At 70.0% G+C, this 57,671-nt stretch carries 44 protein-coding genes and 1 tRNA gene (2 of these 45 running past the window's edge); 21 read left to right on the top strand and 24 right to left on the bottom strand.

Annotated elements, in window-relative coordinates; genetic code table 11:
• The 3 genes from ACLQ29_RS00525 to ACLQ29_RS00515 form a co-directional block, all read left to right on the top strand.
• Window positions 1–1,421, top strand: partial view of a LamG-like jellyroll fold domain-containing protein gene (locus tag ACLQ29_RS00525; protein WP_425769692.1) — the end only. 2,131 nt of this gene lie to the left of the window's left edge; the window shows 1,421 of its 3,552 coding nt (coding positions 2,132–3,552); its start codon lies beyond the left edge, outside the window; its stop codon occupies window positions 1,419–1,421.
• Between the two features lie 80 nt (window positions 1,422–1,501).
• Window positions 1,502–8,275, top strand: a complete 6,774-nt coding sequence (locus tag ACLQ29_RS00520; protein WP_425769691.1) for a polymorphic toxin-type HINT domain-containing protein — start codon at window positions 1,502–1,504, stop codon at window positions 8,273–8,275.
• Window positions 8,276–8,430: 155 nt separating this feature from the next.
• Entirely contained in the window at window positions 8,431–9,195 is a 765-nt protein-coding gene (locus tag ACLQ29_RS00515; RefSeq protein ID WP_425769690.1) for a hypothetical protein, read from the top strand.
• Window positions 9,196–9,429: 234 nt separating this feature from the next.
• Here ACLQ29_RS00515 and ACLQ29_RS00510 read toward each other — a convergent pair whose 3' ends face one another.
• Entirely contained in the window at window positions 9,430–10,551 is a 1,122-nt protein-coding gene (locus ACLQ29_RS00510; protein WP_425769689.1) for a GH12 family glycosyl hydrolase domain-containing protein, read from the bottom strand.
• Window positions 10,552–10,851: 300 nt separating this feature from the next.
• Between ACLQ29_RS00510 and ACLQ29_RS00505 the strand changes: the two genes are divergently transcribed.
• A complete protein-coding gene (locus ACLQ29_RS00505) occupies window positions 10,852–11,958 on the top strand; it encodes an FAD-dependent monooxygenase (RefSeq protein ID WP_425769688.1) in 1,107 nt (368 codons plus the stop codon).
• Window positions 11,959–12,088: 130 nt separating this feature from the next.
• On the top strand, window positions 12,089–13,846 hold the full coding sequence (ctaD, locus tag ACLQ29_RS00500; RefSeq protein ID WP_425769687.1) for a cytochrome c oxidase subunit I: 1,758 nt from the start codon (window positions 12,089–12,091) through the stop codon (window positions 13,844–13,846).
• 457 nt (window positions 13,847–14,303) lie between these two features.
• On the opposite strand, the gene ACLQ29_RS00495 is transcribed toward ctaD, so the two are convergent.
• Genes ACLQ29_RS00495 through ACLQ29_RS00480 form a run of 4 tightly spaced genes read right to left on the bottom strand, consistent with a single transcriptional unit; the run spans window position 14,304 to window position 20,204 of the window.
• Window positions 14,304–15,551, bottom strand: a complete 1,248-nt coding sequence (locus ACLQ29_RS00495) for an MFS transporter (RefSeq protein WP_425769686.1) — start codon at window positions 15,549–15,551, stop codon at window positions 14,304–14,306.
• Between the two features lie 40 nt (window positions 15,552–15,591).
• Window positions 15,592–16,173 carry an isochorismatase family protein gene (locus ACLQ29_RS00490; protein ID WP_393366941.1) on the bottom strand — a complete coding sequence of 194 codons (582 nt, stop codon included), beginning with the start codon at window positions 16,171–16,173 and terminating at the stop codon, window positions 15,592–15,594.
• A gap of 49 nt (window positions 16,174–16,222) precedes the next feature.
• Entirely contained in the window at window positions 16,223–17,509 is a 1,287-nt protein-coding gene (locus tag ACLQ29_RS00485; protein WP_425769685.1) for a nicotinate phosphoribosyltransferase, read from the bottom strand.
• A gap of 16 nt (window positions 17,510–17,525) precedes the next feature.
• A complete protein-coding gene (locus tag ACLQ29_RS00480; protein ID WP_425769684.1) occupies window positions 17,526–20,204 on the bottom strand; it encodes a LuxR C-terminal-related transcriptional regulator in 2,679 nt (892 codons plus the stop codon).
• A gap of 198 nt (window positions 20,205–20,402) precedes the next feature.
• Between ACLQ29_RS00480 and ACLQ29_RS00475 the strand changes: the two genes are divergently transcribed.
• The 9 genes from ACLQ29_RS00475 (at window position 20,403) to rdgB (ending at window position 27,342) form a co-directional block, all read left to right on the top strand.
• Window positions 20,403–21,959, top strand: coding sequence for a hypothetical protein (locus ACLQ29_RS00475; RefSeq protein WP_425769683.1), 1,557 nt, complete (start codon window positions 20,403–20,405; stop codon window positions 21,957–21,959).
• A 148-nt stretch (window positions 21,960–22,107) separates the two neighbouring features.
• Window positions 22,108–22,398: an ATP-dependent Clp protease adapter ClpS gene (gene clpS, locus ACLQ29_RS00470; RefSeq protein WP_357376538.1), complete on the top strand. Its 291-nt coding sequence runs from the start codon at window positions 22,108–22,110 to the stop codon at window positions 22,396–22,398.
• Between the two features lie 2 nt (window positions 22,399–22,400).
• Window positions 22,401–22,895 (top strand): DUF2017 domain-containing protein, encoded by a 495-nt coding sequence (locus tag ACLQ29_RS00465; RefSeq protein ID WP_357802747.1) that lies wholly within the window; start codon window positions 22,401–22,403, stop codon window positions 22,893–22,895.
• A 52-nt stretch (window positions 22,896–22,947) separates the two neighbouring features.
• Window positions 22,948–23,436 carry a Mov34/MPN/PAD-1 family protein gene (locus tag ACLQ29_RS00460; RefSeq protein ID WP_425769682.1) on the top strand — a complete coding sequence of 163 codons (489 nt, stop codon included), beginning with the start codon at window positions 22,948–22,950 and terminating at the stop codon, window positions 23,434–23,436.
• A 66-nt stretch (window positions 23,437–23,502) separates the two neighbouring features.
• A complete protein-coding gene (locus tag ACLQ29_RS00455) occupies window positions 23,503–23,916 on the top strand; it encodes a MoaD/ThiS family protein (RefSeq protein WP_425769681.1) in 414 nt (137 codons plus the stop codon).
• A gap of 11 nt (window positions 23,917–23,927) precedes the next feature.
• Window positions 23,928–24,893, top strand: a complete 966-nt coding sequence (locus ACLQ29_RS00450; protein ID WP_425769680.1) for a PLP-dependent cysteine synthase family protein — start codon at window positions 23,928–23,930, stop codon at window positions 24,891–24,893.
• Window positions 24,894–25,116: 223 nt separating this feature from the next.
• Window positions 25,117–25,860 (top strand): MBL fold metallo-hydrolase, encoded by a 744-nt coding sequence (locus ACLQ29_RS00445; protein WP_425769679.1) that lies wholly within the window; start codon window positions 25,117–25,119, stop codon window positions 25,858–25,860.
• Window positions 25,861–25,946: 86 nt separating this feature from the next.
• Window positions 25,947–26,672, top strand: a complete 726-nt coding sequence (gene rph, locus ACLQ29_RS00440; RefSeq protein WP_425769677.1) for a ribonuclease PH — start codon at window positions 25,947–25,949, stop codon at window positions 26,670–26,672.
• Window positions 26,673–26,724: 52 nt separating this feature from the next.
• Window positions 26,725–27,342 (top strand): RdgB/HAM1 family non-canonical purine NTP pyrophosphatase, encoded by a 618-nt coding sequence (gene rdgB / locus ACLQ29_RS00435; RefSeq protein ID WP_425769676.1) that lies wholly within the window; start codon window positions 26,725–26,727, stop codon window positions 27,340–27,342.
• Between the two features lie 14 nt (window positions 27,343–27,356).
• Here the strand turns inward: rdgB and ACLQ29_RS00430 are convergent, their stop codons facing one another.
• The 7 genes from ACLQ29_RS00430 to ACLQ29_RS00400 form a co-directional block, all read right to left on the bottom strand.
• Window positions 27,357–28,580, bottom strand: coding sequence for a DUF6891 domain-containing protein (locus ACLQ29_RS00430; RefSeq protein WP_425769675.1), 1,224 nt, complete (start codon window positions 28,578–28,580; stop codon window positions 27,357–27,359).
• 104 nt (window positions 28,581–28,684) lie between these two features.
• A complete protein-coding gene (gene hutH, locus ACLQ29_RS00425) occupies window positions 28,685–30,223 on the bottom strand; it encodes a histidine ammonia-lyase (RefSeq protein WP_425769674.1) in 1,539 nt (512 codons plus the stop codon).
• On the bottom strand, window positions 30,220–31,419 hold the full coding sequence (gene hutI / locus ACLQ29_RS00420) for an imidazolonepropionase (RefSeq protein ID WP_425769673.1): 1,200 nt from the start codon (window positions 31,417–31,419) through the stop codon (window positions 30,220–30,222). Before hutI ends, hutH begins: the two co-directional genes overlap by 4 nt.
• On the bottom strand, window positions 31,416–32,783 hold the full coding sequence (locus ACLQ29_RS00415; RefSeq protein ID WP_425769672.1) for a formimidoylglutamate deiminase: 1,368 nt from the start codon (window positions 32,781–32,783) through the stop codon (window positions 31,416–31,418). Before ACLQ29_RS00415 ends, hutI begins: the two co-directional genes overlap by 4 nt.
• Entirely contained in the window at window positions 32,774–33,976 is a 1,203-nt protein-coding gene (locus ACLQ29_RS00410) for an allantoate amidohydrolase (protein WP_425769671.1), read from the bottom strand. Before ACLQ29_RS00410 ends, ACLQ29_RS00415 begins: the two co-directional genes overlap by 10 nt.
• A 112-nt stretch (window positions 33,977–34,088) precedes the next feature.
• On the bottom strand, window positions 34,089–35,774 hold the full coding sequence (gene hutU, locus ACLQ29_RS00405) for a urocanate hydratase (RefSeq protein ID WP_425769670.1): 1,686 nt from the start codon (window positions 35,772–35,774) through the stop codon (window positions 34,089–34,091).
• A 16-nt stretch (window positions 35,775–35,790) separates the two neighbouring features.
• Window positions 35,791–36,642 carry a MurR/RpiR family transcriptional regulator gene (locus tag ACLQ29_RS00400; protein WP_425769669.1) on the bottom strand — a complete coding sequence of 284 codons (852 nt, stop codon included), beginning with the start codon at window positions 36,640–36,642 and terminating at the stop codon, window positions 35,791–35,793.
• A 161-nt stretch (window positions 36,643–36,803) separates the two neighbouring features.
• Between ACLQ29_RS00400 and ACLQ29_RS00395 the strand changes: the two genes are divergently transcribed.
• The 4 genes from ACLQ29_RS00395 to ACLQ29_RS00380 all read left to right on the top strand — a co-directional run bounded on the left by ACLQ29_RS00395 (window position 36,804) and on the right by ACLQ29_RS00380 (window position 42,052).
• Entirely contained in the window at window positions 36,804–37,994 is a 1,191-nt protein-coding gene (locus ACLQ29_RS00395) for a hypothetical protein (protein WP_425769668.1), read from the top strand.
• A gap of 86 nt (window positions 37,995–38,080) precedes the next feature.
• Window positions 38,081–39,616 carry an O-antigen ligase family protein gene (locus tag ACLQ29_RS00390; protein ID WP_425769667.1) on the top strand — a complete coding sequence of 512 codons (1,536 nt, stop codon included), beginning with the start codon at window positions 38,081–38,083 and terminating at the stop codon, window positions 39,614–39,616.
• Between the two features lie 142 nt (window positions 39,617–39,758).
• Window positions 39,759–41,324: a DUF2142 domain-containing protein gene (locus tag ACLQ29_RS00385; RefSeq protein ID WP_425769666.1), complete on the top strand. Its 1,566-nt coding sequence runs from the start codon at window positions 39,759–39,761 to the stop codon at window positions 41,322–41,324.
• 269 nt (window positions 41,325–41,593) lie between these two features.
• A complete protein-coding gene (locus ACLQ29_RS00380; RefSeq protein WP_425769665.1) occupies window positions 41,594–42,052 on the top strand; it encodes a GtrA family protein in 459 nt (152 codons plus the stop codon).
• A 21-nt stretch (window positions 42,053–42,073) separates the two neighbouring features.
• Here ACLQ29_RS00380 and ACLQ29_RS00375 read toward each other — a convergent pair whose 3' ends face one another.
• The 7 genes from ACLQ29_RS00375 to ACLQ29_RS00345 form a co-directional block, all read right to left on the bottom strand.
• A complete protein-coding gene (locus ACLQ29_RS00375; protein WP_425769664.1) occupies window positions 42,074–43,684 on the bottom strand; it encodes a hypothetical protein in 1,611 nt (536 codons plus the stop codon).
• 55 nt (window positions 43,685–43,739) lie between these two features.
• Complete coding sequence (locus ACLQ29_RS00370) at window positions 43,740–45,014, bottom strand: acyltransferase family protein (RefSeq protein ID WP_425769663.1); 1,275 nt, start codon at window positions 45,012–45,014, stop codon at window positions 43,740–43,742.
• Between the two features lie 137 nt (window positions 45,015–45,151).
• Window positions 45,152–46,012 carry a glycosyltransferase family 2 protein gene (locus ACLQ29_RS00365; protein WP_425769662.1) on the bottom strand — a complete coding sequence of 287 codons (861 nt, stop codon included), beginning with the start codon at window positions 46,010–46,012 and terminating at the stop codon, window positions 45,152–45,154.
• Window positions 46,012–46,926, bottom strand: coding sequence for a glycosyltransferase family 2 protein (locus ACLQ29_RS00360; protein ID WP_425769661.1), 915 nt, complete (start codon window positions 46,924–46,926; stop codon window positions 46,012–46,014). Before ACLQ29_RS00360 ends, ACLQ29_RS00365 begins: the two co-directional genes overlap by 1 nt.
• A gap of 64 nt (window positions 46,927–46,990) precedes the next feature.
• Window positions 46,991–48,070 carry a glycosyltransferase family 4 protein gene (locus ACLQ29_RS00355; RefSeq protein WP_425769660.1) on the bottom strand — a complete coding sequence of 360 codons (1,080 nt, stop codon included), beginning with the start codon at window positions 48,068–48,070 and terminating at the stop codon, window positions 46,991–46,993.
• The gene (locus ACLQ29_RS00350; RefSeq protein WP_393366986.1) at window positions 48,067–48,918 is read right to left on the bottom strand and encodes a glycosyltransferase; all 852 of its coding nucleotides are present in this window, start codon (window positions 48,916–48,918) and stop codon (window positions 48,067–48,069) included. Before ACLQ29_RS00350 ends, ACLQ29_RS00355 begins: the two co-directional genes overlap by 4 nt.
• Window position 48,919: 1 nt before the next feature.
• Window positions 48,920–50,188: a lipopolysaccharide biosynthesis protein gene (locus tag ACLQ29_RS00345; RefSeq protein ID WP_425769659.1), complete on the bottom strand. Its 1,269-nt coding sequence runs from the start codon at window positions 50,186–50,188 to the stop codon at window positions 48,920–48,922.
• 161 nt (window positions 50,189–50,349) lie between these two features.
• On the opposite strand from ACLQ29_RS00345, the gene rfbB reads away from it, so the two are divergent.
• Window positions 50,350–51,351: a dTDP-glucose 4,6-dehydratase gene (gene rfbB / locus ACLQ29_RS00340; RefSeq protein ID WP_425769658.1), complete on the top strand. Its 1,002-nt coding sequence runs from the start codon at window positions 50,350–50,352 to the stop codon at window positions 51,349–51,351.
• A gap of 77 nt (window positions 51,352–51,428) precedes the next feature.
• On the opposite strand, the gene ACLQ29_RS00335 is transcribed toward rfbB, so the two are convergent.
• Complete coding sequence (locus ACLQ29_RS00335; protein WP_425770144.1) at window positions 51,429–52,733, bottom strand: sugar transferase; 1,305 nt, start codon at window positions 52,731–52,733, stop codon at window positions 51,429–51,431.
• Between the two features lie 344 nt (window positions 52,734–53,077).
• Window positions 53,078–54,145 carry an LCP family protein gene (locus ACLQ29_RS00330; RefSeq protein WP_425769657.1) on the bottom strand — a complete coding sequence of 356 codons (1,068 nt, stop codon included), beginning with the start codon at window positions 54,143–54,145 and terminating at the stop codon, window positions 53,078–53,080.
• Between the two features lie 251 nt (window positions 54,146–54,396).
• On the opposite strand from ACLQ29_RS00330, the gene ACLQ29_RS00325 reads away from it, so the two are divergent.
• Window positions 54,397–55,215 (top strand): MOSC domain-containing protein, encoded by an 819-nt coding sequence (locus ACLQ29_RS00325; protein ID WP_425769656.1) that lies wholly within the window; start codon window positions 54,397–54,399, stop codon window positions 55,213–55,215.
• Between the two features lie 115 nt (window positions 55,216–55,330).
• Window positions 55,331–56,332, top strand: coding sequence for an expansin EXLX1 family cellulose-binding protein (locus ACLQ29_RS00320; RefSeq protein WP_425769655.1), 1,002 nt, complete (start codon window positions 55,331–55,333; stop codon window positions 56,330–56,332).
• Here ACLQ29_RS00320 and ACLQ29_RS00315 read toward each other — a convergent pair.
• The 3 genes from ACLQ29_RS00315 to ACLQ29_RS00305 form a co-directional block, all read right to left on the bottom strand.
• Complete coding sequence (locus ACLQ29_RS00315) at window positions 56,322–56,849, bottom strand: GNAT family N-acetyltransferase (protein ID WP_425769654.1); 528 nt, start codon at window positions 56,847–56,849, stop codon at window positions 56,322–56,324. The genes ACLQ29_RS00320 and ACLQ29_RS00315 overlap by 11 nt on opposite strands.
• A 91-nt stretch (window positions 56,850–56,940) precedes the next feature.
• Window positions 56,941–57,023 (bottom strand) — tRNA-Leu (locus ACLQ29_RS00310).
• On the bottom strand, window positions 57,009–57,671 hold the 3' portion of the coding sequence (locus tag ACLQ29_RS00305; RefSeq protein ID WP_425769653.1) for a hypothetical protein. 261 nt of this gene lie beyond the right edge of the window; 663 of the gene's 924 nt are visible here — the last part of the coding sequence; its start codon lies off the right edge, out of view — the gene reads right to left on this strand; it ends in the stop codon at window positions 57,009–57,011. Before ACLQ29_RS00305 ends, ACLQ29_RS00310 begins: the two co-directional genes overlap by 15 nt.

The following is a 57,671-nucleotide window of genomic DNA, read 5'->3' as shown; positions in this document are numbered from 1 at the left end:
TGACGATCAAGTGGACGCCCGACAAGGAAGGGCCGCGGCAGCTCTTCGTGAAGGCGATCGACGTGGCGAAACGATCCAGCACGATCGCCACCTGCACCTTCCGGGTGGGTAAGCGTCCACCGGTCTCGCAGTGGCCACTGTCGGACATCGCCACCGCGAAGGTGGCGAGCGACCAACTCGGCGCACACGATGCCAAGATCGGTAGTGGCGTCACGTTCGGCGTGGCGGGGTCGCTCGGTCCGTGGGACACCGCCGCCACCTTCGACGGCACGTCCAACGCGTACCTCGTCACCGAGAACTCGGTGGTGAGCACCACCCGCAGCTTCTCGCTCACCGGGTGGTTCCGGGTGGACGACCCCAACCGGCGCCAGGTGGCGGTCAGTCAGGACGCCACCGGCGAGCCGGGCTTCAGCCTGGGTGTCGACCAGGGCAGTTGGTTCTTCCGGATGCCGACGAACGATGTCATCAACCTGGGTGAGTGGAGGGTGAACGCGGGTCCGGCGACCACCGCCTGGACCTTCGTCACGGCTGTCTTCGACCGCACGAACAACAAGATCTCCCTCCAGGTCGGTACGGGTGCCCCCGTGGTCAAGGACCGACGTTCGCTTGTCGAGGCTCGCGGTGCCCTCCAGTTCGGCCGCCACACGTACAAGGGCGGGGGCTACTCCGACTTCTGGAAGGGCGCGATGGCGGACGTCTCCGTCTTCGACCGTCCGGTCGTCAGCGAGGACACGGTCGGCCTGGAGAAGCACAAACTCGACCGTAAGGGCTACTGGCAGCTGAGCACCGAGACCTCGGGATTGAGCCCGAACTACGACGCCGGCGGTGAGGCGCTTCGACTCGGCAAGCCGAGCACTCTCATTCGGACCACCAATCCGTTCAACTCCATGCTGGGTGCGGGATACCTGCAGTTCACCGGCAAGGCCGGCGAGTACGCCGAGACGACCACCCCGGTCGTCGACCCGGCGGGAAGTTTCACCATCTCCGCTCGGGTGCGGTTCACCAGCAGCTCGCAGGGCCATCAGATGACGGCGCTCTCCATCAAGGACGCCACTGACAACAGCATCGTGACCATTCGCGGCAACGATGCGGGGCGTTGGGAGATGGCCGCCGCCGGTGTCGAGCAGCCCGCCCAGTTCGACAATGCCCCGTCCATTTCCCCCAAGGGCGACCACGTCGCGCTCGTCTACAACGGGTACAGCCGAGAGCTGCTGTTCTATCTCAATGGCCGACCCCTGGGCCTTCAGTTGGACAAGCCGTTGCCCACTCTCAGCAACGTGCAGTTCGGCCGGTCCGTCGTGAACAACGCCGAGAAGGACATCCTGTCCGGGGCGATCGACGACATCCGGATCTACAACGGCATCGCCGACAAGGTCAAGATCGATCGGCTCACCATTCCCGCCGAGCAGCCCAACCTCTGACACCACAAGCGTTGGGGCCGTCCTTGCGAGGGCGGCCCCGATGCCTCATGCCTTCTGACCGACAACCCTGGGGAGGGTGGATGTTCTCCCGACTACTGGGCACGTCCGGCGCGGTGCGGCGCCGGGCAGTGCGACAGGTGTCCTGGGCGATGACCATCGTGATGTGCGCGAGCGCCATCCAGGTCGTCAATGCCCCCGCATCGGCTGCCGCCGAGCGCAAACGTCCGACGGCAACCGACGTCGGCAAGACCGTTCCGAACCGTGCGCCGCTCGGCGTGAAGCCGCGTACGCCCAATCCGGGTGCGGCCCCCGCCACGACCACGCCCGTCAAGGTCACCTGGCCGGCGGCGGGAGCCACCGAGATCACGGTGCCCGCCCCGCCCGCCGGCGCAACCGAGCAGGCCGGCGCGCGTACCGTCGCTGGGTCGACGGCACGCGGACCGGCCGCGACCGGCAAGGCCGGCGGCCTCGCGGTCTCGGTGTCGGCCGCTGCCAACCCGGCGAAGAAGGCCGGCACGTCGCCGGCTTCCGCACCGGCGAAGGTACGCGTCGAGGTGCTCGACCGCGCGGCCTCGGAGCGGGCCCGGGTCGACGGCCCGCTGGTGCGGGTGAATCGCGCCGACGGCCAGCAAGGCGCCGGCGACATCCAGCTCGGTGTCGGCTACGACGGCCTGGCCGGCGCTTTCGGCGGTGACTTCGGGTCGCGCCTGAAGCTGGTGAAGCTGCCGGACTGCGCGTTGACCACCCCGGAGAAGACCGGCTGCGCGCCGGAACCGGTGCCGACCGTCAACGACGGTGAGTCGCGCACGGTCTTCGCCACGGTGAGCGCGGCCGCGTCGGGCTCGACCTTCGCGTTGGCCGCGACCGAGTCGTCCTCGCAGGGCGACTACGGGGCGACGAAGCTCGCCCCGTCGTCGAAGTGGTCGGTGGCGCCGTCCACCGGCGGGTTCTCCTGGAGCTACCCGCTGCGGACGCCCCCGGTTCCCGGTGGTGGCGCTCCGGGCATCACCCTCGCGTACTCGTCGCAGTCGGTCGACGGCCGCACCGCCACGACGAACAACCAGGGCTCCTGGCTGGGTGAGGGCTTCAACTACGAGCCTGGGCACATCGAGCGTCGGTACAAGTCCTGCGCCGAGGACGGCCAGGACCAGTACGCCGACCAGTGCTGGGCGTACGACAACGCCACCATCCTGCTCAACGGCAAGTCCACCGAGCTGGTCAAGAGCGGCGACACCTGGAAGTTCGCGACCGATGACGGCTCGAAGGTGGAGCGGTCCACCGGTGCCGACAATGGCGACGACGACGGTGAGTACTGGAAGGTCACCACGACCGACGGCACGCAGTACTTCTTCGGCCTGAACAAGCTGCCGGGCTGGACCACCAACAAGGAGGTCACCGGGTCGACCTGGACGTTGCCGGTCTACGGTGACGACGCCAAGGAACCGTGCAACAGCCCGACGGGCGGCTTCACGGCCTCGTACTGCAACCAGGCGTGGCGGTGGAGCCTCGACTACGTCAAGGACCGCTACGGCAACGTCAGCTCGTACTACTACACGCCCGAGACGAACTACTACGCCCGGGGCAAGCGCACCGATGTCAACGGTGTGCCCTACCACCGCGGCGGCTACCTCAAGCGGATCGACTACGGCCAGCGGGACAACGCGGTCTACACCACGAACGCTCCGGCCCGGGTGCGGTTCGACGTCAAGGAGCGGTGCCTGGCGACCGGCTCCATCGACTGCGACCCGCAGGACCTGAACACGACCACCGCGCCGTACTGGCCGGACGTGCCCTTCGACCGCAACTGCAACAAAGACACCAAGTGCAAGCTGGACCAGATCACCCCGACCTTCTGGACCCGGGCCCGGCTGACCGACATCACCACCGAGATCCGTGAGGGGAGCGGCTGGGCCCCGGTCGACACCTGGAAGCTCGACCACCAGCTCCTCGACAACGGGGACGCCTCCCGCACCCTCTGGCTGCACAAGATCACCCACACCGGCCTGTACGGCACCGACATCGCCATGCCGTCGGTCGAACTGGGCAATCTCCAGCTGCCGAACCGGGTCGACCGGGACAACGACAACATCGGTCCGCTGGTCCGGCCCCGTCTCGCGACGGTCTGGACGGACACCGGTGGCCAGATCGACGTCAACTACGCGGACCCGGACTGCACCAAGAGCACGCTGCCGACCGAGGGCAACAGCACGCGGCGCTGCTACCCGGTCAAGTGGAACCCGTACGGCAGCGGCGACCCGATCACCGACTGGTTCTTCAAGTACGTGGTCTCCGCGGTCGTCGAGACCGACCGCACCGGTGGCGCACCGGACATGGTCACCAGGTACGACTACCGGGACGGCGCCGCCTGGCGGAAGGCCGAACCCGACGGGATCTCCGACCCGAAGGACCTGACCTGGAGCGAGTGGCGGGGCTACGGCAAGGTCATCGTCACCGTCGGCAACGGCCAGACCCAGACCACGAAGACCGAGTACCGCTATCTGCGCGGCATGCACGGCGACAGGATCCCGGACAGCACCGATACCCGGGACGTCCGGGTGGAGGACTCCGCCGGCGTCACGCACATCGACTACGACGAGCTCTCCGGCCACCAGTTGGAGAGCACCGTCTACGACGGCGGCTCAGTGGTCAGCCGCAGCATCGCCACGCCGTGGCGGCACAACACCGCCACCGAGTCGCACAGCTGGGGTGCCAAGAAGGCCTGGTTCACCAACACCTCGGTGACCCAGAACTTCGTCGCGCTCGCCGCCGGCGGCTGGCGGCAGACCAAGAACATCTCGTCCTTCGAGACGACTTTCGGTCGGGTCACCACGACCGAGAACCTTGGTGACGTCGATGTCACGGGCGACGAGGCGTGCAACACCACCACCTACGCCGACAACTCCAGCCTCCACCTGTACAGCCTGGTGGCGCGTACCGAGTCGTTGTCGGTGGCCTGCGGCACGTCGTCGGTGGACCGGAAGACCCAGGTCATCTCCGACACCCGGACCCTCTATGACGGCAAGGCCTTCGGGGTGGTGCCGACGCTGGGCAACCCCACGTCCTCGGAACGGCTGGCGAGCCACAACGGCACCACGCCGACCTACCTCACGGCCGCGTCGGGGACCTTCGACGCGTACGGTCGACCGCTCACCGCGACCGACGCGTTGGGCAACACCACAATCACCAAGTACACCGAGACGAACGGTCTCACCACGAAGGTGGACGAGACCAGCCCGCTCGGTCACATCACCACCACCGAGTACGCCCCGGCCTGGGGCAGCCCGATCAAGCAGACCGACCCGAACAAGCTGGTCAGCCTGTTGGAGTACGACGCGCTCGGTCGAATGGTCAAGGTGTGGATGCCGGACCGTACCGGCGCGACGGGGCTGAGCCCGAGCCTCAAGTACAGCTACCTGATCCGCACCGACAAGCCGGTCGCGGTCAAGACCGAGAAGCGGCAGAACGACGGTTCGTACAGCGTCGAGTACAAGCTGCACGACGGTCTGCTGCGGCCGCGCCAGGTGCAGACCGAGGGGCCGAACGGCACCCGGATGATCGCGGACACCTTCTACACCGCGACCGGAAATCTGGACAAGACGTACGCGACCTACAACGCGGCCGGTGCTCCGACCGACGCCATCTTCCCTGCCCGTAACGGCGAGGTCGACGGTCAGACGCTCTATGTCTACGACGGGGCCGACCGGGTCAAGGCGGAGATCTTCGCGGTAGCGGGCAACGAGAAGTGGCGCACCAGCACCACGTACGGCGGCGACCGGGTGTCGATCGACCCGCCCGAGGGTGGCACCCCCACCACGACGATCTCCAACGCCATCGGCCAGAAGACCCAGCTGCTCCAGTACAAGGGCGCCGGGCCGTCGGGGGCCTTCGACAAGACGGACTACACCTACAACCGCTCCGGCCAGCTCGCGTCGGTCACCGATCCCGCCGGCAACGTCTGGAAGCACGAGTACGACCAGCTCGGCCGCAAGGTCAAGTCGATCGACCCGGATGCGGGCACGTCGACGATGACCTACGACAAGCTGGACCGCCTGACCAGCACCACGAATGGTGTGCAGCAGACGATCAGCACCACGTACGACGCGATCGGCCGGACGACCGCCACCTACAAGGGGACCGCCGAGACCGGCACGCTCCTCAGTAGCTGGATGTACGACATCCAGCTGCTCGGGACGCTGTCCATGACGAGCCGGTGGATCGACGGGGTCGAGTACGCCACGTACTACACCGGCTACGACGAGTTCTACCGGCCGCACAACACCGACTACCAGGTGCCCGAGCACGCCGGCACCGAACTCGCCGGGATGTACGGCTTCGCCACCGAGTACAACCTGGACGGCACCGTGCGGGCGACGGGCATGTCCGGCGGTGGAGGCCTGCCGATCGAGAGCATCGCCTACACGTACGACGGCATGGAGCGGTTGATCGCGACCGAGGGTGCCGTGCCGTACCTGCTCGACGTCGACTACTCGGCCACAAGTGAGGTCATCCAGACCGAGGCGAAGCTCGGCGCCAACAAGGTCTGGTCGACCTACGGGTACGAGCAGGGCTCCAAGCGCCTGACCAACCATCGGTTGGACCGCAGCGGCGCGCCTGTCATCGACATCGACGCCCGCTACAGCTACGACGCTTCGGGCAACATCACCCAGATCGCCGACACTCCCTCGGGCACCCGGGACGTGCAGTGCTTCACCTACGACTACCTGCGCCGGATGGACCGGGCGTGGACGTCGGCGAGCACCGCCACCGACCCGTGCGCCGGAGGCCCGTCGACGACGGGTGTGGGCGGGGTGGCTGCGTACCACCACGCCTACACGTACGACGTGGTCGGCAACCGCAAGACCGAGTCGCAGTTCGCCGCCAACGGCACCTCGATCAAGGAGCGCGCCTACACCTACCCGGCCGCGGGCAAGCCGCAGCCGCACACCCTGAGCTCGATGACCGAGACGACGTCGGCGGGGTCGAAGCTCCACGAGTACGGCTACGACGCCGCCGGCAACACCACGCGTCGAACGAAGGTCGGCGAGGACCAGACCCTGAAGTGGGACGCCGAGGGCAACCTGGAATCGGTCACCGACGTCGGGGGCAAGAAGACCAGCTTCCTGTACGACGTCGACGGCTCCCGGATGCTCCGCAAGGAGCCGACGGCGACGACTCTCTACCTGCCGGGAATGGAGATCCGGCTCGACCACACCACGAAGGTGACCGACGGCACCCGCTACTACGCCCTGCCGGGCGGCGGCACGATCGTTCGCAAGATCAACGGCCTGCACTACGTCGCCTCCGACCACCACGGCACGGGCCAGGCGACGGTCGACGAGAACGGTGCCATCGTGCACCGACGGACCACGCCGTTCGGTGAGGCCCGTGGCGGGTCCCCGGCACCGGGGCAGTGGCCGACGGAGAAGGGTTTCGTCAACGGCAACCAGGACGCGACCACGGGCCTGGTGAACATCGGCGCCCGCGAGTACGACACGGTCACGGGTCGGTTCATCTCGGTCGATCCGATCATCGACATCGGCGACCCGCAGCAGATGCACGGGTACGCGTACGCCAACAACAACCCGATCTCGTTCTCCGACCCCGACGGCCTCAAGTCGTGCTCCGACGACGCCTGCGGTCCCGGTGCCGACTACGAGGACATGTACGGCAACTACCACGACGTCAAGGGTCACAACGACGGTTGTGGTGGGTGCTCGGGCGCGTACGACCCGGACGAGCCGACCAAGAACGCCTGGAACAACCCTCGGGCCAGCGACGAGGACCGCCGGGCGGCAGCGGCAGCCGCAGCCGAGAAGGAGCGCCAGGCACGGATCGCGCGTGCGAAGCAGAAGCTCCTGAACGCAGCCAAGGCTCTCGCCAAGATCATGATGGACGAGCTGGGCATCACTGACGCCCTGGACTGCTTCATGAAGGGAGACCTGGGTGGCTGCCTGAATACCGCCATCAATGTTGCCAGCTCCGCCCTCGGTGGCGCGCTCGGCAAGCTCGCCGCGAGATATGGGGCTCCTTGGAAGTGGAAGAAGGCCGCCAATCTTGCTAGCAGGGCCAAGGGGCTTCTCGGTGATCTGATAGATGGTGCCAAAGACTTCTTGAAGCTTGGTAAGTGCAACAGCTTCGCCCCAGGAACTCTTGTTCTTATGGCTAACGGTACGCGCAAGCCGATTGAGGACATCGAGGCTGGCGACGTCATCCTGGCCACCGATGCGCTGCCTGGTAACACTGTTGCCAAACAGGTGGTGGCAACCATCATCGGCTCGGGAGCTAAGAACCTAGTCCGAATCACGGTCCGTGTCGATGAGCAAGGAGACAGCAGTACTGGCAGCGTGGTGGCAACTGACGAGCATCCTTTCTGGGTCCCAGACCTACGTGAATGGGTGGATGCTACGAACCTGTCGGTTGGTCAGTGGCTACGCACCTCGGCTGGCACTCTTGTACAAATCTCCGCGGTTGATCGTTGGACCACCCAGCAAACGGTGTACAACCTCACGGTTGACGACATCCACACGTACTATGTGGGCACCGGCAGCACCTCAGTCCTCGTCCACAACGCCAATGCCAGTTGTTCGGTGCACGGTGGGCCCACATCCGTACCAAATCGTGATCTGCGTGAGCCGCAGGACTGTACCTGTGATCGGACCGATGAGCTGAACCTGGCTGAAGAGAACCGAATCGTCACAAGCGCAGAAGGCGTCAAGGAACGCCGTACGCATAGTGAGGCCCCGGTGAGGGCAGCCGAGAAAGTCTTGAAGCAGGCTGCTGACGATCCGATCACGGGTGGTATTCTGGGCGTAACTCTGATTGCTAGGGTGTTGGTGAGGGGGCCGAAGCAATGAGTAGCGGCGTCACTGGTGGTCCCAAGGAGCCGGGCAGCTCCGCCGGGGTCGCAGTATGGCGGTTCCTCAAGGATGGAGGCCGTAGGAACGGCATCTTGTTGCTGGCGTACCCCCGTTCCGCCTCTGAATTGATATTCCAAACATGGGTGCTAGCAATGCGCCGTACGTTCTCCCGAGATGCGGGCAGCGAACGTGTGTCCGCGTACCTGGAAGGTGTAATCAATCGAACGGGCAGGTCGGCGTCGGCCCTCCATATTGCTGAGCTAATTGACCTGGCGTTCAATAATTCCCCTGCCGCGGGTCGCAATGTGAAGAAGAATCTCATGCCGATTCTTGCCGACTTGATGCAGAGCCAGTTCCCAAGCAGCGATCAGTGTGCAGAGTTGGTGAGCGCGGCCGAAATGCGGGCCGACCGGCTACGTCGCAAGAGTCGGAAGGGGTTTACACGTGAAGGGCGAGGGGGTGCCCTGCATACGAGTGGGCCGAGGTCAGTAGTCGGACAGATCCTGAAAGCGCAATCCTTGTATGATCGAAAGCTTCTGTCGGCGCTGCCCGATGTGGAGCCCAGTCAGGCGGTGGCTGATCTCATTGACCGCGCAGTCGCCGTCGTGCTTAAGGAGCGATTTCCGCAACCTCCATCTGTGGAACTCTTGAGCAAGTTCGCGGCTCGGGTAGCGAACTCGTCCCGCGACGTTCGGCTAGACAAGATCCTTGCGGAGGAAGTGGTCCGTGATGTTCTCCTGTCTCGGTCAACCAACTCTGTTGATTCGACGGACGACCTCTTGCTGCACGCAAAGATTATGACGTTTGTGCAGGCCGTGGAGGACATGGGAATGTATTCGCGGGAGGTTGACTCAATGATCAGTGCAGCCGAACGTGCGGCCGAGGATGCAGGCGTCCGTCTGAAGGCGATGCCTTGATCTAGCGTGCGGTCGTAGTCCCGAAAATGGGTTCTCCTGACAGGAGATAATCGAGATAAATATTGGGTGAGGGGGCCTCCTGCGACCCCTGGGCCGCATCGGAATTTGTCAACAGTTGGTAGAAGACTTTCAGTAACACCTCGGCCCCGCCAAGCAGAGCTTGGCGGGGCCGAGGTCTGGCCTGAAGGTGATAGTGGAACAATTCCGGGCATTACCATTAACGCCCAGTCGTCCTCAGCTCCTTGAGCAGGACGTCCCGTTGAGCGAGAAGCTGGTCGGGGACGAGTACGACCCGCTCAGCGTGCCCTGGTAGCCGAAGCTGGCCGTGCCACCCGGCGCGAGCGACCCGTTGTGGCCGACGTTGCGGGCGGTCACCGAGGAGCCGCTCTGGCTCACCGTGGCGTTCCAGGCGTTTGTGACCTGCTGCCCGCCGGGCAGGCTGTAGTTAAGCGTCCAACCGTTTATCGCGCTGGACCCGGTGTTGGTGATCTGCACGTCGGCAGTGAAGCCGTTGTTCCACGAGTTCGCGGTGTACTTCACCGCGCACCTGGCGCCACCGCCCGGCGGCGGGGTCGTCGGGTTGGTCGGCGGCTGGCCGCCACCGTTGACGTTCGCCGAGAACGAGGTCACCGCGAGACCGACGCCGCCCTGCCACGGCTCGAAGCCGGCCTGGATGCTGGTCAGGTACCAGGAGTTGCTGATCGCGCCCCGGTTGCGGGTGTCGTTGATGAAGTCCAGCACGCTGAAGTTTAGGCTGGAGACCGCCGACGACGCGACGTAGGAGATGACGTTGTTGGAGCCGTTGCTGCCCCGCCAGACCTCCCAGTTGCGGCCGGCCAGGTTCGTGTTCCCGACGACCGAGCCGATGGGCTGGATCGAACCCTGCCGGTTGAGCCAGATCATGATCTCCATCTGGTTCACCCCGTCCCGCTTGGGCGACGGGTCCAGCCAGATGTCGTACGACGCGTTGTAGGTCGCCCCGCTGACGTAGCGGTAGGAGATGCTGCTGGTGGCGCTGCTGATCTGGCTCACCTGGATCGGCAGGTTCGTGCCGGGGGAGCAGTTGGTGTAGTGACAACCGAAGAAGATCGAGGGGTACGCCGTGGGCGCGCCGTTGGTCGGGCTGCTCCCGTTGAGGGTGGTGATCTCGAAGCCGTTGCTGGTGGCGTTGATGCACTGCTGGGCGGTGGTGCCCCAGCGGTTGTTCTGCACCACGTACCGACCCTGGATGACAGTCGAGCCGTACTGTTCGCAGATTTGGGTGTCGGCGGATGCGCTGCCGCCGAAGGCCACCGCTACCAGCGAGCCGGCGAGCAGCACACTGGCGGCGGCCAGGGCCCGAAGTTGACGTTTCATGACGCTCCTTGACTCGGCGCATGCCGGGCGCCGCATGTGGTGGGGTGGTGCGGGAGCGCTCCCACGCTCAACGACACATTTACATGCTTGAAACTGCTGCGCAACCGTACGCGCCAAACTGATGAATCGGGCGGATTGCCGGGCACCCACCGGACGGCTGTCGACCGGTAACCGGCCACGTGGTACGGGCGCACCGAGGAGTGGAACCGGGCGGCCGATCGGCCCTGGCGTGCGCCGATCGCTCCGAGTAGCGTGTTGCCTCCAACGCGTTCCGCTCCCCCTCCGGAGGCGTACACCACAATGGGTGGCTCCCCCCTGCGCGTCCTCGTCGTCGGCGCGGGCATCGCCGGCCTGGCCGTGGCCCGGGCGCTGCGCCTCGCGGGCTTCCGGCCCGACGTTACGGACAAACTGCCACCGGGGGAGTCCACCGAAGCCGGCCTCTACCTGCCCGGCAACGCCGCCCGCGCGCTGCACCGGCTCGATCTGCACCACCCGGTCCGCCCGCTCGGGCAGGTGATCCACCGGCAGCGGTTCTTCGACGCCAGCGGCGCGCGACTCTGCGAGGTCGACCTCGACACCCTCTGGGCCGGCGTCGGCGAGTGCCGGGCGCTGCCCCGGGCCGACCTGCACCGGGTACTGCTCAGCGGTGCCGGCGGCGCCGTCCGGCACGGTGCCGAGGTCCGCACCCTGGAGCTGCTGCCGGGCGCGGTCGGGGTCACCTTCACCGACGGCACCACCACCGAGTACGACCTGGTCATCGGCGCCGACGGGCCACGCTCCTCGGTCCGCGCGCTGGCCGCGCTCGGCGGCCCGCCCCGCCCGGTCGGTCAGGTGGTCTACCGGGCCGTGCTGCGCGACGGGCCACCCGTCACCGAGTGGACCGCCCTGCTCGGCCAGCGCTCCGGGTTCCTGATGGTGCCGATGGGTGCTGGACGGCTGCACCTCTACGCCGACGAGGCCGGCACGGAGGCGCCCGCCGACCCGCTGCGTCGACTGCGCGAGCTCTTCGCCGACTACCGGGGCCCGGTGCCGGAGGTGCTGGCGGCACTCGACGGGGTGCACGTCGGGATCACCGACGAGGTGGAGCTGGGCCGCTGGTACCGGGGGCGGGTGCTCCTGGTCGGCGACGCCGCGCACGCCACCGCGCCCACGCTCTCCCAGGGTGCGGCGATGGCCCTGGAAGACGCGGTGGTGCTTGCGGAGTCGTTGCGCGCCGCCGGCAGTGTGGAGGCGGCCCTGGTGGCGTACGAGAGTCGTCGCCGTCCGCGTACCCGATGGGTGCGGGACCGGACCCGGGACCGCAACCGGACCAGGGACGTCCCGCCGGCGCTGCGCGACCCGCTGCTGCGCGGACGCGGCGGCCGGATCTTCGGGGAGCACTACCGGCTCCTGCTCGGCCCGCTGTAGCTCCGTTGGAGATCGTGTCACGCCACCCCACGCGGTGCTGCGACCTGCCGGGGACTATCCTCCTTGCGGATGACGGCCCGCCGATAAACAGCGTGTGCCGAGCGGGACAACCGAGAACCGGAGGCCACTCGTGACCACCGTCGCACCCAAGCCGGTCGTGACCCGGCCCTGGCCGGTCCGGGAGCCGGTCAAGGGGTCGGCCATCGCGCGGCTGCTGCGAACCACGGACGCGAAGCAAATCGGGATCATGTACATGGTCACCGCGTTCGCGTTCTTCATGATCGGTGGCCTGATGGCCCTGATCATGCGTGCTGAGCTGGCCCGACCCGGGCTGCAGTTCCTGTCGCCTGAGCAGTACAACCAGCTCTTCACGATGCACGGCACGATCATGTTGCTGTTCTTCGCGACGCCGATCGTGTTCGCCTTCGCGAACTACATCGTGCCGATCCAGATCGGCGCGCCCGACGTTTCCTTCCCCCGCCTGAACAGCTTCGCCTACTGGCTGTATCTGTTCGGCGGCACGATCGCGACCGCCGGTTTCCTCACCCCGGGTGGCGCCGCCGACTTCGGCTGGTTCGCGTACGCGCCGTTGAGCAGCGTCGAGCACTCGCCCGGCGTCGGCGCCAACATGTGGATCATGGGTCTGGCCATCTCCGGCCTGGGCACCATCCTCGGCGCGGTGAACATGATCACCACGGTGCTCACCCTGCGTGCGCCCGGCATGACCATGTTCCGGATGCCGATCTTCACGTGGAACATCCTGGTCACCAGCCTCCTGGTGATCCTGGTCTTCCCGCTGCTCGCCGCCGCGCTCTTCGCGCTCGCCGCGGACCGCATCCTCGGCGCCCACGTGTACGACCCCGCCACCGGTGGGCCGATGCTCTGGCAGCACCTGTTCTGGTTCTTCGGGCACCCCGAGGTCTACATCGTGGCGCTGCCGTTCTTCGGCATCATCAGCGAGATCATCCCGGTCTTCTCCCGCAAGCCGATCTTCGGCTACAAGGGCCTGGTCGCCGCGACCATCTCCATCGCCGCGCTCTCCATGAGCGTCTGGGCGCACCACATGTTCGCCACCGGCCAGGTGCTGCTGCCGTTCTTCAGCTTCCTGAGCTACCTGATCGCCGTGCCGACCGGTATGAAGTTCTTCAACTGGATCGGCACCATGTGGCGGGGGCAGGTCAGCTTCGAGACGCCCATGCTCTGGGCGATCGGCTTCCTGGTCACGTTCCTCTTCGGTGGTCTCACCGGTGTGCTGCTGGCCAGCCCGCCGATCGACTTCCACGTGTCGGACTCGTACTTCGTGGTGGCGCACTTCCACTACGTGCTCTTCGGCACGATCGTGTTCGCGGTCTTCGCCGGCATCTACTTCTGGTTCCCGAAGATGTTCGGCCGGATGCTCGACGAGCGCCTGGGCAAGGTGCACTTCTGGCTCACCATGATCGGTTTCCACACCACGTTCCTGGTGCAGCACTGGCTCGGCAACGAGGGCATGCCCCGCCGCTACGCCGACTATCTGCCCAGCGACGGCTTCACCACGCTGAACACGATCTCCACGATCGGCGCGTTCGTCACAGGTATCTCCACGCTGCCGTTCATCTACAACTGCTGGAAGTCGTACAAGACCGGCCCGGTGGTCGAGGTCAACGACCCCTGGGGTCACGGCAACTCGCTGGAGTGGGCGACCAGCAGCCCGCCGCCGCTGCGTAACTTCGACCGGATGCCCCGCATCCGTTCCGAGCGCCCCGCGTTCGACGCGAAGTTCCCGGAGCTGGCTGCCGGCCAGACCCTTGCCGGCCCGCCGGAGGGTGGCTCGAAGCCGCTCACCAGCGAGTCGGACGGCGGCGCCAGCTACCGCGAGGACACCGCAAGCAACATCGACAGGAACTAAGGCTCAAACCAAGCTGTACGACGGGCGCCGCCCTCCGGGACACCGGAAGCGGCGCCCGTCGCCATGTCCGCCCCGCGCCGCCCCGCGCCGCCCCGCGCCGCCCCGCGCCGCCCCACCCCGCGCTGCCCCGCGCCGCCCCGCGCCGCCCCGCGCCGCGCGATCTTGCACTTTCTGTCGCCGGATCACGGCGTATGCCCCTTTCGCCGGGACAGAAACTGCAAGATCGCGGGGTCGGGTCGGGTCGGGTCGGGGCCGGGCGGGGCGGGGCGGGGCCGGGCGGGGCGGGGCCGGGCGGGGCCGGGCGCGGGCGGGGCCGGGCGCGGGTGGGGCGTGGTGGGGGTGGAACGGGGCCGGAGCATGACCTGTTCGCCGTCGGCGTCACGTTGACCTGCTACATCGCGCGCACGGCCTCCGCGCGCCCCTGCCGCGATTGGGTGGGGCGGCAGGGGGGTGGTTGTCAGCGGGCTGCGGGGGTGAGGTCGACCTCGACGGGCGGCGGGGTGGCCGCGGCGGCGCTGCGACGGCTGCGCAGCTCGATCATGAGCACGACAAGTGTGACAAGTGCGCCGAGGGCGCCGGTGACCACGAAGCCCCAGAGCGGCGCGCTGGCGTCGATGACCGCACCGGCGAGCGGCGCGCCGACCGCGATGCCGACGGTGACGGCGGAACCGTGCAGGCCCATCGCCTCACCGCGTACCTCGGCCGGAACCAGGCGGCTGACCGCGTCCGAGCCGGCCGCGATCGTCGGCGCGCAGAGCGCGCCGGCGGGGATCAGCGCCAGGCACAGCAGCCACCAGTGCGCACCGCCCAGCCCGACCGGAATTGTGCACAGGGCGAGGGCGGCGGTCAGGGTCAGCGGCGAGAAAGAACGGTGGACGGCCCCGTAGGCGAAGCCGCCGACAAGCGAGGCGACCGCCCAGATGGCCAGCACCACGCCGGTCCAGCCGACCTCGCCGCTGGCCCGTAGGACGGCGACCACCGCCACGTCGGTGCCGCCGAGCACCAGGGTCGCCGCGGCGCTGAGCGCCAGCACGGCGAGCAGTCGAGGGGTCAGCCACTCCCGGCGAGGCGTCCGGCGCTGCGGGCCGCTGGCCTCGGCGGCGCCACGGATCGGTGGGTTGACCAGCCACAGGGCGATCCCGGCGGCGACGATGCCGCCGCCGACCAGGTACATGGTGGTCTGTGCGGAGATCGCGGTGACCAGGGCCACAGCCAACGCCGGGCCGATCATGAAGGACAGCTCCACCGACATCGAGTCCAGCGCGTACGCGGGGCGGCGTTGGTCCTCCGGGGCCAGCGCCGCGATCGACTGACGGACCACGGAGAAGATGGGCAGGGCCAGGGAGCCGGCCACGAAGGCGGCCGGCAGCAGCAGGGGGTACGGCAGTCCGGGCGCGGTGGACCAGAAGATCGCCTCGGCGATGGCGGTGAGCACCAGGACCGGGCGCAGGCCACGCCGGTCCACCAGTCGGCCCAGTAGCGGCCCACCGATCGCCGCGCCCACGGTGACGGCCGCGCCCACCAGGCCGGCGGCCCCGTAGCCTCGATCGAGGTCGAGCACCACGTGGAAGGTGAGCGTCACCCCGGTCGCGGTGAGCGGGATGCGGGCAAGGACGGCGACCAGCAGGAGCGACCGCAGGCCGGGCAGGGCGAGCGCCTGCCGGTAAGGCTTCATGTTCACGTGGGTCCGTACCTCCGGCGACATCCTCGACCGGCGGCGTCCCGATGGCCAATCAATTACGGTCTTATGCGGCCCTGATCACAGGCTGGCCGTGCAGGGTCACCCCGGCGCCGTCCATCGCACGCAGTGCCACGTCGGTGGTCGCCGGAGCGACGGCGGCGGTCAGTTCGAGCAGCACGGTGGTGGCGAAACCCTCCCGAGCGGCGTCCAGCGCCGTCGCCCGGATGCAGTGGTCGGTGGCGATGCCGACCACATCCACCCGGTCCACGTCGTGCCGGCGCAGCCAGTCGGCCAGGCACTCGCCGTCGTCGGCGTGCCCCTCGAAGCCGGAGTACGCCGCCGCGTGCTCGCCCTTGTGGAAGATCGCCTCGACGCGGCCGGTGTCCAACTCGGGGTGGAACTCCGACCCGCTGGTGCCGACCACGCAGTGCCTCGGCCAGGACTCCACGAAATCCGGCGGATCGCCGAAGTGCGCACCCGGGTCGACGTGGTAGTCCTTGGTGGCGACCACGTGCGACCAGCGGTCCGGCTCGGCGGCGAGCAGCCGGGAGATGCCGGCGGCCACCCCCGCGCCGCCCTCGACGGCCAGCGAGCCACCCTCGCAGAAGTCGTTCTGCACGTCCACGATGATCAGAGCGTTGGCCATTCGAGTCCCTCTCCTCACGGTCTGTCTGCGGCGGCGGTGCGCGACGAACCTAGTCGGCGGGTACGACGGAGACGGGCACCGCCGGGTCGCCGGCCGAGAGCTTCAGCCCCTCCCACGGGATGGAGATCAGGCATTCGCGCAGGTGCTCTCGCGACTCGTCGAGAGTGGGCAGCCACACCGGCTCACCGGCGACCACGTACGAGTGTTGGAGCATGCGATCGTTGGGCTGCCGGTCCGGTACGCCCTGCGGCACGATGATCTCCTCGGTGGCGGTGCCGGTCGGCTTGTGCCGGCGGACCGCGACCTTCCGGCCGCCGATTGTCGCCTTGTGCTCGGAGCGCTTCACCACCGGCCGCCCCTCGACCTCCACCAACTTGTAGACCAGCCCGGCGGTCGGCGCACCGGAGCCGGTGACCACGGCCGTGCCGGCGCCGTACATGTCCACCGGTTCGGCGGCCAACGCGGCGATCGAGTACTCGTCCAGGTCACCAGAAACGATGATCTTGGTTTCGGTGGCGCCCAACGAGTCGAGCAGCTCCCGGGACTGCTGGGCGATCACCGCCAGGTCGCCCGAGTCGATCCGTACCGCCCGCAGTTCCGGACCGGCCACCGCGATCGCGTTGCGGATGCCCTGGCTGATGTCGTAGGTGTCGACGAGCAGCGTCGTGTCCTTGCCCAGCGTGGCGACCTGCGAGGCGAACGCCGCCCGCTCGTCGTCGTGCAACAGCGTGAAGGCGTGCGCGGCCGTGCCCGCCGTCGGGATGCCGTAGCGCGCGCCGGCGGCGAGGTTCGACGTGAACCGGAAGCCCGCCAGGTACGCGGCCCGCGCCGCGGCCACCGCCGCCTCCTCGTGGGCTCGACGCGACCCCATCTCGATGAGGGCTCGACCCCGCGCCGCCGTGACCATCCGCGCCGCCGCCGCGGCCACCGCGCAGTCGTGGTTGAGCACCGAGAGCGCCAGCGTCTCCAGCACCACACACTCGGCGAAACCACCGGAGACGGTGAGGATCGGTGAACCGGGGAAGAACAGCTCGCCCTCGGCGTACCCGTCGATGTCGCCGGTGAAGCGGTAGTCGGTGAGCCAGGCCGCGGCCGCGTCGTCGACCACGCCGGTCCGCCGGAGGAAGTCGACCTCGGTGGGGTCGAACCGGAAGTCGCGGATCAGTTCGATCAGTCGGGCCGTGCCGGCGACGACGCCATAGCGGCGGCCGCTCGGCAGCCGGCGGCTGAACACCTCGAAGACGCACCTGCGGTCGGCGGTGCCGTCCTTCAGTGCCGCGCTGACCATTGTCAGCTCGTAGTGGTCGGTCAGCAGCGCGGGGCGGTTGATGCTCACCGCCTCAGCCTAAGGTTCAGTCCGCGTCGCCGTCGTCGTGGCCCGGGATCGCCCGTAGCGCGGCCCACAGCTCGGCCCGTCCGGTCACGCCGAGCTTGCTGTAGATCCGCTGGAGGTGATTTTCGACCGTGCGCGCCGAGAGGTAGAGCCGTTCCGCGATGGCCCGGCTGGGCGCGCCGTGCGCCGCGAGCCGGGCGACCTGCCACTCCCGCTCGGTCAACACCGGCGCCCCCGCGTGCAGCGCGGGCGTCCGGATCAGGTCACAGCGCCCGAGCAGCCCGGCCAGTCGTTCCCGAGCGCCGTTGGTCGCCGTCGAGTGCTGCCGGCGCAGCCGCTGCACCGCCTGGGAGGTGGCCTCGGCGGCGTACACGGTCAACTCCAGCGCGGCGTAGTCGTCGGCGACCGCCAGCAGATCCGCGGTGGAGTCGGTCACCGCCGCGCGGGCGTGCCGGGCCAGCAGCGGCGGGAGCACCCCGTCGACCCGCTCGGACAGCTCGGCGAGGCGCTGCGCCACGGTGCGCCGACCACCGTCGGAGCAGGTGGGCCCGACCGGCATGCCAGCCTGATCCAGCCGGACGAGATCGTGCAGGACGTGCACCTCGTGCCCGGCGAAGCCGTCCGAACGCAGCCGGTCCACCAGGTCGGCGAGGTGCTTGACCGCACCCGGCAGGTCGCCCGACGCGGCGAGCGCCGCACCCCGGGCCTGCTCCAACCACGGGTAGAGCACCGCCATGCCCGGTGCGTGGGTGCGGTCGGCCTCGGCCATCGCCGCGGCGGCCTGGGCGGCGTCACCGCGCAGCGCGGCCGACTGGGCTCGCTCGGCCTGGGCCAGACCGGCGTAGACCCGGCTGGTGGCCAACACCGCGCAGGCGCCGAGCGAGGCGCGGGTGGCCGCGTCGCTCTGCCCGCGCAACCGGGCCGCGTACGCCTGCAGGATGGCCAGGTAGCCGGTGCCGAGCCGGAAGTCGCCGGCATCGGCCAGGTCGGCGAACTCGTCGGCCACTATCGCGTCGATCCCGGCCAGGTCCCCGGTCAGCATGAGCCGGGTGCCCCGGGCCAGCTCCAGGGCCAGTTGCAGGTACGGCATGTCGGTGCGCCAGTTGGCGACGGACGAGTGCACCTGGGCGATCGCCGTACCGCTGCGGGTCAGCTGGCCCTGCGCGGCCTGGACGTACGCGATGGTGCAGCGGGCCAACTCGCGGGCCGCGACGCCGGCCGCCGGCCGGTCCAGCACCTGTTGGCTGAGTCGTACGGCGGTGGTCGTGTCCATCCGGTGCAGGCGCATGATCGCCTCGAAGGCGTGCACCCGGGACCGGTCCGCGGAGTCGCTGAGCTGCTCGACGCGGCCGGCGATCTCCTCCACCGTGGACTGCTGGCTCAGCCCCCAGTAACTGACCATCCCGCGGACGGTCAGCCAGCGGCAGTATCGCCGTTCGTCGCCGGGCTCGGGGGTCACCGCGTCGAGGACGTCGATGGCCTCCTCGGGCCGGTCGGCGAACATCAGAATGGTGGCCAACAGCTCCGCCGCGTCGGAACCCCCACCGGCGTGCAACGCGGCCCGCGCCAGGCGGGTCGCCAGCGGCACGTCGTAGCGGGTGAACGCCTGGACCGCCGCGTCCACGAGCAGGGCCGGATCCTGTGCGGTGCCCGAGTCGAGGCGCCAGACCGCGACCCGCAGCAGGTCGTCGCGGCGGCGCTTGCCGACCTGTTCGAGGAGCTCGGCGAGGTGCGCCTGAAGTCGGCGGGTGCGGCTGACCGGACAGCGACGGCGCATCACCTCGCCGTACAGCGGGTGGGCCAGCCGGACGTTCGTCCGACGGTCGTTCTGGACCACGCTGATCAGCCCGCGTTCCTCGGCGGTCTCCACGTCCACCTGGTCGGCGGCCTGCCTGAGCAGGTGCAGGCCGAGTGGCTCGCCGAACGCGACAAGCTCGACGACCGCGCGGACGCCGTCGGTGAGTTTGCCGACCCGCGTGTCGATCAGGTCGGTCAGGTTGGGCGCCAACTCCAGCCGCCCGGTCCACTTCCAGATCCCGTAGGTCCGTTTCAGCTCCGAGCTGCCGTTGGCGGCGTGCACCAACTCCCGCAGCAGCAGCGGATTTCCGGCCGACAGCCGGCCCAGCCGGTCGGCGGAGTTGGCGTCGACCGGGCCGCCCAGGATCGCTGCCAGCAGGCCGGCGGTCTCCGCGTGCGGCATCGGGGTCAGCTCGACGTGCTCGACCAGGTCGTCGGTCCAGAGCGCGCGGATCGGCAGCGGAATCTGCTCGCCGTCGCGCAGGGTGCCGACCACTGTGGCGTTCTCCGCGCGGGCGACCAGGTGGACGAGTGCCGCCGAGGGTGGGTCGAGCAGATGGGCGTCGTCGATGGCGAGCACGATCCGTCGGCCCGCCGCCTGCTGCTGCAGCACGTTGAGGGCCCAGCGCAGGATGCCGGCGGGGGAGAGGCCCTGGGGCTGCTCGGCGGGAAGGACCTGCACCAGCCCGCCGAACGGCAGGGCCGCGGTGGTGGCGCTTGCCGCGATGGACCAGATCGCGAAGCGTTCGGTGGGTAACGCGCTCACGCCTTCGCGCAGCAGCCGACTCTTGCCGATCCCGGCGCTGCCGCTGAAGAAGAGCCCACGACCAGCCTCGCCGGTCACCGCCGCCAGCAGGCGGTTGAGCTCATCGGTCCGGCCGACGAACTTCCATCGACTCATCCGCGCAGCATATCGACCGGAATCCGTCCGCGCCCGCACCGTCACTCAACGAAGTTGAGTAGCCGCACAATTACCGCTGAGTATCCGAGGTGTTCCACCTGGTTGCCGGCCCGCCCGTAGTCTTCCGGCATCCGGGTTTTTCGACCGGATTTTCCCACCTGACCGGGCATCCGGTCACCTGCCACGGGAGGCCACCTGATGAAGCAGGGCCCTCTCCCCTCGGTCGACTCCTCGGATGACGTGGTCGGCCCGTCCGATCTGCCCAGCTGCGGTCCGCTGCCCTCCCGGGTCGGCGTGACCGACCCGGGCCCGGAGGAGCCGCTCGGCGTGGTCGCGGTCGGTCCGGCCGGCGCCGAACGACGCGCCGTGCTCGCCACGCTGCTCGGGCTCGACCCGGTCATGCTCACCGTGCCGTCGGGCAGCTGGTTGCTGGTGCGCAACGCCAAGGTGCCCACCCGGGCGGCGTTCGTGCCCGGTTACCGCCAGCCCCACTCGTACGGCGCCGACCGGAACGCCGCCGGCCCGGCGTTGGCCCGTCCACCCCGGCGGGTCGAGCTGAGCGTGCCGGAGCCGCTGCTGCGGCACTTCACGCTCATCGACGTACCGGACACCGCGACGCTCGGCGTGTCCGGAAAGCAGGTGCTGCTCGACGCGGTGGGTCGGGCCGGCGCGTTGCTCTTCGTGATCGCCGCCGACCAGGCGTTCACGGCCGCCGAGTTGAACCTGCTCGCCGAGGTCGCCCCAGCCCCGGTGGAGGTCGTCTTCGCGGTGACCCCTGGCGCGGCAGGGTGGGCACCGCTGGCCGACGGCGCGGCGACGACGGAGGACGCGGGGGCGTCCGTCTCGTTGGTCGGAGGTCAGTCGACCGAGATGGACGCGGCCGCGGTGACCGTGGCGGCGCATCGCGCGGCGCTGCTGGCCGCGGTGCCGGCGTTGGCCGACGCACGGTGGTTCCCGGTCGACGCCCATTCCGCCGACTCTGCCGCCGCCCTGCGGCGGGCGTTGGTGGGCTGGTCGTCGGAGGAGGGGTTGCGGCGGTCCAGCGTCGAGCCGCCGGTGCTGCCGGGGCAACACGACCGGGTGGCCGTGGCCGCCGATCCGGGTGGCTGGTCGGAGCAGCTCGACAGGCAGACCCGGACGTGTGCGCAACGGATCCGTCAGCACCTCGCACTGGAACTGGCGAACATCCACCTGCGGGCGGTCCAGGAGATCGTGTTCGGGGTCGGCTGCGCGGGCCTACCCGACCTCCTGGATCGGGAGATGGCGGCGTTGTCGCTGTTGGCCACCGCGCAGTGCGACCAGGCGGTGCGCGGCATCGTGACCGACGCCGCGACCCGGGTGCTCGGCGCGCCGCCGGTCGAAGGAGTGCGGCGGCGGATCGCCGCCGCCGTGCGGTACGGCCTGGACGATGACCGGCCCGGCCATGAGCTGGACAAGGTTCTGTTGATCACCAGCACGGCCGGGGTGGCCGGGTTGACCGGCCCGGAGGCGATCGACGCCCTCGCCACCTATCCGGCGGTGTTCCGCGACGAGGTTCTTCCACCGGTCGCGGTGGCGCTCTCCGGCGGGTGCTGGCAGCAGTGGCGTACGCCCGGCAGCGACAACCACAGCGCGGCGCGGGCCTGGTCCCAGCGCGCGGTGCGGGAGGTCGAGCTGGGGTTGTCCCGGGAGATATCCCGACGGTTCGAGGTGATCCGCCTCTCGCTGGGCGCGGTGCTCTCCGATGCAGTCGATCACGGCATTCTGCTGGCCTGAAGGCGTGCCAGCCCCCGGGTCCGGGTCCGCGCCGCGCCACGGGTCCGACGGCGCCGAGGGCGGGTCGGAGGCGTCCCGGGTGGGCGATCCGCGCCGGGCCGGCGTTCCGGTTCCTCGGTTCCGGGAAACCGGTGGCACGATGGGGGGTATGGCGGCTCCACAGGTTGCACCGGTCGAGACGCCGGACACTGACGAGGTGCCGGCGGCTGACCGGCAATGGGTGACGATCGTGTGGGACGACCCGGTCAATCTGATGACGTACGTGACCTGGGTCTTCCAGAAGCTTTTCGGCTACAGCCGGGAGAGGGCCGAACAGCTGATGTTGGATGTGCACCACAAGGGCCGGGCCGTGGTCTCCACGGGTGTCCGGGAGCGGATGGAGCACGACGCGTCGCAGCTGCACGCGTATGGGCTGTGGGCGACGGTGGATCGGTCGTGAGCATGTTCCGTCGCCAGGCCGGCCGCTACGTCGCCACCTTCGCGGTCGACGAGGTGCGGGTGCTGCGCAAGGTTGCCTCCGAGGTGGTCGGCCTGCTCACCGACGGTTTCGACCACACCGACCCGGTCGTGGGTCGGCTCTTTCCGGCGGTCTACCCCCAGGACGCGCCGGGAACGGCCGAGTTCCGGCGGTACACCGAGGGCGATCTGAAGACCGCCAAGATCGATCAGGCCGGGGCGATCCTGGCCGCGCTGCCCGACGACGCCGGTGGCGAGGTGCGGCTCGACGCCGAGGCGGCCGAGGCGTGGCTGCGGGCGTTGAACGACGCCCGGCTCGCGATGGGCGTCCGTCTGGAGATCAAGGACGGCACGGATCTGGGCGAGGAGTTGGACGACGCGGTCGCCGATGACCCGGGTTCCAGCAGGGTGTTCCAGCTTTCGGTCTACGCGTATCTCGGGTATTTGCAGGAGTCGCTGCTCAACGCCTTGATCGACTAGGCGTGACCGGCGCCACTTCGACCCACGCGCGTTAGGCGTTAGGCTGGTCCTCGTGCTGAGCATCGACCGGTCGATCATCGACGCGATCGTCGCCCACGCGCGCCGGGATCATCCCGACGAGGCGTGCGGCGTGGTCGCCGGTCCCGTCGGCAGCGACACCCCGACGCGGCACATCCCGATGGACAACGCGGCTCGGTCGATGACCTTCTACGAGTTCGACTCGATGGAGCATCTGCGCGTGTGGCGGGAGATGGACGACCGGGACGAGGAGCCCGTGGTCATCTACCACTCGCACACCGCCACCGAGGCGTACCCGTCGCGGACGGATATCTCCTTCGCCGGTGAGCCGGGCGCGCACTACCTGCTCGTCTCGACCCGCGAACCCGACTCGGAGGAGATCCGCTCGTTCCGGATCGTCGACGGCGTGGTCGCCGAGGAGCCGGTCCGGGTCGTGGAGGCCGGGGTCGACCCGCATGCCGTCCAGTCCTACATGTTCGGGCAGAGCCCGGCGACTGTCGACTACGAGTGTTCCGGTCGCTGATCCGTCAGCGTTCGCACTCGTCTTGTCCCGTCACCGCAGGCACACCCGATCGAGGAGTTCCCCATCATGGCCATTGAGGTTCGCATCCCCACCATCCTGCGCAGCTACACCGGCGGCGCCAAGGTCGTCGACGGCGCCGGCGACACCCTCGCCGACCTGCTCACCGACCTGGATTCCCGGCACGGCGGCCTGCGCGGTCGGCTGATCACCGACGCGGGCGCGCTGCACCGCTTCGTCAACGTCTACGTCAACGACGAGGACGTCCGTTTCCTCGGCGCCCTGGACGCCAAGCTCTCCGACGGCGACAGCGTCACCATCCTGCCGGCCGTGGCCGGCGGCGCGTTCGGCTTCGCCGCGGCAGCGGCGATCAGCTCGCACAGCGCCGCGGCAGCGGCGATCAGCTCGCACAGCGCCGCGGCAGCGGCGATCAGCTCGCACAGCGCCGCGGCGGTGGCCCGCAGCGCCGTCGCGGCTGGCTGAGGTCGGCCGCCATGGCGCGGTACGACAGCCTGCTCGACGCGTCCGGGGGCACGCCGCTTGTGGGTCTGCCCCGGCTCTCCCCGACGGTGTCCGACGGGGCCCCACCGGTGCGGCTCTGGGCCAAGCTGGAGGACCGGAACCCCACCGGCAGCATCAAGGACCGCGCGGCGCTGTTCATGGTCCGGGCGGCGGAGGAGGCCGGCCGGCTCCGGCCGGGTGACACCATCCTCGAACCGACGAGTGGCAACACCGGCATCTCGTTGGCGATGGTGGCCAAGTTGCGCGGCTACCGGCTGGTCTGCGTGATGCCGGAGAACGTCTCCACCGAACGGGTCCAGTTGCTCCGGATGTACGGGGCCGAGATCATCTTCTCGCCGGCGGCGGGTGGTTCCAACCAGGCGGTCGCCACCGCCAAGCTGATCGCCGCCGAGCACCCGGACTGGGTGATGCTCTACCAGTACGGCAACGAGGCCAACGCGCGGGCGCACTACGAGACGACCGGGCCGGAGCTACTGCACGACCTGCCCAGCATCACGCACTTCGTGGCCGGGCTCGGCACCACCGGCACGTTGATGGGCACCGGGCGTTACCTGCGGGAGAAGGTCGACGGCATTCAGGTCGTGGCGGCCGAGCCGCGCTACGGCGAGCTGGTCTACGGCCTGCGCAACATCGACGAGGGGTACGTGCCGGAGCTCTACGACGCCTCGGTGCTCTCCCGGCGCTTCTCGGTCGGCACCCGGGACGCCGTGCTGCGTACCCGTCAGCTCGTGGAGGTGGAGGGCATCTTCGCCGGCTTCTCCACGGGCGCCATCCTGCACGCCGCGCTCGCGGTGGCGCACGAGGCGGTCCGCGACGGTCGGCGGGCCGACGTGGCCTTCGTGGTCTGCGACGGTGGATGGAAATACCTGTCCACCGGGGCGTACGGCGGCACGCTCGCCGACGCCGAGGAGGCTCTGGAGGGGCAGCTCTGGGCCTGACCGGACTGGTCTTCCCGGTACGGGCCGTCGACGTGCGTCGGCGGCCCGTACGCCGTCCGGCGCGCCGTGAGCAGGTGTCACGTTCGTGACAACTTCCGGTGGATGATTCTTGCCTCCGGGTACCCCAGCGTAGGCTGCGCAGCGTGACGTACGCGTCGGTAGAGATCATGGCTGAGGCGATTGCCCGCACGGATGCTACTGACAGTGACAGCGAGACAACTCGATGCGACTGACCGTGCTTGGTAGCGCCGGTAGCTTTCCCGGCCCCGAGTCGCCCTGCTCGGCCTATCTCGTCGAAGCCGACGGCTTCCGGCTCCTTGTCGACTTCGGTTCCGGGTCGTTGTCCAGTCTCCAGCGGTACGCGGGTCTGCACGCGCCGGATGCGATCCTGCTGACCCACCTGCACTGCGACCACATGTTCGACGCCGTCCTGTACGTGGTCGTGCGCCGGTACGCCCCGGACGGCCCCTATCCGGCGCTGCCCGTGTACGCGCCCGCCGGCGCACCGGACCGGCTCAGCGCCGCGTACGGCGACGACGGTTCGGTGGAGGACGTCTACCAGTTCTACGCCCTGCAGCCGGGCACCTTTCCGATCGGCCCGTTCGCCGTCACCGTGGACCGGGTCAACCACCCGGTCGAGACGTACGGCGTGCGACTTGAGCACGACGGCCGGTCGCTGTGCTACTCGTCGGACACCGCGCCCTGCGCGGCGCTGCTGCGGCTGGCGCAGGACGTCGATGTCTTCCTCTGCGAGGCGAGCTACCTCGATGGCATGGACAACCCGCCGGATCTGCACCTGACCGGCCGGGAGGCCGGCGAGGCGGCGACCAAGGCCGCGGTGGGCCGGCTCCTGCTGACCCACCTGGTGCCCGCCTGGGGGAGCGAGGCGCACACCCTGGAGTCGGCCGCGTCCGCGTACACCGGGCCGATCGACGTGGTCCGACCCGGCGCGAGTTACGACGTCTGACCTGCCACGTCCTGATCGGGGCCGACGCGGGCACTGGTCGGGGCACCCCGGCTGAGGTGGATCAGCGCACCGCATAGGGTGCAGGCATGGCGCGACCTGACGGGCGAGGGCCCAATCAACTTCGACCGGTGACCCTGACCCGAGGCTGGAGCACCCATCCGGAGGGCTCGGTGCTCGTCGAGTTCGGCGGCACCCGGGTGCTCTGCACGGCGAGCGTCACCGAGGGGGTGCCCCGCTGGCGCAAGGGCTCCGGGCTCGGCTGGGTGACCGCCGAGTACGCGATGCTGCCCCGGGCCACGAACACCCGCTCCGACCGCGAGAGCGTCAAGGGTCGGGTCGGTGGCCGTACCCACGAGATCTCCCGGCTGATCGGCCGCAGCCTGCGGGCCAGCATCGACCTGAAGGCGCTCGGCGAGAACTCGGTGGTGCTCGACTGCGACGTGCTCCAGGCCGACGGGGGCACCCGGACAGCCGCGATCACCGGCGCGTACGTCGCGTTGCACGACGCGGTCAACTGGCTCGCCGCCCGCAAGGCGTTGGCCGGCAAGCCGGAGAAGGTGATGCACAGGTCGGTGGCAGCCGTCAGCGTGGGGATCATCGCCGGCGAGGCGCGGCTGGACCTCTGCTACACCGAGGACGTCGCCGCCGAGGTGGACATGAACGTGGTCTGCACAGGTGCGGGTGACTTCGTCGAGGTGCAGGGCACCGGCGAGGCGGGCGTGTTCGCCCGCGACCAGCTCGACAGCCTGCTCGACCTGGCCGTGGCCGGGTGCGCGGAGCTGGCCGAAGCCCAGCGGAAGGCACTCGCGTGAGCGCGAGGAGTGGGCTTGCGAGCCCCGCAGTCGTGAACAGAGGTGTTTCAGCATGAACAAGGTCCTGCTCGCCACCCGTAACCGTAAGAAGCTTGTGGAACTCCAGCGGATCCTGGACGGCGCCCTCGGCGCGCAGCGGATCGCCCTGCTCGGGCTGGACGACGTCGAGCAGTACGCGGAGCTGCCGGAGACCGGCCTGACCTTCGGCGAGAACGCGCTCATCAAGGCGCGGGAGGGGTGCCGGCAGAGCGGGTTGCCGACCATCGCCGACGATTCCGGGCTCGCGGTGGACGCGCTCAACGGGATGCCGGGGGTGTTCAGCGCCCGCTGGTCCGGCCGGCACGGCGACGACCGGGCCAACCTTCAGCTTGTGCTGGACCAGATCGGCGACGTGCCCGACGAGCAGCGGGCGGCCTCGTTCGTCTGCACGGTGGCGCTGGTGCTGCCCGGCGGCAAGGAGCACCTCGTCGACGGTCGGCAGTCCGGTCGGGTGCTGCGTGCTCCGCGCGGTGACGGCGGGTTCGGCTACGACCCGATCTTCCTGGGCGACGGACAGGACCGGACGAACGCCGAGCTGACCCCGGCGGAGAAGGACGCGATCAGCCACCGGGGCAAGGCGCTGCGCGAGCTGGCGAAGCTGATCGCCAAGGTGCTGCCGCCCGCCGCCTGAGCACCCGACACGTCTCACCAGTGCTTCGTGACGAGGCCGCCGCCCAGCTCGTCGATCGGGACGCGGTCCTCCGTGGCGAGGACGGTGAGCATCCGTTCGGCCTCGGCTACGGTGGCGATCCGGCCGGTCGAGGTGGCCTGGGCCGTGTCCAGTTCCTCCAGCCACAGCCCGTCGCGCTCCCAGGTGGCCTGCACGCAGCCGCCGGAGCGACCGAAGGCGGTCAGGAAGTCCCTGCTGAGCGGGCGCATCGCGCGCAGCAGAAGGCAGGCCTCGGCGGCGTCCAGCGGCACGTCCTTCTGGGTGTCGTCGCGGTACTGGTAGGTCGCCTCGACGAAATCGGGCGGCGCCGGTCGGGCGACCGCCGGCGCTGATCCGTCGGTCAACCGGCGGACCAGCTCCATGCCATCGTGTCGGCCGACGGTCAGCTCCCGCCCGTCCTGCTCCGGGTACGCGCCCACCAGGGCGTCCCCCTCCCGTCGAACGACGACGACGGCGTCCCGGTGGGTCAGCCGGATCCGCGCGCCGGCAGGTAACCAGGGCAGGTGCAGGCCGGCGAGCCGGGCGGCCGACGACAGCCCCTCGGTCGGGGCGTACCTCCCGGTCCACGGGGAGAGCAGCTCGACGTCGAGATCCACGTCGTCGTCGACAGTGGTGGGCAGCGCGGCCAGCCGACCGACCCGGCGTCGCTGCCAGGTCAACGAGACCCCGATCCGGGCGCCGGTGCTGCCGTCCCAGCGCACCGTCAACCCCTCGGCGCGCAGCGCCGCCACCACCTCCGCGCCGATGTCGGCCGTCGTCGGCTGCCCGAACAGGCCGTACGCGACGTGGAGTCCCGAGCCGTCGACGGCATTCTCGGCATCCTGCTGGTGGTAGAAGGCGTAACCCCGGACGGTGTGCCCCTGCGGCACCTCGTCGCCGATCTCGGCGGTGCCGCAGGTCTGGCAGCAGCTGAAGCCCTCCCGGGCCACCAGTCCAGCGGCCGAGAGCGTCCGGAAGGCCGCGGTGAGCCGATCGTTGTCGGTGACCTCCGGCCACTGTGTTTGGGCCGCGAGGTGCGCGCCCAACTCCTCGGTCACCACCGGCCAGGCGTGGACCTCGATCTCCGCCGGTGCCATCTCGTCGGACAGATACTCGATCGTCTGGGTGACGATCGCGGAGGCCGGCAACTCGCCACGTGCCACCTGCCGGCGGACGAAGTCCCGGATCTGTTCGGTGAGTTCAGGCTCCTCGATCTCCACGACGGCGAACGCTAGCAGTGTCCGCCGACAGGACGAGCCGAGGTCAGACCGGGTGCTGTCGCCCGCCGCCTGACCCGCGGCGGACGACAGCGACCCGACGGAGGTCAGCCCAGCGGGCCGAGCTCCCGTTCGATGGCGGCCCGCAGCTCCGGCCCGGCGACGACCGCTCGGGCCGCCTCCATCACCGGGGCGAGGAACACGTCCGGGCCGGGCTCACCGGCCGCCGGGCCGAGCGCGGCGACGGCCGCCCGGCCGGCCGGGGACGGCTGCAGCGGGGCGCGCAGTTGCAGGCCGCGTACGCCGGCCAGCAGCTCGACCGCCAGCAGACTTGTGAGGTTGTCCAGCACGGTGCGCAGCTTCTTGGCCGCCGCCCAGCCCATCGAGACGTGGTCCTCCTGCATCCCGCTTGTGGGAAGGGAGTCCACCGAGGCCGGAGCGGCCAGCCGACGGTTCTCGGCGACGATCCCGGCGGCCGTGTACTGGGCGATCATCAGCCCGGAGTTGACCCCGGCGTCGGGGGAGAGGAACGCCGGCAGTTCCCGGGAGCGGGTGACATCGAGCAGCCGGTCCACCCGCCGTTCGGCGATCGCGCCCACCTCGGCGGCGGCGATGGCGAGGAAGTCCGCGGCGAAGCCGAGCGGCGCGCCGTGGAAGTTGCCCGTCGACTCGACCCGCCCGTCCGGCAGCACCACCGGGTTGTCCACCACGGACACCAACTCCCGGCCCGCGACCGTACGGACGAAGTCCAGGGTGTCGCGGGCCGCGCCGGCCACCTGCGGGGCGCAGCGCATCGAGTACGCGTCCTGCACGGCGTGCGCCAGGTCGTCGCGGTGTGAGTCCATCACCCGGGAGTCCTGCAACAGCCGGTGGATGTTCGCCGCCGACGCCGCCTGACCGGGGTGCGGCCGGATGGCGTGCAGCTCGGGCAGGAACGGCCGTTCGGAGCCGAGCATCGCCTCGATGGCGAGCGCGGCGGTCACGTCGGCCATGGCGAACAGGTGCGCCGCGTCGTGGATGGCCAGCAGCAGCATGCCGAGCATGCCGTCGGTGCCGTTGATCAGCGCCAGCCCCTCCTTGGCGGCCAGCTCGACAGGCGTGAGCCCGGCGGCGGTCAGCGCGTCCGCCGCGTCCTGGCGTTCGCCGCCGGGCCCGAGGACCCAGCCCTCGCCGAGCAGCACCAGCGCGCAGTGCGCCAGCGGCGCCAGGTCACCGGAGGCGCCCAGCGAGCCGTGCTCCGGCACCCACGGGGTGATGTCGTGGTTGAGCAGGTCGACAAGGGCCTCCGCGACCAGGGGCCGGACCCCGGAGCGGCCCAGCGCGAGGGACCGGACCCGCAGCAGCATCATGGCTCGGACCACCTCGCGCGGCATCGGGGCGCCCACCCCGGCGGCGTGCGAGCGGATCAGCGCGTGTTGCAGCTCGGCCCGCCGCTGCGGGGCGATGAAGGTGTTGGCCAGCGCCCCGAAACCGGTGGAGACCCCGTAGACGGGGCGGCCCGACGACTCGATGCCGTCCACGATGGCCCGACTGGTCGCCATGGCCTCGATGGTGGCCGGGGCGAGGACGACAGTGGCGGTGCCGCGGGCCACCGCGAGCACGTCCTCGGCGGCGATCCCGGTGGGTTGGATGGTCACGTGTCTCAAAGCGGAACTCCGTTGCGTATTACCTGGCGGATCAGGGGGACACCGGGCCGGTAGGCCAGGTGCAGGTAGGACGGCGCGTCCAAGATCATGAGGTCGGCCCGCGCGCCGGGGACGAGCACGCCGATGTCGTCGCGGCGCAGGGCCCGCGCGCCGCCGGCGGTCGCGGCCCAGACCGCCTCCGCCGGGGTCATCCGCATCTCACGGACCGCCAGGGCCACACAGAACGCCATCGACGAGGTGTACGACGAGCCGGGGTTGCAGTCCGTCGCCAGCGCCACCGTGACACCGGCGTCGAGCAGCCGTCGGGCGTCCGGGTACGGCGACCGGGTGGAGAACTCCGCGCCGGGCAGCAGGGTCGCGACAGTGGTGCTGTGCGGGCCCTCATGGCACATGCAGTCGACCAGAGACGACGCGAGCGCGTCGACGTCGGCGTCGGACAGGTAGGTGCAGTGGTCCACGCTGGCCGCGCCCAGCTCCACGCCGAGCTGCACGCCCGGCCCGGGGCCGAGCTGGTTGGCGTGCACCCGCACACCGAGCCCGACGGCCTGCCCGCAGGCCAGGATGGCTCGCGAATGGTCCACGTCGAAGGCGCCCCGCTCGCAGAACACGTCGATCCACTTCGCGTGCGGCGCGGCGGCGGCCAGCATCGGCCCGCAGACCAGCCCGACGTAGTCGTCCGGGCGGTCGGCGTACTCGGCGGGGACCACGTGCGCGCCGAGGAATGTGGTGTCCTCGGTGACCTCGGCGGCGATCCGCAGGGAGCGGGCCTCGTCGGCGACGGTCAGCCCGTACCCACTCTTGATCTCCATGGTCGTGGTGCCCTGGCGCAGCGCCTCCCCGCGCAGCCGGCGCACGGTGGCCCGCAGCTCGTCGTCGGTGGCGGCCCGGGTCGCGCCGACGGTGGTGCGGATGCCGCCGCCGGTGTAGGGCTCACCGGCCATCCGGGCGGCGAACTCGGCCGCCCGATCCCCGGCGAAGACCAGGTGGGCGTGGCTGTCCACGAAGCCGGGCAGCACGGCGGCCCCACCGACGTCGAGTCGCCGGTCGGCGGCCGGCGCGGTCGCGGACGGCCCGACCCAGGCCACCCGGCCCTCCTCGACGAGCACCGCGGCATCCCGGCGGATGCCCAGCGGGCGCGTGCCGGGGCCGTTGGTGACCAACTCTCCGATGTTGTCGACGAGCAGACTGCCGCTCATTGGCGTGTCACCGCCTCGACGGCGGCGGCCAACTCGGCCGGCACGTCCACGAGCAGGTGCTGGCCCTCGGCCACCACCACCCGGCCGTCCACCAGCACCTGCGCGACGTCCCCCGCGGTGGCCGCGAAGAACACCCCCACCGGCGGCACCCCGGCGGTACGGGGGCCGTCCAGCCGCACCGTCACCAGGTCGGCGCGGGCACCGACGGCGATCCGGCCGGCGTCGGCCCAGCCCAGGGCGGCGTGCCCGGTGACGCTGGCCGCCGTCAGCAGGTCGGCAGGTGTGAAGTGGCCACGGCGGCGGGTGCGCAGCCGCTCGTCCAGCTCCACCGCGCGAGCCTCCTCGAACAGGTCGATGACGGCATGGCTGTCGCTGCCCAGGCTCAACCGGATTCCCGCGTCGGCCATCCGGCGGGCCGGGCCGATCCCGTCGGCGAGGTCCCGCTCGGTGGTCGGGCAGAGGCACACCCCGGTCCGGCTGTCGCCGAGCAGGGTCAGGTCGGCGCTCGTCGGGTGGGTGGCGTGCACGGCGGTGGTGTCCGGCCCGAGCACGCCGTGCTCGGCGAGCAACGCGGTGGGCGTACGCCCGTGCACCGCCCGGCACTCGTCGTTCTCGGCGGGCTGCTCGGAGAGGTGCACGTGCAGCGGCGCCCGCCGGTCCCGGGCCCAGTCGGCGACCGTACGGAGCTGGTCGGCCGGAACCGCCCGCACCGAGTGCACCGCCGCGCCGACCCGCACGTGCGAGTCCGCCGGCTGGAACGCCGCCGCCCGCTCGGCCCAGCGGACCGCGTCGCCGTCACCGAAGCGGCGCTGCGGCCCGGCGAGGGCCTGACCGTCCACGCTGGAGGTCAGGTAGGCGGTGTCCAGCAGCGTGAGCCGGATCCCGGCGTGCGCAGCGGCCTCCACCAGCGCGGCGCCCATCGCGTTCGGGTCGTCGTAGGCGCCGCCGTCGGGCCGGTGGTGCAGATAGTGGAACTCGCCCACACCTGTGATCCCGGCGAGCGCCATCTCGGCGTAGACCGCGCGGGCCAGGGCGAGGTAGGTGTCCGGGTCCAGCCGGTCCGCCACCGCGTACATCTGGTCCCGCCAGGTCCAGAAGTCGCCCCGACCGCCGTGGGTACGCCCGCGCAGCGCCCGGTGGAAGGCGTGCGAGTGCACGTTTGCCAGGCCGGGCAGGGTCAGGCCGGGCAGCGGCACGGCGTCGGCGTACACGTCGACCCCGGCCGGTGGCCTGCTGCCGGGGGTCAGCGGCGTCACCGCCGTGATCCGGCCGTCCTCGACCTCGATCAGCACGTCGGGAGTCGGTTCGGCGTGCTCGGGCAGCCAGGCGTACTCGGCGAGCCAGCGGGTGGGTGTCACGGGCATGTCAGCTCCTCCAGCACCCGGGCCAGCGCGCGTACCCCGGCGGCGCAGTCGTCGTCGGTCGCGGCCTCGGCGGGGGAGTGCGACACCCCGGTCGGGTTGCGGACGAACAGCATCGCCGTGGGCAGGTGCGCGGCGAGCACCCCGGCGTCGTGCCCGGCGCCGGTCGGCAGCACCGGCGCGTCCAGCAGTGTGGCCAGCCGTCCGGCCAGACCGCCGTCGAAGGCGACAAGCGGCGTCGCCGACTCCTCGGTGACAGTCACCGCCGTACCGTCGCGGCGGGCGCGCTCGGTGAGCTTGCCCCACACCGCCTCGACCAGCCCGGACAACGTCTGCGCGTCGGCGGCCCGCGCGTCCAGCCAACCGGTCACCTTCGACGGGATCGCGTTCGTGGCGTTGGGTTCGACGGCGACCCGGCCCACGGTGGCGTGCGCGTCGCGCAGCCGGGCCTCCTTGTTGGCAGCCAGCACCGTGAACGCGTACGTGAGCATCGGGTCGCGGCGGTCGGCCATCCGGGTCGTACCCGCGTGGTTGCCCTCGCCGACAACCTCGAAGCGCCACCGGCCGTGCGGCCAGATCGCGCTCGCCACCGCGACCGGCTCGTCCGTCCCGACAAGCGCGCGGCCCTGTTCGACGTGCAGCTCCACGAACGCGCCGATCCGGCCCAACAGCTCCGGGCGGGCGCCCGCCGGCCGCCCGCCGAGCGCCTCGGCGAAGCTCACCCCGGCCGCGTCGCGCAGGCCGGCCGCGCGTTCGGCCGACAGCGCCCCGGTGAGCAGCCGCGACCCCAGACACGGTACGCCGAAGCGCGCGCCCTCCTCCTCCACGAACGCCGCGAGCACCAGCGGGCGGTTCGGGGTGACACCGCGGGCGCGTAGCTCGTCCACGGCGAGGAACGCGCTGACGATGCCGAGCGGCCCGTCGTACGCCCCGCCGTGCGGCACGGAGTCGAAGTGGCTGCCGGTGAGCACCGCGTCGGATGCCCCCGGGTCACCCCAGTGGGCGAAGAGGTTGCCGTTGCCGTCCTCACTGACGGGCATGGCGCGCTGCCCGGCCTGTGCCCGGAACCAGGCGCGCAGCTCCCGCTCCGGCTCGGTCAACGCGTACCGCAGGTAGCCGCCGCTGTCGGCGTCCCGCCCGACCGGCGCGATCTCGTCCCACAACGCCCGGAACCGGCCGGGCAGGTCGTCGCTCACGCTCTGCTCCTGGTGTTCGCGACTGCGGGGCTCCGCTGCGCTGCACTCCTCGCGCTCACGGTGCTCCTGATGATCGCGACTGCGGGGCTCCGCTGCGCTGCACTCCTCGCGCTCACGCGGATCCCTCGGCCATGGGCGTGCGGAGGCCGGTGCGGGCCGCCACGTCGCGGGCGATGTCGTAGCCGGCGTCGACGTGCCGGATCACTCCCATCGCCGGGTCGTTGGTGAGCACCCGCTCGATCTTCTGCCCGGCGAGGGCGGTGCCGTCGGCGACGCAGACCTGCCCGGCGTGGATCGACCGGCCGATGCCCACCCCACCGCCGTGGTGGATGGACACCCAGGAGGCGCCGCTGGCCGTGTTGACAAGGGCGTTGAGCAGCGGCCAGTCGGCGATCGCGTCGGAGCCGTCGGCCATCGCCTCGGTCTCCCGGTACGGGCTGGCCACGCTGCCGGCGTCCAGGTGGTCCCGCCCGATGACGACCGGGGCGGAGAGTTCACCGGAGGCGACCATCTCGTTGAACCGCACACCCGCCCGGTCCCGCTCGCCGTAGCCGAGCCAGCAGATCCGGGCCGGCAGGCCCTGGAAGGCGACCCGCTCGCCGGCCAGCCTGATCCACCGGGCCAGCGGCTCGTTCTCCGGGAACAACTCCAGGATGGCCCGGTCGGTGGCCGCGATGTCGGCCGGGTCGCCGGAGAGCGCCGCCCACCGGAACGGGCCCCTGCCCTCGGAGAACAACGGCCGGATGTACGCGGGCACGAAACCGGGGAAGTCGAAGGCGCGCTGGTATCCGGCGAGTTGTGCCTCGCCGCGGATCGAGTTGCCGTAGTCGAAGACCTCGGCGCCGGCGTCCAGGAAGCCGACCATCGCCTCGACGTGCGTCGCCATCGACGCGCGGGCCCGGTCGGTGAACTCGGCCGGCTTCGCGTGCGCGTAGTCACGGGCGTCGGCCAGCTCCACCCCCACCGGCAGGTACGACAGCGGGTCGTGGGCACTGGTCTGGTCGGTCACGACGTCGACCTCGACACCGCGACGCAGCAACTCGGGGAACACCTCGGCGGCGTTGCCGACCACGCCGACGGAGAGCGCGCGCCGGTCCCGCTTCGCGTCGAGCACCCGTCGTACCGCGTCGTCGAGCGAGTCGGCGACCTCGTCCAGGTAGCGGTCGTGCACCCGCCGGTCGAGCCGGGTGCGGTCCACGTCGACGATCAGGCAGACGCCGCCGTTCATGGTGACCGCGAGCGGCTGCGCGCCGCCCATCCCACCGCAGCCGGCGGTAAGTGTGAGCGTGCCCGCGAGGTCGCCCCCGCTGAGCCCCGGCCCGTCGCCGCGGGCGCCGGCGATTTTGGCGGCCACCGCCGCGAACGTCTCGTAGGTGCCCTGGAGGATGCCCTGGGTGCCGATGTAGATCCACGAACCGGCGGTCATCTGCCCGTACATGGTCAGGCCGAGCTGCTCCAACCGGCGAAACTCCGGCCAGGTCGCCCAGTCGCCGACCAGGTTGGAGTTGGCCAGCAGCACCCGGGGCGCCCACTCGTGGGTACGCAGCACGCCCACCGGGCGGCCGGACTGCACGAGCATCGTCTCGTCCTCGCGCAGGTCGGTAAGCGTGCGGACCAACGCGTGGTACGACGGCCAGTCCCGGGCCGCCTTCCCGGTGCCGCCGTAGACGACCAGGTCGTCGGGGCGCTCGGCCACCTCCGGGTCGAGGTTGTTCATCAACATCCGCAGGGCGGCCTCCTGCTGCCACCCGCGGGCGGTGAGCTGGTTGCCCCGTGCGGCACGGACGGGCTGGGTCATCTCGGGTCTCCTCCGGTCATCCGCGGAACAACTGACGGCGGGCCGCGGAGGCCTCGAACGCCTCCAGTCGGCGTTGGGTGTCGGCCGGTGCGGCGTCGCAGATCGCCTGTAACAACACCATGGCCAGGGTCATCGGGGCCGTGTGCAGGTCGAAGACGAGCTGCGCGCCGACCGCCGCCGGCAGCACCACGTCGGCGTGCTCGGTGGCGGGGCTGACCGGTGAGTCGGTGATCGCCACCACGGTCAGCCCGGCGTCGCGGGCGTCGCGGAGCGCGTCCAGGGTCTCCCGGGGGTAGCGGGGCAGGACGAAGGCGAGCAGGGTCGACGCCCCGGCCTCGGCGGCCTGCTCCAGGCGGTCGGTGAGCAGGCTGCCGCCGTCGTCGAGCACCCGTACGTCCGGGTGCACCTTCGCCGCGAAGTAGGCGAAGTACGCGGCCAGCGGCGCGGCGGCGCGCAGGCCGAGCACCGGCAGCGGGCGGCTTCGGGCGAGCAACCGCCCGGTCTCGGCGATCCGGTCGGTGTCGGCGAGCTGGCCGGCCAGCCGGTCCAGGTTGCCCATCTCCGCGCGTACCGCCTGCTGTAGTTCGTTGCCGGCGTCGTCCGATCCGGCCGGCGCCGCGACGGTCAGGTCCCGTAGCCGGCGGCGCAGCGCCGGGTATCCGTCGTGGCCGAGCGCGACGGCGAACCGGGTGACCGACGGCTGGCTGACCCCGGCCAGCTCGGCGACCTCGGCGGCGGACAGGTAGGCCACGGCGGGGGCGTGCTGCACGAGGCAGTGCGCGATCCGGCGCTGGGTGGGGGTCAGCCGCACCCCGTCGAACAGGTCGAGCACCTGCTCGACCGACACCCCGACAGCTCCTTCATTCACACCGTGACTCTATGCATGAAAACTTTCAACGAGCAACACCGGTGCGGCGTACGAGCGGCTTCTGTCGGCCGTCGCGCCGCCACGGGCACGCGGTGAAGGCGGCCCGCCGGGCTCGGTGCGGATCGGTACTATCCCGACGGCAGTTCGACAGAGGAGTGCGCATGCAGCCGGAAAGTCCCTACAGATTCACCCACGCGCTCGGCGCGTCTCCGGTGGGGAAGGCGTGGGCCGCTGTCGACGAGCAGGGGCGACCCAGGACGGTCGTCCTGCTGGACGGACCCGCTGCGGCGGACCCGCGCTGGCGAGACGCCTTCGCCTACGCCGTCCGGATGTTGGGTGACGCGCCCGGCGGCTCCCCCTACGAGGAGGCCGACCTGACCGCGGCGAACCCGTGGGTTGCCTACGGTGACGACCAGGGTGACGCCCCGCAGCGCCTGTTCGGGCTGCTGCAGCAGGAGTACCGGGTCGAAAACCTCAACGCGCCGGTCAGCGGTCCGGCCGCGCCGGTCAGTGGCACTCCCGTGTCTGCCGTCGGCCCGACCGAAGACCCGGCGCGTGGCACGCAGGACGCGCTTGTGGGGTCGACACAGCAGTTGGCCTTGTATCCGCAGGTGCCGTGGAGGGCCCAGTCGTCCCCACCGATCTCGGCGGTGCCCTCCTCCGGAGGGCTGACCCCGTACGACCATGAGCCAGCGATGGCCGGGCGGCGGATCGCACCGGTCCGGGTCGTCCGGAAACGCCTGAGCTGGATGTGGATCGCCGGTGGGTTGGCGCTCGCGCTCGTCGCCGGCGTCGCGGGTTACGCCCTGCGCGGGAGTGCCGACGAGAGCACCTCCCCCTCCCCGTCCGGGACCGCCTCCCTCTCGCCCTTCAAGGCGACCCAGCTCTCCATCAACAAGGCGAAGTTCGTCGGCGATCTGGCCCCGATTGGCGAACCGTGGCTGGCCGACATCGGCGGCTGCACGGTCTACAACAGTGCCGGTGGCCCGCCGTTGCCGCCGGACGAGGAGCGCCACATCTCCTGCCCCTACGGCAGCCTGTGGCTGCACTTCGTGCTCTATCCGGAACGGCCCCAGAAGGACCTGGCCCGTACGAGCCGCCAGCAGCTCAACGCCGCTGCCGGTGCGTTCGCCCCCGGGCTGAAGGGGGCGACCCAGACGACCGGCGGCACGACCGGGGCGGCCGGCAGCTACGTCGAGTACGCCTACAAGGCCGCGGACGGCCAGGCGGTCTGCGCCCTCTGGTGGGACCGGGACGACGTCGACGGCGCATTCTTTCTCGAAACGCCCTGTGAGACAGGCATCGGGGGCAACTGGGAGGCGCTGCGTGACGTGTGGCGTCGGTACAGTTGACACCCGACGCGCGACGCCGACGCCCGGGCAGCGATTTGCCCGACGGCCGGCGTCCGATCTCGCCGGCTGATCCGTACTATCGCACGGTGCGAGTGTTGACTGACCGGCTCAACGACATGGGGCGCCCCGCGCGCTTCCTCAGCTCGTGCCTCCTGCTGCTGGCCGTTGCGTTCCTGGTGGTCGGCAGGTGGGATCTCGCGCTCGCCGTTGGCGCCGGCGCCCTGCTGGGCTGGGCACTGCAGGAGCCGGTCCGCATCACCTGGGCCATCTTCGTGGTGGCATTCCTGGTCCCGGTGACAGTCAATTTCGGTTACCCGACAAATCCCTCGTACACGCTGTTGCTCGTCCTCTTCGTCCTCGCGAGCTGGGGGCGTCTGCACCGCGCCGAACGCGACGGATGGCCGCCGCGGCTGCTCGGTGCGGTCCTCCTGCTCCCGCTCTGCGCCGTGATCGCGGGCCTGGCGCACTGGCACGGGGTCAAGCCGGTGGTGGTCGGCGCCGCACCGCTGTTGTGCTTTGGCGTCCTGGGCTGGCATCTCGTCGAGGAAGCGCGTCGTGACCCGAAGCTGATCCTGCGCATCGCCGAGGCGTTCACCTGGGTCAGCGTCGCCGTCGCGGTGTTCGCCAAGTACCAGACCCTCACCGGCACCTGGCCCTTCTTCGACCAGTTCGCGTACGACTGGACCTACACGTCCGCGTTCGACCCGACCCGGGCGGCAGGAATCTTCGGCCACCCGATCGTCTACGGCTCCTTCGCCATGGCCATGGCGCTCGTGGCACTGACCATTCGGGGCCGGTACTGGTACATCCCCTTCACCGCCAACCTCGTGGGGCTGGTGCTGTCGGGCACGCGGAGCGCCTGGGTGGGCCTGGTCCTCGCGCTCGGGATCTGGTTGGTCCTGCAGCTCCGTAAGCTCTCCTGGCACAGCGTGCTCAGCGCGGTCGCGATCGGCGCGATCGCCTTCGCCGCCGTGGCGGTCAGTCCGTCGACCTTCGGGGTCGGCCCTGACACAGAGTCCCCGGCCTGGGTCAGCCCGACGCCGACAAGCCCCGGCTCCAATCCCGGTTCGGTGAACTCCCCCCAGAGCTCGGCTGGCTCGGTCGGCGTCGCGGGGTCACGAATGTCGGACCCGCTGGAGTCCGCCAGCGCGAACGCCCGTTTCAACCGCATCGACGTCGCGTGGGACGGCATCACCCGCAACTGGTCCACGGTCATCTTCGGCAACGGACCGGAGTCCAGCGTGCGTTACCTGGAGAACGTCGGGATCAACGACGGGCAGGCGCAGGTGCTCGACAACACCTACCTGAGCACCTGGTACAACTACGGCCTGGTCGGCCTGGTCAGCCTCCTCGGTCTGCTGCTGACGCTGTGGTGGCGTTCCCGGTCGCTTGTCGCCCGACTGATCATGGTTGGGTTCGCCGCGCAGATCTTCTTCTTCGACGTGTGGCTGTGGCTGCCCGCCGTGGCCGTACTCCTCCTGGCTGTCGGCCTGGGTGCCGCGGGTGCCGGCGGCTTCACCTGGCCGTTCCGGCGACCGGCGGGGCACGCCGTAGCGAGGCAACGCACCCAGCGGGGAGAAGACCGCGCCGGGGTCGACGTGCCCGCCGGCCACGGGCTGTGACACGGACCTTCGTGGGGCCGTCAGCGTAGGAGAATGGCGTTGCCCGGTTCACGTTATGCTGCCACGCGTGTCTTCGAGCCGAGTGCAGTTGAACCAGCGTTTCGCGGGTGCGGGTAGGGCCAGGGCAGTCGCCCGGAGATCAGTGCCATTCGTCGCCTACTTCCTCCTGTTCGCGGCTTGGGGGCTGGCCGTTCCCTACAACGGCGCGCCGGACGAGGTAGCCCATCTGTGGCAGGGATACAGTGTGTCGTCCGGGCAGATCACACCGGATCTGGCCGCGAACGGCGCGGCCGAGCAGGTCCCGCTGAGCCTCCCGCCCGACGCCTGCTTCGCCCGCAAGCTGTCCGTCGCCGCCGATTGCTCAATCGGAAAGCCCGGTGGTGACGAGACCCTGGTTCTGGTCGACAACTCGGCGGGTCGCTACAACCCGGCCTACTACCTGGTGACTGGCTGGCCGCTCGTCATCTCTCCGGACATGGCTGGTGTGATCGCCGCCCGACTGTTGAACGCCGCACTTGTCGCCGGCCTGTTCGGTTGGGCGACTCTGGTTGCCCTCTCGATGCGCCGACGCGGAGCGTTGGCCGGGCTGATCGTCGCGCTCACGCCGATGACCGCCCACCTCGGCGGAGCGGTCAATCCGAACGGTGTGGAGATCGCCGCCGGCGCGGGCCTGGTGATGGCACTTATCGCGCTCCTGTTGGAGCCGGACGGGGCCGGTCGGTCGCGGTCCGCCTGGTGGCTTGCCGGTGTCGCGGGCATCGTGATGCTGAACGTGCGATCGGCTGGCCCACTCTGGTTCGCCATCATCGTGGCCGTCCTGCTGGTGCCGCTCGGCCGGTCCCGTTATGTGGCCCTGGTTCGCAACCGCCGCACGTGGTGGCTCGCGGGGGTCTGGGCGGTGGCTGGGCTGGTCGGCGTCGCCTGGACCCTGTGGCGACGCACGCAGGAGATCGTCCCGTTTCCGCCGGACGCGCCGCTGGGCATGGATGACATCCTGAAGTACGAGTTCATCCGGGAGTTGCCGGCCACACTCGCCGAACTGGTCGGCGTGATGGGCTGGCTCGACACTTCGCTCCCCGTTGTGGTCCACCTCGCGTGGTGGATGGCTCTCGGCGTCGTGGTCCTGCTCGCCCTCGCCGTCGGGCGACCTGTCGACAGGTGGCGGGTGCTGGGGCTGGGCGGCCTGGGACTTGTCGTGCCGATTCTGCTCGAGGCCTTCAACGTCAACGAGTACGGGTTCATCTCGCAGGGTCGGTACCTGCTGCCCATGCTTGTGGGCGTGCCGATCCTCGCCGGTTATCTGTTGGCCGATCGCATCCCGTTCGACCTGGCCCCGCGTTTGGCTCGGCTCTTCGCGATCGTCCTCCTGCCGATGCATCTCGTTGCCCTCTGCTTCACGATGATTCGGTATCAGCGAGGCATCCCCGTTGACAAGCCCCCGTCCTTCAACCCGATCGGTGGATCGTGGCAACCGGCGGTGGGCTCGATTCTTCCGATCGCCATGGCCGTGGGCGCCGCCATCCTGTTCGTCGTCTATTACTCCATCGGCCTGAGAGGGCTCGGGCCAGACGTGATCCACGAAGATGGTCACTCTGGTGACTCCGCGACACCAGGGCGCGACCTGGGCGACGTGGCCTCCGAACCGGCGTCCGGCAAGACGGAACGGCCCGGCGCGCACGACGCTCCCATACCGGCGCTGCCCAACTGATCCTGCGGGCGCCGTAGGCATACCGAGAACGCGAAGAAGGGGCGGACCGGGAAGACCCGGTCCGCCCCTTCTCGTCTCGCCGCAGCGCGACTTCGGCGTGGCTCTGATCAGATGAGAGTCGGCCACCGGGCAACCCCCGAAACTGCTTGCGGGATGCTTTGCCGCGGCCGGCATTCCACCTTTTCCGGACCATTTATCGGGCTCGGAGCGTCCGTTCCTAACGGGAACCCCATTCACTCCAGCACGATCGGCACCCGTAGAATCCGCCCGTGACCCTCCCCGTGAACTCCTCCGCCGAGGCGCCGATCACCCGCACTCGCACGCGCCCGTGGTTGATCGCGTTCAGTCTGGCCAGGTTTGTCACCACCGGAGGGGCGAGCTTCGCAGTCGACGCGGGAACGCTCTGGGTGTTGCATGGTCTGTTCGACGTGTGGCTGCCGGCCGCCACCCTGTGCGGCGTTGTCCTCTCGTTCGTGCTCAACTTCGTGCTCAACCGGCAGTGGGTCTTTGCCGCCAACGGCTCGGCCGTCCGGCAACTGCGGCGATACCTGGTCCTGGCGGTGACGAACTGGATCATCACGGTCTCGTCGGTGACGGCGCTCGTGGGGCTCGGCGCCCACTATCTGACCGCCCGCATCGGCGTGCTCGCCGTGATGACAGTCGTCAACTTCACCCTCTACCGGGTGTGGGTGTTCGTCCGTCCGGAGACGCCCGCCGAGGTGAACTGAAGAAGGCCTGTGCTGAAGGCGTCAGTTCTCGCTGACCACGACAACCGGCTCCACTCCGTTGGTCATCTGCTCGACCCGGTAGTCGGCGAGCACCGACTGCCAGGAGCCCACTTCCTCGCCGACGACGAAGGATCGGATCAGCCAGACTCGCGCGCCACCGCGTTCCCCGGCCAGCGTCAGCGCCCGACCAAGCCCGCCCCGAACGGCCTTCTCGTCCAACCCCGGGATCACGACCACGCCGGAGTCGGCGGGTATGTCGACCCACCAGCCGACCGTGTTGCCATAGGGGGCCACCAGGCCGACGTGGTCCCGGGTGGAGTAGAACGCGAAGCCGTACGTAGCCGCAAAGCTCAGGACGACGACGTCGTTCTTCGCGCGGTGCGCGTTCACGTACCGGGTCTGTTCGCGGACGTCCGTCATGGCGATGGGGGTGCGTTCGAGCTCGGCCTCATCCCCGTCGAACCGGTACCACTGGCTGTTGTGGACAGCGAAGGCCCCGACCAGGACCGCGCAGATCGTCGCGGTCGCGATGGTGGTTGGCAGGCGGCGGTACACCCGCTGGGCGATCGCGGCTGCGAGGTGCGCCAGCCCGCCAAGTCCGACACCCGCGACCGCCGCGGCTGTCACGAAGACGAAGTGCGAGGTGCGCCAATCCAACAGCGGATAGATCTTCGAGACACCCAAGGTGATCATGGCTAGCGGCAGCAGAAGCACCGCAGTCGCGGTGGCGGGGCGGCCCCACCGCACGAACGTCACGACGCCGACGACGAACAGGCACAGAACGAGCAGCACGGGCGCGCCGAAGATACGGGTCAGTGCCTCGCCCCGCTGCTCGAGGTATCCGGGCAACTCGCCGAGACGGGGGAAGTATGCGGCCCAGAAATCCTGCATCGCGCCGCTTCGCCCTCGTGCCGAGAAGGTGAGGTAGACGGCCGCCGCGGCGAGCGCGGCGGCGAACCCGGCCACGGTCACCTCGACGAGCCGTGCCCACTGCCGCCGAACCGCGGTGGCCAGGAACAGCCCGCCAAGCACACACGGAGCGAGGATGGCGGTCGTGTGGCTGACGAACATCCCCACACCGATCGCGGCGGCGAGAATCCCCAACCGCTCCCGGGACCAACCCCGCTCCGTCCACGCGGTCAGTGCGAGCAGCCCCACCGCGACGAAGGCATCGGCGGAGTACTGCTTCAGGTCGTGGCGGACCTGCTGGGCCGGAAAGAGCAGCACCGCGGCTCCGCAGACGAGGCCCGCCACGATGCCCGTACGCCGCCCCGGCGGGTACACCAACCGACCGAGCGCGTACGCGGCGCCGATCGCGAGCGCGTGGAAGAACAGCGGCACCACCCGCAGGTAGTCCTGGTCGGGGACCAGACGGAGGAGGAGGCTCCACCCGATCGGGGTCGACGAGGTGGTAACCGGCAGGTCGCCGAGTGGGAACCGCACCGAAAGCGCCACCCAGGCCTCGTCGAGCCAGTACGGCGCCGTCAGCATCGTCTTGACGTCGTGCACGATCGGGATCAGGGCGAGGAGGGCGGCGACGGCGATCCAGTCCCACGGGATCGCGCGGCGTCTGGATGCGGGCGGCGACGCCAGGTCATCGCCCACCCTTCGGGGGTCAAGGTCGGTCGCCATGCGGAGCCTCTTCCTGCTGTGTACGAAACGGTCGGGCGGACGGGTCGGGTGCCCGTCAACCAACCGCTGGTGCCGTGGCCGGTGCCGGGCCGAAATCCGGTGCTCGGCCGGCCAGGGGCGACGCCGCGACGCTTCCGTTCGACGGGTTTGGGGTCATGTCGCCGTCCCGCGGAGGTGCCGGTTCCTCGGGTCGCTCCCGCAGCGCCTCAGGCGTCCAGTTCTTCAGCTTCAGTGCCTGCTTCTCGACCAGATGCCAGGAGAGCACCGCGAGCCCGGTACTGACCAGTGCGCTGACGACGAAGAAGCCGGCGAGACCGATCGCCTGGACGCCGAACTTGGCCATGACCTGTTGAGCCACGAAGGAGTAGATGTACAACCCGTACGAGTAGTCGTTGACCTTCCCGATCCGGTGCAGCGCACGCGGCAGCCGCACGGCGAGCCAGAAGACGACGTACGCGTAGGCGAGCAACCCCGGGCCGAAGAAGTTCCCGGTCGCGGCGAACCACCCGATGACCACGAGGGAGAGCACGCCGAGCAGGTCGTTGATCGGCATCCGATCGCTGTAGAGCTCGGCGACCCCGCCTGCGAGGAACATGAAGCCGTACCAGAGGAACGAGTCCTCCCGAAGTGCGCCGAGCAGCGGAAGCGGCCCGATCTCGCCAGTCGTCCAGACCTGTTGTCCAGGCACGCCAGCCTGGTAGTAGTTCCAGCAGAGCACCCCGAAGACGACAACGAGGGCGAGTAGCGGGAGCCAGCGGAGCTGCCGACGCAGGATGGTGAGTGCGGCCAGGACGGCCACGATGAGATAGCAGAAGCACTCGTAGGCAAGGGTCCACAGCGACCCGTTGATCGTATTGCCGCCCTGCCACCGCCAGTACGGCGTGTCGCCCACCAGAACGTCGGCGATGCCAAACTGGCGCAGCCCGCCCCACCAGTTCAATCGCAGGTAGTCCAGCACGCCACCCGGACTCCGCCACAGGCCGTCGAGGGTGCCGTGCCGGTCGAGGTAGAGCAGGGGCGCGACAACCAGACTCGTGAACAGAAGGCAGACCCACAGGCCGGGCCAGATCCGCAGGGCGCGGTGCCACAGGAAGCGCGGTATCGAGCTGCGCCTGCCGGAGCGGACGATCAGGAACCCGGAGATCGCGAAGAACCCCGCCACCGCCAAGGCTCCCAAATCGATCCGCTGCATGAGCGGACGCCCGAAGCCGAGGGCCGCCGAGTGCGACAGCACCACGGCGAGCGCGAATGCGAGCCGGAGGGCCCCGAAGCTGTTCGCGCGTCCGCTGTAGGCCGTCGCCAGGGGAGTCGACGCTGTCGATTGCCGCACGGCACGCTGGAGGAGTGAGAGCACTGATGACCGTCCCGAACGAGAAGAAGCACGAGTCCTGGGTAATACCTGCAACTCGAGGCACCGTGCACCGCCTGTCTCGCGAAAGGATCGGTGCGCTGCGGCCGGTTTGCGGCCTAGTTCGCGCCGGCCGGCTGGGTCGAGCTGGGCAGTGATCCGTCGCGCTGCGCGGGCACCTGGGCACCGATCAGGCGTGCCGCCTGCGGGTTACGTCGGGCGGCAGTCGGCAGCCCGACCACGAACTCGGGGAACAGGCCGAAGAAGGTACGGGCGCTCTGCAACTCCAGGGTGTGCGCCCGCGACCACTGGAACGAGTTCGTCGCACGGGCCCAGTGGTGGGTCCACCGCACGTCGCCGAGCAGCACCACGGGCATGTCGTGCCGCCACGCGCGCAGCCCGAGCTCGTGGTCCTCGTAGTAGAGGAAGAACCGCTCGTTCCACCCGCCCATGGCGACGAAGTCCGCGGTGCGGGCCGCGACCGCCGCGCCCATCACCCAGGCCACGTAGACGGCCTCGCCGGCGTTCGCCACCACCCGGTAGTTCGCGTGCATCCGCGACAGCGGCCAGATCTTCCGGTTGCCCAACTTGGCGGTGGCGTACGGGAAGCCACGGCCGTTGGGTTGGGGGATGCCGTCGGTACCCAGCAGTTGGGGTGCGACAAGGCCGCCGTGCACGTCCAGGTGGCGTTGCATCGTGACGAACCCGGCCGGCTCGATTTCCAGGTCGGGGTTGGCGAACAGCACGTACTCGCCCGCGGCCTGGCGGACGCCGACGTTGTTGGCCTTGGAGAAGCCGACGTTCTCCGGCAGCCGGATGACCCGTGCGCCCAGCTCCTCGGCCACGGCGACCGAGTCGTCAGCGGAGTCGTTGTCGACGACGATCCACTCGTAGGGCTTGTCGGCACCGCTCCAGCACCGGCGGAGGGTGTCCGCGGAGTTGTAGGTGACCGTTACGACGCTCCACGGTTGTCCTGCCATCACGCGCTCCGAACTTTCAGATAGCTGATCAGGGATGCATAACCGAATCGCTTGCCCTTCCACTGCCGGCGCGCCGCGGGCCCTTCCAGCAGGCCACGTCCCACGCCACGCAGGAAGGGTCGGAGCAGGCCCTGACGGGCCCGCCGGGCAGCAAGTGCGAGGTGCGCCAGCGCGAGAACCGGTATCGCGACGAGCATCAGCGGCCAGGTGAAGGTCCGCGCGGCGACCAGGAGCCGATTGCGGGCCAGGAGGAACGCCCGGAATCCCTGAAGCTTGTTGTCGCCCTCGACGCTGTGACCACCAGCGTGCGGGAGCATGAAGTCCAACCGCCGGGTCCGCAGGCCCTCGGCATACATGCGGAAGGCGAGGTCGGCGTCCTCACCCCAGGCGAACAGGTGCTCGTAGAACCCGCCGAAACGGTGGAAGAGCGCGGTCGGGAAGACTGCCGCGCCGCCGGACGGACCGAGTGGGCCGCGTGGCACCGTCGCCGACCTGTCGATGAACAGCGAGACCGGGTGCAGGTCGATGCCGACGTACTCGCCGCCGTGCATGGCGAGCCCCACCGCGATCGGGCTCTCCGGGTCGGCCGCGATGCTGGCGAAGAGACGGGTCAGCGCGTCCTCCGGCAACCAGACGTCCGGGTTCAGCAGCAGCACGTGGCTTGTCCGCACCGGCGCGACGGCACGGTTGCAGCCCGCGGCGAACCCGGGGTTCGACGAGTCGGGCAGATACTCGTACCTGTCGTCGTCCAGAGCGTCGGCGATGACCTTAGCGCACTCGTCCTCCGGCCAGTTGTCGGCGAAGACGAACTTCACCGGCAGGCCCTCGGCGGCGCGTACCCACGTCGGAAGCGTCTCCGCGAGCATGTCGCTGGACCGGTAGAGGACCGTGACGATCGTCAGCGTCTCTGCCACTCGGACACCCCCCTCATCGTTTTCTGGTCACGCGCGGACAATCTGTTGGCCGGCGGCGCGCTCGTCACAGGAGGGACCTGTACAAGCTCTGCCACCGCTGCACACACCTGTCGAAGGCGTACTCCTGGGCGTACCACTCGGCCACCCGCTGCCCCTCGTCGACGGCACGCCGGTTGACGGCTTCCCGGATGGCACCGGCGAGCGCCGCGGGCGCGAGGTCCGCCTGGAACGCCAGGGTGCCCGTCGCGTGTCGGGTGACCTCGGCCAGACCGCCGGCCCCGGTGTGCACCACGGGTACGCCGAGGGACAACGCCTCCAGCGCGCTGAGCCCGAAGGACTCGACCCGGGACGGCACCACGAGACAGTCGATCTCCTGGAGGAAGTCCGCGGCGGCGACCCGACCGACGAGGTCGAGGTTGGGCCTGGGATCGATCGCCATGGAACCCGCCCCGGCGACCTTGAAGTCCAGGTCCGGGAGGAGGGAGGCGATCTCGGGCAGGAGATCCGCGCCCTTCTCCTTCTCCAGCCGGCCGAGATAGCCGACCACCGGCCGTCGTCCCGGCTCCGGCAGGTGCGCGGGCTTCGGGCTCGGCCAGGTGACGGGCAGCGGGTTCGGGATCACGTGGATGTTCTTGACGCCACCACGGTCACGCAGCTCGGAGGCCTCGAACTCGGAGACCGCCACCGTCGCGTGTGGACGGGCCCGACGCATGGCCAGGTCCAGCGTGATGTTGGACTGGATGAGCGCCTTCTGCTGGAACGACCCGGCGGTGTCCCGGTACTGCCACAGGCTGTTGTGCAGGGTGACGACGAGCGGGATCCGCCGGCGTCCCATGCTCAGCGCCGCCCGGGAGTGCATGGCGGCGGACAGCAGGTGGGCGCAGACCACGTCCGGCTGCACCTCGTCGACCAGGCGGCGGATCTCCCGCGCGTACGCGAGGTCGATCCGGCTGGTCGCGCTGAGCCCGATCCACGGCACCCCGGCCTCGCGCAGCGCGTGGCCCACCTCGTCGTCGGAGGTGGCGGCGATGACGTCCAGGCCCGTTCGGGCGTGCGCCGGGATGATCTCGGTCAGGATGCGCTCGGCGCCACCGAGCTGCCGCCGTCCGGAACCACCTGTGGTGCAGACGAACAACACCTTCACGAGGTACGCAGCCCCTCGACGGCGCCCTTCGCGATGGCGCGGCGAACCGGGTTACCGCCTACCGCGGCGCGCAGCAGCACCCCGCCCACGTACGCCGTCGTGGCGATGCGACCGCGCGTGCCACCCATGGTCCGGCTCGCCCGGATGAACTCCCGGGTCCGGCGCTCGGAGATCTCCTCCTCGGACCAGCGCCGCTTGGCGGTCGCGTCGTCCTCGTGCATGATCACGGCCTCCGGCACGTACGCCAGCCCCAGACCCTGCTGACGGACGGCCCAGCAGAGCCGCATGTCCTCGGAGTAGAAGAACGAGGTCTCGTCGACGCCGCCGATGGCGTCGAAGGTCTCGCGGCGCATGGCGACGAAGGGGCCGGTCAGCCAGTCCGCCTTCTCCGGCGGCGCGACGATCCGCAGGTTCGGCAGCACCATGCTCAGCCCGGTGGCGTGGGCGAGACCCACGCCCAGGCCCAGGAACCGCCCGCCCTCGGTCTGTGACACGCCGGACGGGGTGACCACGCCCGGGAAGGCCGCGCCCACCTTCGGGTCCTCGAGAGCGGTCAGCAGGCGTGCCACGGCGTCCTCGTGCACGATGATGTCGTTGTTGGAGAGGATCACGTTCGCCCGGCTGGTGTGGCGTACGCCGAGGTTCATCCCCCGCGCGTACCCCAGGTTCGAGCCGGACTGGACGTACCGGACACCCTGCTCGGCGCAGAACGCGCTCAACGACTCCTGAATGTGCATCGAGCTGCCGTTGTCGACGACAACGATCTCCGCCTCCGCCGGCAGCGACAGGACGCAGGCGCGCGTGCGCTCAAAGTCCTCCCAGGCGAGGACAACGATCGAGACATCCATGTCAAACCGTCCCATGATTCGGCGACTGTGCTCGTCGCAGGCTTGCTCTGGAGGCGAAGGCGTGTACGGCGTAGGCGAGCGTCGAGGCGATCGCCGCCCCGATCACACCCGCCCACGGGATGATCGCAAAGTATGCGGGGATCGCGAACCCGAGAGTGATCAGTGCGACCACAGTCGTCGCCCGCTCGCCCCGCCTCTTCAACAGCAGGGCGCTCCAGCTCTTGCCGGCCGCGGTGGCCAGTGAACCGGGCAGCAGGACAAGACCGAGGATCCAGGCGTACCGGTACTCCGGCTGGAGGTAGCCCAGCACACCGAGCCCGAGGACAGCGGCCAGGGCGACCGGCAGAGCAGCGGTGACCACCGCTCGGGTGGGGTCGGGGCCGCCGTCGCCGTCCCGGCTGGCCAGGATCCGCTGCGCCCGCACGACGGCACCCGCCTGCGCGAACTCCAGCGCGGCGACCGCCAGCGCGTACACGCCGAGTGGGCCGGCGCCGACGAATCTGGCCACCAGGATCTGGTTGAACCGCAGCGTCATCATCTGGGCGAAGATGCCCAGGTGCAGGTTGCCGACGGCGGCCAGGTCGGCGCGGTAGTCCACCGCTGTCGCCTCCGGCCGTGGCGCCGGCCCGATCCGCCGGAGCATCCCCAGCACCAGGGCGCACACGGACAGCGCGCTGACCCACTGGACGACCAGCCACACCATGCTCCACAGGCCGCCGTCCAGGTAGCCGGCGAAGTACAGCGCCACGTAGCCACCGACCAGGACCGCCCCGCTCGCCGCCCGCATCGCGTAGACGACCAGGAAGCCCTTCTGGCGCAGCGCGATCGACGAGACCGTGTTGAAGATCGTCAGACCGGCCGCGGACCCCATGCCGACCAGGTAGCTGCCGAGCCCGGCCACCGTGGTGAGCACCGCGGCGGCGACGACCGAGAGGAGGACCGAGGCCGCCAACATGCCGAGGACCCAGGGGCGTCCCCGGGAGAAGACCCAGCCGCCCGGACGGGACAACAGGAAGGTGTCGAGGGACAGGCCGCCGACGGCCGCACCGAGCGTCGCGCTCACCATGTTCGCGGACAGCTCACCGCGCTCCGCGGGCGGCAGGGCCACCGACAGGACCGCCGCCAGCCCGGTCAGCCCGAGAGCGCCGATGTAGAGACGTTCGGGTGCGACGAGTTTCCGCAGCAGGGCCAGCAGGCGGCGTCCGGGCGATGGTTTCGTGCCGGGGCTCGGCGACGGCCGAGCAGTATTGACCAGCGACACGCGCTCCACTCGCCCCCCATAGATGCAATACGTGCGGGCACGACAAGTCGTACTTCGCTGGCACTTTCTACCGGACGGCCGTTGCACCTGCAATCGCCCGGTCGGCTCTACCCGATAATGCCGAAACACCTGCCGTCGACGCCAATCCGTCGGCGTAGACTCTCGGACCCGTGAGGATCCTCGTCACCGGCGGAGCCGGATTCATCGGGTCGGAGTACGTTCGCCTGCTGCTGGGCAAGCCCCTCGGCAGTGCCGACGGCGTGCCGCCACTCGAGCCGGCGGTCGTGACCGTGCTCGACAAACTGACCTACTCGGGCAACCTGGCCAACCTCGACCCCGTCCGCGACGACCCGCGACTGCGGTTCGTCCAGGGCGACATCTGCGACCCGACAATCGTCGACGAGGTCGTCGCCGACCACGACGTGATCGTGCACTTCGCCGCCGAATCACACGTCGACCGCTCCATCGCCGGCGCCGCACCGTTCGTCACCACAAACGTGCTCGGCACCCAAACCCTGCTCGACGCCGCCCTGCGCCACCGCACCAACCGCTTCGTGCACGTCTCCACCGACGAGGTCTACGGCTCCATCGACGAAGGCTCCTGGACCGAAACCTGGCCCCTGGCACCGAACTCCCCCTACTCGGCATCCAAGGCCGGCTCCGACCTGCTCGCCCTGTCCTACCACCGCACCCACGGCATGGACGTCGTCGTCACCCGCTGCTCCAACAACTACGGCCCCTACCAGTTCCCCGAGAAACTCATCCCCCTGTTCGTCACCAACCTCCTCGACGGCGGCACCGTCCCCCTCTACGGCGACGGCGGCAACATCCGCGACTGGCTGCACGTGCACGACCACTGCCGCGGCATCGCCCTCGTCCAGCAGAAGGGCCGCGCCGGTGAGGTCTACAACATCGGCGGCGGCACCGAGTTGACGAACAAGGAACTCACCGGCCGGCTCCTCGACGCCTGCGACGCCGACTGGGACCGCGTCATCCCGGTCACCGACCGCAAGGGCCACGACCGCCGCTACTCCCTCGACATCACCAAGATCCACCAGGAACTCGGCTACACCCCCAGCATCACCCTCGACCAGGGCCTCGCCGACACCGTCACCTGGTACCGCGACAACCGCACCTGGTGGGAACCCCTCAAGACCACACCCACCGCCTGAACTGACAACGCCGCGGGTGGTGGCGCCGACGATGCGAACTCCGTCGGCGCCGCCACCCGCGGCGTTTCGGCGTCTGGTCAGCGACCGCCGGCGCGGAAGACCTCCGAGACGGTGCGGAGCACCACCTTGACGTCCAACCACAGCGACCAGTTCTCGATGTAGTAGTTGTCGAACCGGGCCCGGTCGGAGATCGGGGTGTCGCCCCGCAAGCCGCTGACCTGGGCAAGGCCGGTGAGCCCGACGGGGACGCGGTGGCGTGCCGCGTAGTCCGGGTATTCGGCCGAGAACTTCTCCACGAAGTACGGCCGCTCCGGCCGAGGGCCGACCACGCTCATGTCGCCGCGCAGGATGTTCCACAGTTGGGGCAGCTCGTCCAGCGAGGTCCGGCGCATGAACCGGCCGATCGGCCCGACCCGGTTGTCGTGCGCGATGGACCAGTTGGTCTGGGACTCCTGCTCGTTCACGGGACGCATCGACCGGAACTTGATGACCTTGAACGGCTTGCCGTACCGGCCGATCCGCTCCTGGTAGAAGAAGATCCCACGGCCACCATCGATGAACGTGGCGAGGGCGCAGAGCAGCAGGATCGGGCTCAACAGCAGGAGCGCGAACCCGGCGAAGAACATGTCGGACGCCCGCTTGATGGCCCACCGGGGGCCGCTCAGCGTGATGTCACCGATCTTGACGATCGGGAACGCGCCGATGTGGTCGGGGTAACCGCCGTGGGAGCGCGAGCCCCACAGACGCGGCACGGCCCAGAGATCACAGCGCGAGCTGCGGGGCTGCAGCAGGGTCTCCATGAGCGTCGACTCGTCGCAGTCCGGGTCGGCGATGATCAGGACTTCGCACTCCGTCAGCCGGACGAGGTGTTCGAGGTCCGTCATGGTCCCGCTCAGCGCGAGCGCCGCGTTGTTCTTGCGCGACGGAGCGTCGACGCAGCCGACGAACCGCAGGCCGTACTGAGGGTAGCGACGCAGCAACCGGGCGATCTCGAGGCCGATCGGCCCGCCGCCGACGACGAGGGCGTTGTGCTCCGCCCACCGACGCTTGCGGGACAGGACGGTGAAGGACCTGCTTGCCGCACGTCCGAGGATCACCAGCAACGCCGACACCGCGACGTCGCGCATGAACCCGCTGACGTACGTCACGGAGGCGTGGCGTTCGGCAGCGATGATGGCCACCACCGAGGCGGCGGCCAGCAGCCGTCCGCAGAGGCTCGGCAACTCGTCGAGGATGCTCACGTGACGGCGCGGCCGGTAGAGGCCGCCGGCCGCGAACAGGGCCACGGTCAGGACGGCGTTGGCGAGCGTCCCGCGCCAGTAGCTCTGGCTCAGCAGCAGCGGAGCGATAAGCGCGACGGCGTCGACGGGCGCATTCATCATCCACGCCCGCAGCCACCGGGTGCGCGACGAGGTGCGCGACCTCGCGTACGGCAGGACCGCGGTGGTGCCCAGACCTGGCACCTCGACCTTGGCCTGCGCCCGAACCCCAGGCGCCCTCGTCTGGGGCACGGGTGGGGCACCCCCGTAGAGGCGGCCCTCGTCGCCCGGCACGTCAAGATCGTCCCCGCCGACGGGCGGCGTGGACGAATGGCTGGTCGCCGGATGGCCTGACACTAGTGGACCTCCCCGTAAAAGCCCTCGGTCATGCGTCCCGACCAGAAGGGCGACCGAACTCTACGATCGACCGGGTCGTGCCACCATAGCCGCCAAGCCAGTTCCTTCTCCTACTTTGCGGCGGCGAGGATTCCCGGAACGTTGTCGTTGCGGACCGCATCGAAGACCTTAGCGGCCTTTTCCTTGTCGGCCAGCACCACGCTCTCGGTGCCCATCATGCCGGTGCCCTTCACCGGGCAGGTGAGGAACGTCAGGTTGCCGCTGCGCAGGTCACGCATCTCGGAGGCAAGGTCCACAAGGTTCAACTTCTTGTCCACCGCGACCGCGTCCGCCGTCGCCTTGACGAAGGAGTTGAGCTTGGCCGGGTTGGCGAGCGTGCCGCCGGACGCCGCCTTGTCCAGGATCGCCTTGATCACCTGCTGCTGGTGCTTGATCCGGGCGAAGTCACCGTCGGCGAAGGCGTGCCGTTCGCGTGCGTAGTCAAGCGCTGCCGCCCCGTCCATCTTCTGCCGTCCGGCCTTGAACGTCCGGCTGCCGTTGAGCGCGTACAACGTGGTGAAGCCCTTCTCCACGTCCACGTTGATGCCGCCGAGCGCGTCCACGATCTCCTTGAAGCCGCTGAAGTCGACGATCGTCACGTGGTCGATCCGTACACCCGTGAACTTCTCCACCGTCTGCACGAGCAGCGGCACGCCACCCCACGCGAACGACGCGTTGATCTTCGCGTCCTTGCCACCCCGGCCGCTCGGGGACTTCGGCACGCTGACCCAGGTGTCCCGGGGGATCGAGATGAGCTGGGCGCTGGACCGGTCCTTCGGAAGGTGGGCCACGATGATCGTGTCGGTGCGGGAGCCGGACTCGTTGTCCGGATCGCGCGAGTCGCTGCCGAGAATCATGATGTTCATGGCGCCCTTGGCGTTCTCACCCACCTGCGGGCGATCGGCCTCCGGCACATCGTCGAAGGCGTTGACGCGCTCGATGCCGGAGTTGATCGAACGGAAGTACAAACCGCCCGCGATCATCCCGCCACCGCCGAGCAACGCCAGGACCACGAAAGTGATCAAAGCGACCTTTTGCCACCGGGGCCGCCTCGAACGCGCCTTCTTCGTGGGCTCCGATGGTTGCTGCGCCGCGATGAACTGGGTCTCGGGCTCCGCGTACTCTTGGCGATACTGCATGCCGCGATGCTACTGATTCCCGGTTACGGGGATGTACCCCCGTCCGGATCGTAGGGTTCCGCATCCCGACCGAAACTTTTCCGACGATCGTTGCGGTGAACCTGCTATGAAGCAGCGGTGGACGCCACGCAACTGCGCCGAGCCATCGCCCGCACGCCATTCACCCCGGTCGCCGCCGTGCCGAAGCGGCCGGGAGAGCCCCGCCGACCACTGGTACCCCGGCGACGGGATCGACGTGGCATGGTAGCCAGGTGCGGCTGAGGTCGATCCACACGTACCCCGTCAAGGGCTGTCACCGGCTCGACCACGACGGCGCCTTCGTGCAGCCGTGGGGCCTGGCCGGCGACCGGCGCTGGATGGTCGTGGACGCCGACGGCGTCGGCGTCACCCAGCGCGAGGTCACCCGGCTGGTCGGCCTGCACGCCACCGTGCGCCCCGGGGTCCTGTCGCTGCGCGCCGACGGGCAGCCCGACCTCGACGTGCCGGAGCCGCCCGACGGCGCACCGGTCCCGGTGCGGACCTTCCGACACCGCACGATCCCCGTCCCGGCCCTGCCGGCCGGTCGAACGGCCGACGACTGGCTCGGCGCGCTGCTCGGCCGACCGGTCCGGCTGGTCTGGCTGGGTCGGCCGACCCGCCACCTGGCCGCCGGGGACCGCGAACACGACACCGGTGACCAGGTCAGCTTCGCCGACGCCTACCCGCTGCTGCTGACGAACACCGCCTCCCTCGACGCCCTCGACGCCTGGCTGGCCGAGGCGGGTGAGGAACCGGTGCCGATGACCCGGTTCCGGCCCAACCTGGTGGTCGATGGCGCGTCGGCCTGGGCCGAGGACGACTGGGTCGGCCGCTCGCTGCGCATCGGTGACCTGCTGTTCCGCGCCGCCGGGCCGTGCGGCCGCTGCGTGGTGACCACCACCGACCAGGAAACCGGGGTACGCACGACGGAACCGCTGCGCACCCTCGGACGACACCGCAACGTCCGGCAGAAGCTCCTCTTCGGACTGCACCTGGTGCCGCTCGACACCGGCCACCTGGCGGTGGGCGCCCCGCTCGTCATCGCACCCTGACCAAGCTCGACCGCGACCGGCACGTGGAGCGCGCCGATCACCGTCCGTCACTGCTGTCTTAGCTTTGGCTTAGCCGGCTTGTCCGCCCGCGTCCCGTTCCGGCAGCATCGCCGTCGTGACGGACGTAAGCGTTGTCGACATCGACCTGGACCATGCTCCCGAGCAGCCGCAGGCGTCGTCGTCCCGCTCGACGCCCTGGCTGGTCGCGGCCGGCGTCACAGTCGTCGCGGCCGCCCTGGGATTGTCCCTGACCCTGCGGTCCGGCGCCGCCCCGGCCTGCGCCGCCGGCCGGACCCTCGCCGCCGCGCCGCCCACCGGCACCGCCACGCACAGCGGCAAGGCCACCTTCTACGACTCGAACGGCGCCGGCGGCAACTGCTCGAATCCCGCCGCCCCGGCCAACAAGCTCTACGTCGCGCTTGGCCCGACCGAATACTCGGCGGGTGCCGCCTGCGGTGGCTTCCTCGACGTGACCGGCCCGAAGGGCACCGTCCGAGTGCTGATCATGGACCAGTGCCCGGAGTGCGCCCCCGGGCATCTCGACCTGTCCCGCGAGGCGTTCGCCCGGATCGCCGAACCGGTCCAGGGCCTCGTCCCGGTCACCTACCGTGCGGTGGTCAACCCGCCGCTGCCCGGTCCGCTCACCTTCCGGATCAAGGAGGGGGCGTCGCAGTTCTGGTTCGCCGTCCGGGTCGGCAACCACGGCAACCCGCTACGGTCCGTCGAGGTCCGGCAGGGCGAAAGCGGCCCGTGGCGCTCGGCCGCCCGGCAGGACTACAACTACTGGCTGATCGCCTCCGGCGCGGGCGCCGGCCCGTTCACCCTCCGCATCAGCGACGTGTACGGCAACCGGGCCACCGCCAGCGGCATCCGGATGGCGCCCGGCCAGGTGCAGAACAGCGCGGTCCGGATGTACGGGCGCGGCGCGGTCGCCGCCACGCCGCGACCGTCCGCGTCGGCCCGACCGCCCGCCAACAAACCCGCTGCCGGTACGCCGACACCGGCCCGCCGCCCGGTCGAGGTGGCGAAGGCGAGCGCGCCGGCCACCGGCACGCCGAGCGCCCAGCCGGCCGCGGCCGACGCCCGCTGGTGCGGCGCCCGACCGCTCAGTCAGTAGGCGTCAGGTCCAACCACATCAGGATCTCGTCCCGGTCGTCACCGGGCGCCACCCGCAACGCGCCCGGCAACCGGCCGACCTCCCGGTAGCCGAGGCGGCCGTAGAACGCGTCCAACCCCAACCCGTCGCGGACCGTCACGTGCAGCGCCTCGTGGCCGAGGTGCCTGCCCAACCGGGCGGCCTCGACCATCAGCGCCGAACCGTAACCGGCGCCCTGGGCGTCCGGGTGGACCATCACCCGCTTCAACACGCACCAGTGCGCCTTCAGCGGGAAGCGGTTGTCGGTGAAGACCAGCAGGGCCACCAGCCGATCGCCGGCATAGCCGACAAGCAGGCGGTCCGATCCGTCGGCGATGCCGGCGAAGGTCGGGTCGGCGAGCACGCGCACGTCGGAGGCGGTCACCGGTGGAACGAAGCCGACCGCGCCGCCGGCGTTGCTGGCGTCCGTCCAGAGGGCGACGATCTCGGCGCACAGGCGTGGGGTCAGGTCGGGGTCGAGGACGAAGCGCAGACTCACGCTCGCCATCCTGACCCGCCGACCAGGCCCGCGACCCTCGACAGTGACACGCCCGACAAGCCCGGGCTGGGGCGGGTGCGTGCCCGACCTGTGCGGGAGAGGGGATTCGAACCCCCACATCCTTCCGGATACAGGTTCCTAAGACCTGCGCGGCTGCCGTTACGCCACTCCCGCCAACGCCCTGAGTCTAGAACGTCTGGCTTCGGCGGTGTTGAGCCCGGCCTCCCGGAGAATGGTCGAGACCGTGCCGTGGCTCACCCTGCATCCGCCGTCGGGCAGGTTGCGGAGAATGCCGGACAGTCTCTTCGGCCCGACCTCTGGATGCGCCAGCGCCTGTTCTATGACCGTGTCACGATGGGCCCTCGAACGCCAACTGCGATGGGGCCGTGGTCTCAGGACGCCGTCCTGCTCAAGTCTCCGCCGAACCTTGTAAAGATAGGCCGAGGGCCAGCCCACCTGCCGTGCCGCCTCCAGGGCCGTCATCTGCTGTGCGTCAATTCGACCGAACAGGTCGACGATCTCCTCCGGCGTGGCCGGTCGGCGATCGGAGTCGGCCGTCTCGGGTGAGCGCTGCTCCCCATCGCCCGGCTCCACGTGGATGGCGAGATCAGGAGTTCGGTTTCGCCGGCCAGCATAGGTCGCGGTCTGGCTGTGACAGTTCGGACAGAGAAGGCGAAGGTTCGGCGGCCGATTGTCCAGGAAATCGCCGTTGATGTGATCGACGTGCAGGGTGAGTGAAGCGCCCCGCCACACTGGCCCAATCCCGCACCCCTCGCACTCCTCCGGCACGCCGAGTGTGCGCAGCGCCCATTTCAACCGCAC

The sequence above is a fragment of the Micromonospora sp. DT228 genome (assembly GCF_049841595.1).
Taxonomy (GTDB): domain Bacteria; phylum Actinomycetota; class Actinomycetes; order Mycobacteriales; family Micromonosporaceae; genus Micromonospora.
The sequence above is the reverse complement of the archived record's forward strand: the minus strand, read 5'-3'. Positions and strand labels throughout refer to the sequence as shown.

Coding starts and splice junctions, on each gene's coding strand:
- ACLQ29_RS00520 (WP_425769691.1), top strand. CDS start 1,502: ATGTTCTCCCGACTACTGGGCACGTCCGGCGCGGTGCGGCGCCGGGCA.
- ACLQ29_RS00515 (WP_425769690.1), top strand. CDS start 8,431: ATGCGCCGTACGTTCTCCCGAGATGCGGGCAGCGAACGTGTGTCCGCG.
- ACLQ29_RS00510 (WP_425769689.1), bottom strand. CDS start 10,551: ATGAAACGTCAACTTCGGGCCCTGGCCGCCGCCAGTGTGCTGCTCGCC.
- ACLQ29_RS00505 (WP_425769688.1), top strand. CDS start 10,852: ATGGGTGGCTCCCCCCTGCGCGTCCTCGTCGTCGGCGCGGGCATCGCC.
- ACLQ29_RS00495 (WP_425769686.1), bottom strand. CDS start 15,551: ATGTCGCCGGAGGTACGGACCCACGTGAACATGAAGCCTTACCGGCAG.
- ACLQ29_RS00490 (WP_393366941.1), bottom strand. CDS start 16,173: ATGGCCAACGCTCTGATCATCGTGGACGTGCAGAACGACTTCTGCGAG.
- ACLQ29_RS00480 (WP_425769684.1), bottom strand. CDS start 20,204: ATGAGTCGATGGAAGTTCGTCGGCCGGACCGATGAGCTCAACCGCCTG.
- ACLQ29_RS00475 (WP_425769683.1), top strand. CDS start 20,403: ATGAAGCAGGGCCCTCTCCCCTCGGTCGACTCCTCGGATGACGTGGTC.
- clpS (WP_357376538.1), top strand. CDS start 22,108: ATGGCGGCTCCACAGGTTGCACCGGTCGAGACGCCGGACACTGACGAG.
- ACLQ29_RS00465 (WP_357802747.1), top strand. CDS start 22,401: ATGTTCCGTCGCCAGGCCGGCCGCTACGTCGCCACCTTCGCGGTCGAC.
- ACLQ29_RS00455 (WP_425769681.1), top strand. CDS start 23,503: ATGGCCATTGAGGTTCGCATCCCCACCATCCTGCGCAGCTACACCGGC.
- ACLQ29_RS00450 (WP_425769680.1), top strand. CDS start 23,928: ATGGCGCGGTACGACAGCCTGCTCGACGCGTCCGGGGGCACGCCGCTT.
- ACLQ29_RS00445 (WP_425769679.1), top strand. CDS start 25,117: ATGCGACTGACCGTGCTTGGTAGCGCCGGTAGCTTTCCCGGCCCCGAG.
- rph (WP_425769677.1), top strand. CDS start 25,947: ATGGCGCGACCTGACGGGCGAGGGCCCAATCAACTTCGACCGGTGACC.
- rdgB (WP_425769676.1), top strand. CDS start 26,725: ATGAACAAGGTCCTGCTCGCCACCCGTAACCGTAAGAAGCTTGTGGAA.
- hutI (WP_425769673.1), bottom strand. CDS start 31,419: ATGAGCGGCAGTCTGCTCGTCGACAACATCGGAGAGTTGGTCACCAAC.
- ACLQ29_RS00415 (WP_425769672.1), bottom strand. CDS start 32,783: ATGCCCGTGACACCCACCCGCTGGCTCGCCGAGTACGCCTGGCTGCCC.
- hutU (WP_425769670.1), bottom strand. CDS start 35,774: ATGACCCAGCCCGTCCGTGCCGCACGGGGCAACCAGCTCACCGCCCGC.
- ACLQ29_RS00395 (WP_425769668.1), top strand. CDS start 36,804: ATGCAGCCGGAAAGTCCCTACAGATTCACCCACGCGCTCGGCGCGTCT.
- ACLQ29_RS00375 (WP_425769664.1), bottom strand. CDS start 43,684: ATGGCGACCGACCTTGACCCCCGAAGGGTGGGCGATGACCTGGCGTCG.
- ACLQ29_RS00365 (WP_425769662.1), bottom strand. CDS start 46,012: ATGGCAGGACAACCGTGGAGCGTCGTAACGGTCACCTACAACTCCGCG.
- ACLQ29_RS00350 (WP_393366986.1), bottom strand. CDS start 48,918: ATGGATGTCTCGATCGTTGTCCTCGCCTGGGAGGACTTTGAGCGCACG.
- ACLQ29_RS00335 (WP_425770144.1), bottom strand. CDS start 52,733: ATGATGAATGCGCCCGTCGACGCCGTCGCGCTTATCGCTCCGCTGCTG.
- ACLQ29_RS00330 (WP_425769657.1), bottom strand. CDS start 54,145: ATGCAGTATCGCCAAGAGTACGCGGAGCCCGAGACCCAGTTCATCGCG.